The sequence below is a fragment of the Flavobacterium ginsenosidimutans genome, from assembly GCF_003254625.1.
GTDB lineage: Bacteria > Bacteroidota > Bacteroidia > Flavobacteriales > Flavobacteriaceae > Flavobacterium > Flavobacterium ginsenosidimutans.
Genome location: NZ_QJRJ01000074.1, coordinates 173,015 through 230,307, shown reverse-complemented (window position 1 = coordinate 230,307; position 57,293 = coordinate 173,015). Strand labels below are relative to the sequence as shown.

The window sequence follows — 57,293 nt, the reverse complement described above, 5'->3', positions numbered from 1 at the left end:
TAGCCATATTTATAAGGTACTTTTTCTAAATGATTAATACAACGGTCCAACCAGCGATGCGTCATGTGCATAGAACGCTGTGCATATCTGTAATCGCAAGGATAAGGCGTACATTCATCAAATGCCATGATAATATCAGCACCAATAGTACGCTGAATTTCCATTACATTTTCTGGTGTGAAAAAGTGGTAAGAACCGTCGATATGCGATTTAAATTTTACCCCTTCTTCTTTAATTTTTCTATTTGAAGAAAGAGAATATACTTGATATCCTCCAGAATCTGTTAAAATATTACGATCCCAGTTCATGAACTTATGCAATCCACCTGCTTTTTCAAGAATTTCAGTTTGCGGACGTAAATATAAATGATAGGTATTTCCAAGAATAATATCTGGATTAATTTCTTCTTTTAGTTCACGCTGATGTACACCTTTTACAGATGCAACCGTTCCAACTGGCATAAAAATAGGAGTCTCTATAACTCCATGATCAGTAGTAATACTTCCCGCTCTTGCTTTCGACTGCGGATCTTTCTGTAATAAATCAAACTTCATAAATTCGTTTTTCTCCCGACCGTTCGGGACGGCAAAGATAGTTTAATTTCAGGAAAATTTTATTAATTAGGTAATTTGTCAATTAGAAAAATTAGATAATGTTTTCTTAATTTGAAAATTGGAATTTTAACGTTTCTAACTACAAATTTCTTTTTAAGGTTTCCCAGTCCTAATAATTACGTTTAAATATAAAACCAAAATGTAAAAACTGCAACTTCTATCATTTTAAATATAACACACGAAGAATACAGATTCTCTAACTTTAATTTATTAATTTTTAAAGTCTTAGAAATCATGATAAACTCAGAAGAAAAGTTAGATCAAATAAAGGATGACCAGATTGAAAGAAATCTTGAAAATATGGATTATCCTCAAAACGAAGATATTTACAATCAGGATAACAAACTGGAAGATATTAATCCTGAAGACATTTCAGGCGAACGTATCATTAATCAGAACAATCACGAATGGAAACAAAACAGCGATAAAATCGGTAACGATTTGGATATTCCAGGATCTGAGTTAGATGACCAGCAAGAAGATATTGGTTCTGAAGATGAAGAAAACAATTATTATAGCGAAAGTGATAATTGATACTGTTATAATTAGTAGAAAATTATATTTAAAAGTACTGCAAAAAGCAGGCTTTTTTTATTCATCAATTTAAAATTGTAAAAAACACACTTATAAAGGCTTTTGAAGCAAAAGTTACGTTATATTTTTTTACGGAATGCAGAAAAAACAGCTAAATTTAACAATTGTTATACAACTAAAGCAAAAAATCATTTGTCTGCCCACAAAATAAAAATTACTTTTGCTTCAGTTTAACTTTTACATATAAAATGAAGCCTAACACACAACAATTAAGCGATTTAACGATCCAAGTAAGAAGAGATATTCTTCGAATGGTACATGCTGTAAACTCTGGACACCCAGGTGGTTCATTAGGTTGTACTGAATTTTTGGTAACACTATATCAAAATATTATGGACCGCAAAGAAGGTTTTGATATGAACGGAATTGGAGAAGATTTGTTCTTCCTTTCAAACGGACACATCTCTCCTGTCTTTTATAGCGTTCTAGCACGCAGCGGTTATTTTCCAGTTTCAGAACTTGCTACTTTCAGATTATTAGATTCTCGTTTACAAGGTCACCCTACAACACATGAAGGTTTACCTGGAGTTCGTATTGCATCTGGTTCATTAGGACAAGGTTTATCTGTAGCTCTTGGAGCAGCGCAAGCTAAAAAATTAAACGGTGACAATCACTTAATTTATACTTTACACGGAGACGGAGAATTGCAAGAAGGTCAAAACTGGGAAGCAATTATGTACGCATCTGCTAAAAAAGTTGATAACATTATCGCAACTATTGACCTTAACGGAAAACAAATTGACGGAACAACTGATGAAGTTTTAGCAATGGGAAGCCTACGTGCTAAATTTGAAGCTTTTGACTGGGATGTTTTAGAAATTAAAGAAGGAAACAATATCGACGCTATCCTTGCTGGTTTAAATGATGCTAAATCTAGAACAGGAAAAGGAAAACCAGTTTGTATTTTATTACATACAGAAATGGGTAACGGAGTAGATTTTATGATGCATACACACGCTTGGCATGGTAAAGCTCCTAACAACGATCAGTTAGCAGCTGCATTAGCTCAAAACATTTCAACTTTAGCAGATTATTAAAAAGTGCTCAGTTTCAGCAGACAGTTTTCAGATTAGAAACTTAGTCGCTTAGAAACTTAGCATCTCAAAAGAAACAAAATGAAAAAATACGAAAATACAGGAAGCAAAGATACTCGTTCTGGTTTTGGAGCGGGAATGACTGAATTAGGTCAAAAAAATGAAAATGTTGTAGCGTTATGCGCTGACTTAATTGGTTCATTAAAATTTGATGAATTCAAGAAAAATCATCCAGAGCGCTTTTTCCAAATCGGTATTGCAGAAGCAAACATGATTGGAATCGCTGCAGGTTTAACTATTGGAGGAAAAATTCCTTTTACTGGAACTTTTGCTAACTTCTCTACAGGAAGAGTTTACGACCAAATTCGTCAATCTGTTGCTTATTCAGATAAAAATGTAAAAATCTGTGCTTCTCACGCTGGTTTAACTTTAGGAGAAGACGGAGCAACGCACCAAATCTTAGAAGATATTGGCTTAATGAAAATGTTGCCAGGAATGACTGTAATCAATACTTGCGATTACAACCAAACTAAAGCTGCAACTTTAGCGTTAGCAGATCACCACGGTCCAGCTTATTTACGTTTTGGCCGTCCAGTAGTGGCTAACTTTACTCCTGCTGACGAACCATTCGTAATTGGAAAAGCAATTATGTTAAATGAAGGAACAGATGTTACAATTATTGCTACAGGACACTTAGTTTGGGAAGCTCTTATTGCAGCTGAAGCTCTTGAAGCAAAAGGAATTTCTGCTGAAGTAATCAACATCCACACTATTAAACCTCTTGATGAAGAAGCTATTCTAAAATCTGTTGCTAAAACTAAATGTGTAGTTACTGCAGAAGAGCACAATTATCTTGGAGGTCTTGGAGAAAGCGTTTCAGGAGTATTAGCTTTAAACAACCCAACTCCGCAAGAATTTGTAGCAGTAAAAGATAGTTTTGGAGAATCTGGAACTCCAGAGCAATTAATGGAAAAATACAAATTAAACAACCAAGCAATTGTTGAAGCTGTAGAAAGAGTAATTAAAAGAAAATAATTTTAGATTTTCTTACTTTATAGAAAAACCTCGGAATTTAGATTTCGAGGTTTTTTGTTTTTAAAGACGTGCTTTCTCAAAATCTTCTTTAGAAATCCTTCTTTTTATTAAATACAGAAATTATTAGACATAAAAAAAACCTGAAATCGCTTTCAGGTTTTTATTTATATTTTAGAGTTTTAATTCTGCTTTATCGGATAAGTTTTATCTAAATGAATTCTTAATCTTCCGCTAGCCTTATAATCTTCCTCAACATATTTTTTAACATTAGTAGAAGATTCAGGTTTTGATGGATCTGTAAGAGCTCCTGTAGGTCTTCTAGGAATTCCTCTAGGTTCCGTTTCATCAACATTTGGTGTTGCTGGATTATCTACCGTTGGATCCCAAGGATAATAAAGTCTGATTCCATAATTAACACCATCCACTATACCAACTTCGCCTGTAGGTTTTGTAAGCTCAAATCTAGTTGTAAATCCGTCTCCATCATCATCAAGATCAACAAAATCTGCAATTCCATCACCGTCAGTATCATCGATTAATTCTTTAGGAGGATTAGGATATTTAGTTGTATTTCTAAAATCATAAAGATAACCATCACCATTAACATCTTCTAAATAATCAGGAACGCCATCGCCAACAAAAACTCTTCCGCTACTTGTTGTGTTATATTCATTATCCATTCTTTGAAGATCAAATAATTTAAAACTAAAGTAGATTGGTGTATATGCAGGAATATTAGCGCCACTACCCGAAGCATAATAAGCTAAACCTGAAGGCAAGAACATTACACCAGCACCATAATCATTATACGTAATTGATCCATCATCCCCAGTTGTAGAAGTTCCTGTTTTAAATTTTGGAAAAATCTCTGACCAGCCTTCTATTACAGTACTCGTGTTTGCATATGGAAATAAATTAGCTGTAAAAGGAATTCCATACGAAGAATCAGCCATGGTTCCGTTTAACAAATAACAGCTATATGCTGTAGAAATTTTATCGGTATTAGTTGGATTCTGACCAGAACCTTCTCTTAAAACTAAATAATATACTTTATAAGTAATATCGTCACTATAAACATCTCTTGATGCTAATGTGTAAGTCTTCTGATCCCAGATAGAAGTTTGTGTTCCGCCTGCTGGAATTTTTGATATTTTAACATCAAAATCAGCGGTAACTGATTCAATATAATTGGTTTTTAAAAATTTTACAATAGAATCATTATCTGCTTTAAACTGCTCTGCATAATCTCTCAGTGGAACCGTTGTCGAATCATCGTCATCACTTTTATTACAAGAAACAATGGCGATACCAGCAAGTAGTAAAACAAAATAATATTTAAATTTATTCATTATTATCATTTTTTTAGGTGCGCAAGATACAATATTGATTTATTTTTGTAAAGAATTTAACTTGGATTTTAGAAAAATTATGAGAATAGATAAATACTTGTGGTGCGTTCGTTATTACAAGACCAGAAACATGGTTACTGAAGCTTGCAAAAAGAATCAGATCACTGTAAATGGGCAAGTTGCAAAACCTTCAAAAGAAGTTTTTCCTACAGACCGAATTACATTTAGAAAAGATCAAATTACACAAATTATAACAGTTTTAGACATACCACAAAATCGTGTTGGAGCAAAATTGGTAGATCTTTATCAAAAAAACGAAACTCCGCCAGAAGCTTTTGCACATTTAGAACTATTAAAACTATCTAAAGAACATTCTAGAAGAACTGGTGCAGGACGACCAACTAAAAAAGACAGAAGAGACATTGACGATTACGGAGATGATATTTTTGATGACGAAGAAGATGAAACTGAAACTGAATAATTTCCAATTTTTTAAATCCCAAACTCCAAAAGAACAACCCAATTTCAAATCACCAAAATAAACCTAACTCAAAACTTGGAATTTGGAATTTAAAATATTGAAATTGTATATTAAAAATTGGAATTTGGATTTTCTATATTGAATTTTTAAATTAATTATCTTAGCAAAAAAATTACACCATGAGTAACAATATTATTCTGACCCACGAGGAAATCGAACATAAAATAAAACGTATCGCTTATCAAATTTACGAGACTTTTGTAAACGAAGAAGAAGTTGTTATTGCTGGAATTGCTTCTAACGGATTTGTTTTTGCCGAAAAAATCGCTTCAGTACTTAGCAGTATTTCTACCTTAAACGTTTCAATCTGCGAAGTAAAAGTAAACAAACAAAATCCGCAAGAAGCCATACAAACTTCATTAAGCCCTGAAGAATATAAAAATAAAGGTCTAGTCCTGGTTGATGATGTCCTAAACTCAGGAACTACATTGATCTATGCTGTTCGTCATTTCTTAGACGTTCCGCTTAAAAAATTCAAAACAGCAGTACTTGTTGACCGAAATCATAAAAAATATCCAGTAAAGGCAGATTTTAAAGGCATTTCGCTTTCGACCTCTTTATTAGAACACGTTCAAGTTGTTTTCAATTCAGAAAACGGCGATTACGCTTCTTTAAGCTAAGATTTCTAAAATATCCTGAACCGTTTCTTCGACAGATTTATCATCAACCGACACTTTATGTTTCGCTTGATTGTAATAAAAACTTCTGTCGAATAAATGTTTCGCGATAAACTCTTTCATTTCTTCTTCATTCATATTTGCAATCAAAGGACGTTTGCTTTTATTATGAACCAATCTACTATATAACGTATCAATAGATGCCTTTAAATATATAGATACAACATCATCTCCTTTTAATAATTCGTGATTATTGGCATAACATGGAGTTCCTCCTCCAAGACCAATAATATTATTTTCTGAAGATTGCAGCAATTCGACAAACATTTCGTGTTCTAATTTTCGAAAATACACTTCTCCATGCTTCTCAAAAATCTCATTTATGGATAAATTTGCTCTTTCTTCGATGCATTTATCTAAATCCAAGAACGGAATATTTGTAATTTTTGACAAATTTTGGGCAATTGTCGACTTTCCGCAGCCCATATAACCTAATAACACAATTTTTTTCATATTAATAAAACCTTATAAACTAAGCGATTGGAGATTTTTCCAAAAAAAAGACAAATTTATGATAAAATAGCTTGGAAACTTCAAAAAAAACTCCTTATATTTGCACCCGCATTCAAGAAATTAAATGACTCGATAGCTCAGTCGGTAGAGCACATCACTTTTAATGATGGGGTCCTGGGTTCGAGCCCCAGTCGGGTCACAAATTTTGTGATTAACAAATTAAATTTCTTGAAAGCAATGACTCGATAGCTCAGTCGGTAGAGCACATCACTTTTAATGATGGGGTCCTGGGTTCGAGCCCCAGTCGGGTCACAAAAGGTCGAGTAATTTATTTTACTCGACCTTTTACATTTTAGGCCATGTGGAGAAACGGTAGACTCACCATCTTGAGGGGGTGGTGCTCGGAAGGGCGTGAGGGTTCAAATCCCTCCATGGTCACTATAAAAATTGAAAATCCTGAGAAATATAGATTCTCAGGATTTTTTTATGGTTCTATAATTTACAAGATTTTTTTTAGTTTGAAAGGACCTATGTTTAAAGAGGATCTTGCTTCAAACCCCATCATGAATCTGTTAAGGTTTAAGGTTCTTTTTCAAGCTGTAACATCATTACGGTTTATTTCTCGATCTATTTCCAAATTCTCTGCACTAGCTGCAATGTATTAGTTTGTTAAATATTAATTACTTTTTTGGTTTTTAAAATCAATTAGATTAGCAATAGCTCTAAATGTTGCAATTTCAAATTTTCTGCTATTCCCATCTGCTATATCAAATGAACCGCCAACAATTCTAAAAACTAAAGAATTATTATAAAATTTAGAAATGTTTTTAATTGTGGAAATTTTAATTTTATCAAAGCGTTTTTTTATTGTTTAGTTAAGAGAATTGATTTTGTTGGTAATATTTGCTCCGCTACAGTTGCACATTTTTTTCCATTTATCATGTCTTGTGAGGTCGCCAAAAACAGCTTAAGTTGATTATCAGAAGTTGTCGAAATAAAAACCTCTCCAGATTGACCACATTTTGAGTTTCTTCCAAAATAATTGAGCACATAATACTTTTTATTCGCACTGATATAATCTCCTTCTATAACTAGTGGATCAGTATCTGTTAAGTTTCTGGTATCTTCGATAACTGTTCCAGTAGTGGAGGTTATTAAATAACGAATAAGTAATTCATCTATAAAAACACCTCTTATATTACGTTTTACTTTTGTTAAAATAAAAGTGTAATTTTTATTGTTATTCGTTCCTTTCCAAGTTCCGATATACTTATTTAATAAGCTATTTACATCTTGAAGATAGGCACCATTTGGAATATCTGATTGAGAATCCCTATATTCAATTAATTTTTCCAAGGGTATTGTTTGCTGTGCTTTACATGATATTATTATCATTGTTAAACTTATGAGTATTATTGTTTTTTTCATGATTGTCTCTTTAGCAATTTGTATTTATTATTTTTTTATTAGCGTCTAACGATTTCTTTGTTGATGTATTATCCTTGTTGATTTTATATAATTCAATTCCGGATATGTAGCTTTTATCGCTTAAAAAACTTAAAAAACTAGCCTCTTTATTTCCTGATTTCATATAAGATGCATATTTTTTATATGTGGATTTTAAAAAAAAGTTCCACAACTTTTAATTAGAATATTGAAATTACATCTAAAACTTTTAAATCTTCCATTAAATGGTTCGAATTCTGTATCTTCACGATCACAGAAAAAAAATTAAACTCTATTTGATTGTAAAATAAGAACTTAAAGCTTTTATCGAAATTAATTGTAAAATTCATTTAAAAAAAGGCTTATTAACCTAAATAAAGTACTTATATTTGCACCCTCATTCAAGAGACAGACTCGATAGCTCAGTCGGTAGAGCACATCACTTTTAATGATGGGGTCCTGGGTTCGAGCCCCAGTCGGGTCACAAAAGGTCAGGTAATTTATTTTACTTGACCTTTTTTCTTTTTATGCAAGATTCAAATCCTGAAAGATTTAGAAAAAACCCCTTTATCCCTTCTTTATATTTTCTTATCTCCGAACTATTATTTAAAAAAAGAAATTCCCTTACAAAACAAAACTTTCTTAAATTCGTCGGGAAATAATTAATCACTAATCCCAAATTAGTTTTATGAAAAACCTACTAGTACTATCATTTATTATGATAAGCTTTTCGTCGTGGTCACAAACCGCAGCAATTTATTTTAACAAAGCTTTTAACAAAGCCGCCGCCGGAAATTACAAAAGTGCAATCGCCGATTACACAAAAGCCATCAGCAAGGATTCTAGATTTGTTGAAGCTTATCAAAATCGAGGCGTTGCAAAATTTAAACTAAACGATTTAAAAGGAGCTCATGCCGACTTTAGCAAAACAATCGAATTAAGCGATACGAATACTGATGCTTATACTGGAAGAGCAAACGTTAATTACAAATTGCAGAATTACGAAGAAGCCATAGAAGATTGCACTTCTTCTCTTGAATTAAATCCAAACGATTATGTGGCTTACAATTTGCGTGGTTTAGCTTATAACAAAATCGGAGACAAAAAAAAATCATGCAAAGATTTCACAAAAGCAATTGAATTAGGAAGTCAGAGCGCTACAAAAAACAGAGCAACTTTTTGTAAATAATAAAAACTCACAAAAAATAAAGAACAGTCTACAGAAATTTTTAACCTGCAGACTGTTCTTTTTTATCAAAGTAATAAATTTCTTAAAAAAAATATACCTGATTTTAGGTAAAAAATATATTTTTAATACTTAAACCTCTAATCCTCTATCTTTTTAATGTAGTTTTAAGGTCGAATATAAGATTTTGTTTTACATTTGTTCACTTAATCGCAAAAAATGATAAACAATATTAAAACTGTTTTCAGTATTAAAGATCTTGAGAACTTATCTGGAATAAAAGCGCATACCATACGCATCTGGGAAAAGAGATACAACATCCTTGAACCAATGCGAACCGATACTAATATTAGATTTTACAATCTTCAAAATCTTCAGAAACTTCTAAATATTACGTTATTACACGAATATGGCTATAAGATTTCTAAAATTGCGACATATCCTGACGAAAAGATTCCACAACTGGTACGTGAAATAATTTCGAAGAAAAATTCTCAAAACTATGCCATTACTTCTTTCAAAATGGCAATGATGAATTTCGACCAAGAATTATTCTTTAACACATTCGATTGGCTTATTTCGGAAAAGACTTTTAAAGAAGTTTTCAAGGAACACTTTTTGCCATTATTAAAAGAATTAGGACTATTATGGCAGTCTGAAACTATCACGCCGGCAAATGAACATTTTATGAGTCATTTGATTAAGCAGAAAATATTAATTTACACAGAAAGCCTTCAAATAAGAAAACCAACCAAAACCGATCGAATTTTCGTTCTATCACTTCCGTTAAATGAAATTCACCAAATCGGGTTGTTATATCTGCAATATGAAATTTTAGATAGAGGTTACAAAACCATTTATTTAGGAGAAAGTATGCCAATTGAGAACTTGCAGGATTTAACCAAACATTTTGAGAATATTACTTTTATTTCGTTCATGACAGTTCAGCCAGATCGAAGCGTAATTAATCAATATGTAAAATCTATGGGACAGAAATTATTGCAGAACAACAACGAAATCTGGCTTATGGGTAAAATGGTTGAGCATATCGATCAGAAAGTCTTAACGGACAAAATCAGGGTTTTTGATTCGATGGAAGAAACTATTAACATGATCTAATTTATTTTTGTTTAAGTTTTTCTTATATTTGTTAAACAAATGAGAAAAACTATTCAAATAATAGGTTCTGGCTTCTCTTCTTTGGCTGCCGCTTGTTACCTTGCACAACAAGGAAACAACGTTACTGTGTATGAAAAAAACAGTACGATAGGCGGGCGCGCAAGACAGTTTAAAGAAAATGGCTTTACATTTGATATGGGCCCAAGCTGGTATTGGATGCCAGATGTTTTTGAACGTTTTTTTCAAGACTTCAATAAAAAACCTTCTGATTATTATGAGCTTATAAAACTTAATCCCGCTTATCGGGTTTATTTCGGGATAAATGATTTCATAAGCATTTATGATAATTTAGAAGACATCAAATCTACTTTTGAAAGCATTGAAAAAGGAAGCGGAGAAAAACTGCAAAACTTTATCAATCAAGCAAAAAGCAATTATGATATTGCAATTAAAGATTTAGTTTACCGTCCTGGAGTTTCTCCTTTAGAATTAATTACACCACAGACCGCTTTAAAACTCAATCAGTTTTTTAGCAACGTAAGTTCAGATATTCAAAAACAATTTAAAAACGAAAGGTTAATACAAATTCTCGAATTCCCTGTTTTGTTTCTTGGTGCAAAACCAACCAAAACACCTTCTTTCTATAATTTTATGAATTATGCCGATTTTGGTCTCGGAACTTGGCATCCAAAAACCGGAATGTTTGATGTCATTCGAGGAATCGAAAAACTGTCTCTCGAACTTGGTGTAACCATCAAAACCAATTCATCAATAGAAAAAATTATTGTTGAAAATAATACTGCAACTGGAATTGTAATTAATGGTGAAATCCTAAAAGCAGACATTGTTTTGAGCGGTGCCGATTATCAGCATACCGAAACTCTTTTAGAAAAAGAACACCAAATGTATTCTGAAAAATATTGGGAAAGCAGAGTTTTTGCACCTTCTTCTCTCCTATTTTTTGTGGGTTTTGATAAAAAAATAGAAAACATATCGCATCACGCTTTATTTTTTGATGTCGATTTTAATCAGCATGCAGCCGATATTTACGATAATCCAAAATGGCCAGAAGCTCCGTTATTTTATGCCAATTTTCCATCCAAAACAGATCAAACCGCAGCTCCAAACGGAATGGAATCTGGATTTTTCCTAATTCCGCTTGCACCCGGAATTGAAGATACCGAAAAACTCCGAGAAGAATATTTCGAAAAAATAATCACTCGTTTTGAGCAACTTACGCAGCAAAAAATTAAAAATAACATTATCTTTAAGAGAGCGTTCTGCAAAAATGACTTTGTATCTGATTATAATGCTTACAAAGGGAATGCTTACGGAATGGCAAATACATTAATGCAAACGGCTTTTTTAAGACCAAAAATAAAAAGCAAAAAAGTCAAGAATCTATATTTTACAGGACAATTAACCGTTCCTGGACCAGGTGTTCCGCCTGCTTTAATTTCAGGAAAACTCGCAGCTGAATTAATTCAAAAATCTTTTAGATCTTAAAAAAAATGAAATCACTATTCGACGCCGTTTCTTTCAAATGCAGCAAACTTGTTACTAAAAGTTACAGTACTTCATTTTCGCTTGCCGTAAAAATGCTTTCACCAAGTATTCGCGATGCTATTTACAGTATTTACGGATTCGTTCGTTTTGCTGATGAAATTGTAGATTCATTTCATGATTATGAAAAAGAATATCTAATTGAAGATTTCGAAAAAGAATATTATAAAGCAATGGAATTAGGCATTAGCTTAAATCCAATTTTAAATTCGTTTCAACATACTGTAAAAGAATATAATATCACAGACGATTTGGTTCAGGCTTTTCTAAAAAGCATGAAAATGGATCTGATAAAATCAAATTACCAAACTCAAGCCGAATACATCGACTACATTTATGGTTCTGCCGATGTTGTGGGCTTAATGTGTTTAAAGGTTTTTGTTTCTGGAAAAGAACATAAATACGAACAATTGAAAAATGAAGCCATGCGTTTGGGTTCTGCTTTTCAGAAAGTAAATTTCTTAAGAGATTTAAAAGACGATAATACCATCTTGAACCGAACTTATTTTCCAGGCGTAAACCTTAATAATTTCAACGAAGATTCGAAAGATCAAATCATCAAAGAAATTGAAGAAGATTTTCAAATCGCTTATCAAGGAATTGTAAAACTTCCAATCGAAGCTAAATTCGGAGTTTACACCGCTTATATTTATTACAAAAAATTGCTCAAAAAACTAAAAAACACACCATATTACGAAATTGGAAACTCCAGAATTCGAGTTTCTAATTACACCAAAGCGGGACTTTTAGCGCAGTCTTTTGTGACGTATAAATTGAAGTTGGTTTAGATTCGTTCATCGTTCAGTTATTATCATTAAGCCAACTGTTTGTCTTTCTGAGCGAAGTCGAAGAACCACGAGAAACTCCACAAAGATTGGCATACTGTTGAGGAGTTACTTGCGTTCCTTCGACTTCGCTCAGGATGACAAAAAATGGGAGAATCATCAATAAAAAAACTCTTTTGAGTCAATCTTTTATAATCTAAAGCTAAACTCAAAAACAATAAAACGATAATTTTAAAACATCAACATTTATAAAATGATTTCTTTTTTAATCTTTTTAGGCGTTTTTCTTTTCATGGAATGTGTTACGTGGCTTACGCACAAATACGTCATGCACGGATTTATGTGGTATTTTCACGCAGATCATCATCAGCCGAAATACGAAAATACTTTTGAGCGCAACGATATTTTCTTTGTCATTTTTGCCACTCCAAGTATTATTTTATTCTACTTTGGCGTTCAAGGAGGATTTAATTATTTGTTTTTTATCGCTTGTGGCATCACACTTTACGGCGCTTGTTATTTTTTAGTCCACGATGTCTTGATTCATCAGCGATTTAAATGGTTTAAAAATACCAAAAACAAATACCTCATCGGATTGCGAAAAGCTCATAAAATACATCACAAACACCTCAACAAAGAAAAAGGAGAATGCTTCGGAATGTTGTTCGTGCCATTCAAATATTATAAAATGTAGCATTATTTGGATATTTTTTCAATAACAATTTGATTATGAAATTATACAAAATAGTAACCGTACAACATATCAATGCAAGTGTAGAAGATTGCTGGGATTTTTTCTCAAGTCCGAAAAACTTGCAAACCATTACGCTCGATAATATGAATTTCCAAATTCAGGATTACGACGGCAAACGCATGTATCACGGACAACTCATAACTTATACTTTAAAACCGCTTTTCGGAATCAAAATGTCTTGGGTTACCGAAATTACGGCTTGCCAAGAAAACGAGTATTTTGTAGACATTCAACAATTTGGTCCTTATAAACTTTGGCATCACAAACATTTCTTTGAGCCAACACCTGATGGCGGAACTAAAATGACAGACATTGTTCATTACGCTCTTCCATTCGGAATTCTAGGCCGAATCATGAATCGATTGGTGGTAAGAAACAAACTGAAAAGTATTTTCGACTATAGATTTAATAAAATTGAAGAATTGTTTAATTCTAAAAAAGCTTAAAAAAATTTAAACACATAGAATCATAGAATTTAGATTGACAAAAGGCGTTTCACTTGCATAAATACATCCGGAAGCTTCGGGACTATGTGTTAGAAACTGGTTTCTTTCCAAACTCTTAAAAGAAAAATAAAATCTATGTTTCTATGTGTTTAAAATAACATATAACAATGACAAAACAAAAAGTTACCATTTTCTGGTTTAGACGTGATTTGCGTTTAGAAGACAATACAGGATTATTTCATGCTTTGCAATCTGATTTTCCTGTTGTGCCTCTTTTTATTTTCGATGATGATATTTTAGAACATCTTCCAAAAAACGACGCCAGAGTAACTTTTATTTATGATTCACTCGAAAAAATAAATTCAGAATTAAACAAACTTGATTCTTCAATCTTAATCAAAAAAGGAAAAACAAAAGACGTTTGGGAATCGTTAATTGAAGAATTTGATATTCAAAGTGTTTTCTTTAATAAAGATTACGAACCTTTTGCTATTAAGCGCGATAATGCAATTTCATCTTTATTAAAAGAAAACAACATCGAATCGTTCTCTTTTAAAGATCATGTAATCTTCGAAGAAAAAGAAATCACAAAAGCAGACGGACTTCCCTATACGGTTTACACGCCGTATAAAAACAAATGGCTAGAAAAATACCATCTTTCAGGTTCTGCTCCAGAATATGATTCGGCGCCGTTTCAATCTAATTTTGCTAAAGATAAATTCAAGTTCCCAGATTTAGCTGAAATAGGTTTTGAAAGAAGTTCCATAAAAGTACAGCCACATAATTTAACTCAAATTGCCCATTATAAAGAAACCAGAGATTTCCCTGCCTTAGACAGCACTTCTTATCTTTCGCCACATTTGCGTTTTGGAACTGTTAGCATTCGAAAATTGGTGAATTGGGCAAACCGAAAAAATCAGACTTTTTTGAGCGAATTAATCTGGAGAGAATTCTTTATTCAGATTCTGTTTAGTTTTCCGAATTGTGTCAATCATAATTTTAAATCGGCTTACGACGGAATACAATGGCGAAATAACGAAGAAGATTTCAAACGCTGGTGTTCTGGAACTACAGGATATCCGATGGTTGATGCGGGAATGCGTCAGCTTAACGAAACGGGTTATATGCACAATCGCGTGCGTATGGTTGTGGCAAGTTTTCTTTGCAAACATTTGCTGATTAACTGGCAATGGGGCGAAGCCTATTTTGCAGAAAAACTTCTAGATTTCGAATTGGCTTCAAACGTAGGAAACTGGCAATGGGCAGCGGGAACAGGTTGCGATGCCGCGCCTTATTTTAGAGTTTTCAATCCCGAAATTCAACAAAAGAAATTTGACGAAAAAGGCGAATACATCCGCAAATGGATTCCTGAATTTGATTTTGGCTACGCAGAACCAATGGTTGATCACGCGTTTGCAAGAGATCGCGCGATTGCTACTTATAAGAAAGGGATTTTGAAATAAATTTCAAAATCCAAATTCCAAATTCCAATTATCGCAATCTTGTCATCCTGACGAAGGAAGGATCACACACGTAGCTCTGCAAAGATTATCGATTTTGATCGTGGAGTTTCTAGCGTGATCCTTCCTTCGTCAGGATGACAAACTAGACGAAAAAAAACTTTGTCAAAGTTTTAAACTTTGACAAAGTTCTATACGTAAAGTTTGGTCAACTTGAAACCTGAAACTTGAAACAAAAACCTAATATTTCAAATAATTCTCTACAACTATTTTCGCTTTCAAATCGAACATTAAATTGTACAAACCGAAGAAAGTACGGTTCATGTAAATAAAGTGCTTAGAACCGCGATTTCCGTTCATTTTTTTCAAGTTTGTATCTTCTGAGAAACGCTTTCCTAATTCGGCAATAGCGTTGAAGAATTTTTCATCGGCAAAATCGAAAGTTTCGTTTTGGAAAGGTTTTGTAAAAAGAGACAGCAAATCATGAAACATTTCGGTGAAATATTCGATTTCTGCTGGCGTATCGTCTGGACGAAGAATTTCTAATTCGAATAATTTCTGGTTGAAAAGCTTCTCATCTGTAATGACATTTTTATTAATCAGCTCGAAATACGGCGTATAAAACTCTTCGGGAATTTGTTTCATGCAGCCAAAATCCAAAGCAATTAATTGATTTTGATCATCAACTAAAAAATTCCCCGGATGCGGATCTGCGTGTACTTTTCGCAAAACATGAATTTGATACATATAGAAATCCCAAAGCGCCTGCCCTATTTTATCACCTATTTCCTGATCGGTATTTTTTGCTGTAAATTCAGAAAGATGAATTCCTGTCATCCAATCCATTGTGATGATTTTCTCTGACGAAAACTCTGGGTAATAGCTTGGAAAAGTAATATTTTCAATCTTTGAGCAAGCATCTACAACTTCCTGACTTTGCTTCAATTCTAGCAAATAGTTAGTTTCTTCGATAAGTTTGTCTTCAACTTCTTTAAAATATTTGTCAGAATCTTTTCCTTGCAGATTAAACATTCTAATCGCAATTGGTTTTACCAAAGCCAAATCGGAAGAAATGCTATTGGCAACGCCCGGATATTGAATTTTAACCGCTAGTTTTTTGTCATTTTTCTTTGCCAAATGCACTTGACCAATACTCGCAGCGTTTATTGAATTTGGATTGAATTCGTCGAAAATTTCATAAGGTGTTTTGCCAAAATTGCTTTTGAACGTTTTTAAAACCAAAGGAGCGGAAAGTGGCGGAACAGAAAACTGAGACAAAGAAAACTTTTCTACGTAAGCCTGAGGCAGAAAGTTCTTGTCCATACTCAGCATTTGAGCAACTTTAAGCGCACTTCCTTTTAAGCTTTTTAGTCCGTCGTAAATATCTTCGGCATTGTTTTCGTTCAGTTTATCACGGCTCAAATCTGGATTTACTATTTTTTCGGCATAATGTTTTACATAGTTTACGCCAATTTTAGCACCAGTTTGAACCAATTTTCCTGCTCGCTCTATTTTTGAGGTTGGAATATAATCGATCGTTTTCATTATCTGCTGTATACTTTTTCTTTAAACAAAAATTTCCCGAAATCAATCAAATGATTCACCGGTGCGACATTCATTAATTCGAACGAAGCATTCACTGATTTTTCGATAAAAATATCAGTTTTTTCAAAAGCAGGAGATTCGTCTTCCATCCAGAATTTAATCGTCATCATTAGTTGCAACCAAGCCGATTCCTGAATTGCTTTTTCTTGAAATTTTTGAAATCTTTCTTGTTCCAATCTATAATCGTCCGTTAAAATTTCAGCAACATAATCTTTAAAACTATTTCGAAGCGTAGTCAGCTGAACCAAGTTTTTCAACGGGTTTCTGTCAATTTTAAGCGATTGCAGAACGTAACTTCTGTTGGCAGTTAGAATTTCGAAGAAAGTGAAATAAAAACTCAACATTTTATTTTTCATATCATATCCCTGATATTCTTCATTTTTGTGAAGAAGATTAACTGTGTTTTCAAAAAACAGTCGGAATATTTCTTTTTCTAAACCTTCTAATGTTCCAAAAAAAGCATAAAATTCAGCCTCAGTAAAATCATTTTCTTTGGCAAAATGATAAACCGATTTTGGTTTTTGACCTTTTTCTAGAACTTCTTCCATATATTTTGAAACGATATCATCTTTGGTAATCACCTTTTTTTTAGTCGCCATTTTATTAAAATTTAGAATTTGCCATAAAGGTAAACATTGTTTAAGTACCTTTACTTATCATTAAACACTATATTCTGTTAAATATATTATAAACTATTATGGCTCAAAATGTTCTATTAACTGGCGGAACTGGTTTCATCGGGAAATATTTAACAGATGTTCTGATCGAAGCTGGATATTCTGTATCTATTTTGAGTCGTTCTGATAAAGAAAATACGCCAAGAGTCACTTATTATAAATGGGACATTAAGAAAAACTACATTGATAAAAATGCCGTTCTTAACGCAGATTACATCATTCATCTTGCAGGTGAAGGAATTGTAGAGAAAAGATGGACCAAAAAACGCAAAAAAGCGATTATTGAAAGCCGTGTAAGACCTATCGAAATGATCTATTCGATTTTGGAAAACAACAATAAAAAACTGGAAGCATTTGTTTCTGCGTCAGGTATTGGGATTTATGGTGCTGTTACCAGCCATAAAGTCTTTACAGAAGATACACCTCCAGCCAATGATTTTTTAGGCATCACATGCCAAAAATGGGAAAGTGCTGCAGATAAAATTGGTTCTTTAAATATTCGAACGGTCAAAATTAGAACTGGTATTGTTTTAGGGAAAAATGAAGGTTTTTTAAAAAAATTAACTCCGACTTTTAAATCTGGTTTTGGCGCAATACTTGGTTCGGGCAAACAATATTTGCCTTGGATCCATATTGAAGATTTGTGCCAGATTTATCTAAAAAGCATCGAAGACGCAAAACTAGAAGGCGCATATAACGCTTGTACAACAGACAATACGACCAATGCCAGATTCTCTAAAACCTTCGCTAAATTGTTTGATTACACAATATGGGTGCCTAAATTACCTCCATTTTTTCTAAAAATTCTTCTGGGCGAAATGAGCATTGCTGTCTTAACAGGAACGCGTGCTTCTTCAGAAAAAATTCAGAAAACAGGTTTTGAATTCCAATTTACCGATTTAGAAAAAACGCTTATAAATTGTATAAAGTAAGTCTTATTTCAGCGTTAGCAACGATTCTTCGCTTCGAACTATTCCCGTCAGTTCAGTATTAGCTGTTGTCGAAACTTTCGAAGCTATAGAACTTGGAATATGGATATTAAAATCAGATACTAAAATTGGAAAGTCTGAAATTACCTGAATGCCTTCTGGAACTCTTTTGATTAAAGCATTTACAACAATTTCTTTCGATTTGCCACGTAAATTAAGTTTTCCTTTAATCTCGTATTTCTTTTCAACTTCAGTAATATCTTTCAAGTCAAATTTTTGGATTTTCCCTTTAAATACGGCTTTAGGATAACGATTGCTTTCCATATAATTGTCATTGAAATGCTCTTGCATCAAATCCAATTTAAAGCGGAAATTTTTAACGATAACAGTACAGATAAAAGTACTTGTTTTAGGTTCTAAAAGAATGGCAACCTGTCTGTTTACAGCTTTAACTTCTTCGAATAAGGGAACAGAGGCTTCAAAATTTATTGTTCCTGTATTGGTAAAAAATTTGTCTTGGGCAAGGACAGAAAACGCGGTAAAGAGTAAAAATAATAAGGTAGTTGTTTTCATAATCGTCTACATTTAAACAATTATGTCATCCAATTTATTTCTGATAAAGAGAATTAAAATTCAGATTCTAATTGACCTGAAAAAATCGAACGGCAGTACTCAGTGAAAAAATTCCGTAACCCAATAATTACACTTAAAGTTACGGAATTTTTGCATGCAAAGTTTTAGAATTAATGCTAAATATTTGTGAATATTTTTTTGTAGTAAAATGAGGATTGTGAAAGGTAAAGTGCTTTACAAACTAACCTTTTACTTCTGTACAAATCTCAATTAAAAAGCCGTTTAAATCTCTTGCGTATGCTACAATTTGTCCCCAAGGTTTTTCTACAGGTTCTGAAACTATAACGGCACCAAAAGAAGTTGCTTTCTGCAAAACCTCTGGTACATTTTCGGTTATAAAACCAATTTCTATTGCAAATGGCTTGTCTTCTAAACTGCTTTCGATAAAACCGTCAGGTAAATTTTTTGAAGCTAATTTTTTAGAAGCAAATGAAAGCGTTGGCCATAATCATTATCTGGTGTGACAAATTTTCTCGAAAAACCAAATGCATTTTCATAAAATGCAATAGATTCTTCGACATTTTCAACGTATAATATTGTGTATCCAAACTTGACCATATTTTCTACTATTTAATGTGCATTAAATAAATATAAGAAAATTTAGCTGATTTCTAACAGTACATTGTATTTTTCTAAACTGGCTAAGTCTTCAATAGAGTTTATATTCGCCAATTTTTCGTGCTCGTCAACTTCTTTTCTAACCTCGATATGTTTTATTGCTTTTCTAAAACGGCGCACTTCTTCTAGATTAGATAAAATTAATCCAGGAACCTGAACACTTTTTCCTTCTTTATCTTTGGCAACCATTGTAAAATAAGACGAATTACAATGTTTTATAACTCCAGTTTGAATGTTTTCTGCTTCAACGCGAATGCCGACTATCATCGAGCTTCTCCCAACATAATTAACAGAAGCTTTCATGGTTACTAATTCTCCAACTTCAATTGGTTTTAAAAAGTTTACTGTATCTACAGAGGCGGTTACGCAATAATTTCCGCTAAATTTTGATGCTGACGCAAAAGCAATTTGATCTAATAATTGTAAAATATATCCTCCGTGAATTTTCCCGCTAAAGTTGGTATGCGAAGGCAACATTAATTCTGATATACTAACTTTTGATGATGAAACGGGTTTAAAATCTGTACTCATGTTTTTGTTTTTGGAATGTTTTTTTAGTTGTGTTTTTTTTTCTAACACATAGAAACATAGATTTTTTTTCCTTTAAAAAGAGTTTAGAAAGAAACTAGTTTCTAACACATAGTCCCGAAGCTTCGGGATGTATTTATGCAAGTGAAACGCCTTTTTATCTCAATCTAAATTCTATGTTTCTATGTGTTTAAATTTTTAATTCTCAATTCAATAATTCATTTTCATCTGAATTAATCGCTCTTGCAATAATATTATCTGGAAGCGATTTCTTTGCCTTTGCTCCCATCTTTTTTAATCTTTCAACGCTCGAAATTAGATTTCCTTTTCCGTCAACCAATTTATTCATGGCGCTTTCGTATTCCATTTTTGTATCTTTTATTTTATTCCCAATTCGGACTAAATCTGATACAAAACCTTCAAATTTGTCATATAAAGCTCCCGCCTGTCTTGCAATCTCCAAAGCATTTTCTTGCTGTTTTTGATTGGTCCACATACTGTCAATAGTTCTTAAAGTTGCTAAAAGCGTACTTGGCGTTACAATTACAATATTTCTGTCGAATGCTTTTGTGTATAATGCTGGATCTTCGTTTAAAGCAATGGCAAAAGCCGGTTCCATCGGAATGAAAAGCAATACAAAATCTGGGCTTTCCATTTGATACAAATCATGATAATTTTTACTGCCAAGCTGTTCGATATGTCGCTTTATAGAAATAACGTGTTCTTTTAGAAATTCTGTTTTTAAAAGTTCCGATTCTTCATTCACCCATTTTTCATAAGCTGAAAGTGAAACTTTAGAATCGACAATCATTTTTTTACCGTCTGGAAGATTAATTATAACATCTGGAAAAACGCGATTCCCTTCTGCATTAGTAAAACTTTGCTGTACTTCGTATTCTCTTCCTTTCTCTAATCCTGATTTTTCTAAAACACGTTCTAATACCAATTCTCCCCAGTTTCCCTGCATTTTACTATCACCTTTTAAGGCTTTGGTAAGATTTAAGGTTTCTTTACTCATTTGGGCGTTCATTTCGCTCAAACCAATAATCTGCTGGCGCAACGCGGCGTGATAATCGATACTTTCTTTGTGTGTCTGATCTACCTTTTGTTCGAAAATGTGAATTTTATCCTGAAGCGGAACTAAAATATTTTTCATATTCTCGCTGTTTTGCTCGGTAAACTTTGCCGATTTTTCTTCGAGAATTTTATTGGCAAGGTTTTCAAATTCTTTGGTGAATTTTTCCTGAAGTTCGTTGATTTCGCTTTTTTGCTCTTTATGTCGTTCCCATAAATTTTCAAAATCAACTTCTTTTTTAGAAAGCTGAATCGCGAGACTGTCTTTTTCTGTTCGAATATTTTCTTTCTCAGAAATATGCAATTGCAGCTGTTTCTGAAAATTATTTTTTTCGTTTTCAAACTGCTCTTTCTGCATTTGCAACTGACTGTTTAATGCGTGCAATCTTTCCTCTGCAATAGCTTTTTCTGATTGAGATTTAGATCCTGAAAGCATTCTGCCTACGTAGATGCCAATAAAAAGTGCTATTACAAAACCTAATAAAAACGGTAGATAATCAAACATAACTAAGTTTATTTTACGTAAAAGTACGCAATAATACGTAGTACTTAGTTTTAAATTTAGAAATTTCACGAATTCATAATCAATTCAAACTAAACCAACATTTTATCTTTTTTTTCAAAAAAAAATAATCAAGACGCAACCTTTTTTTAAAACCGCCATCTACAAAATATAAACCTAATAAAAAATATTCATGAAAAAATTAATGCTTGGCTTATTTGTAGCCTTTGGAATTAGCGCTTGTTCTATTAGCGATGATAATAGCAAATATGTTGATTGTGGTGCTAATACGAATGTAGAATTTAGCGGATTCCCTTTCTTATGTAATTATAGTGTAAAAACACAGCCAAATAATGCAGCTGTAGCCGTTGTTGCATCTCAAGAAAAATTGAACGAGCTTTTTACAAAACATAACAACAGCTGTCCAGTTGCAAGTGATCCTACTATTGATTTTACAAAACAATATTTAGTTGCTCTTTTTGCAGGTGTAAAACCAACAAACGGTTATGCTATTAAAATTACTTCGATTGTAGAGAACAACTGTCAGATTGTTGTTAATTACTATGAAAAATCTCCAGCAACTGGCGAAACAGTAACTCAAAATCCAACTTATCCTTCAGATTTTGTTTTGATTCCTAAAACTACTAAAGGTTTCATCTTCAACAAAACAACTGAGAATGCTGACAATATTGTAATTGGAAGTTACTTTGCTGAATGTTCAGCTACAGATTGCCAAAAATTCTTCCAAATCAATGATTATAATATTTTAAAATTCCAAGGTGTTGTTGCTGGACAATTTGATTTTGGTCAATACAAATACAGCACAACTATAAAAAGAGGTGATTATACTTTGTTCTTAAAAGAAGTTCCTGCTGAAATTTTAGCTCTTAAAGGACAAACTAAAACTTATGGTGCTCCAGATTCTGCAGATCAAGGAGGAATTTATTTTGAATTGCGCCAAGGTTCTAGCGTTACAAAAATCTACATTGACAATAACGATACAACAGATCAAAGTGCTGCTATTATAGCTTTCAAGAAAACAATTAAAGACAAAATTACAAGCCTAAAATAATTCAATCATGAAGAAACTTTTTATATCTTTTATTGTCTGTTTTCTTTTTACAACAATGTATTCATTAGAAGCTCGTAAAGTAACTTCATCATCAATTGTAAATACATGGACTTGGCAAAAATCTGTTGGAGGAAGCCATAATCCTTATGTAGCAACGCCAAAAACAGCTGGATTTACTAAGAAGATTGTCTTTACTAACGACGGAAGAGTGATTACATATAAAAATAATGTAGAGATTAGAAATAGTACTTATCAGATAGAAAAAGGGATTGGATATTTTGATCAATCAGAGCATGACTTGATTACGTTTGAAGGCAAAACTTACGTAATAGAAAACCTTGACAATCAAAACCTAACGATTGTAAGCAACCATCAAGATGGTGCTCGAACTATTTTTAAAAGATAGTTTTGTAAACTATTTAGAACTATTTTTGCAAAAACAAATTTGAACCATTTCTTGAAAGACGAGTTAGAAAAATACATCAAACTGTGCATAAAAAATGACAGAGAGGGACAACTGAAAATTTATCAGTTGTTCTCTCCTGTTTTGTATGGTATCTGTTTGAAGTATATGAAAAACGAGGATGATGCGAAAGATGTTTTTCAGGAAGCTTTTGTTATTGCTTTTCAGAAAATGAGCCAATACAAGTTTGAAGGAAGTTTTGAAGGATGGCTAAAACGGATTTTTATAAACAAGTTAATCGAAACTTTAAATAAGAAGAAAAAAGAGAGTTTCTTTTTAGATGTTTTTGATCCAGACACAGATTTTATTGAAGAAGAGGAATTAGAAGCAATTCCGATAGAGCAAGAAAAACTGTTAGAATACATACGGGATTTACCAGATCAATACCGGACGGTTTTTAACTTATATGTTTTTGAGAAAATGAAACACAAAGAAATTGCCGAGCTTTTAAAAATCTCTGAAGGAACATCAAAATCAAATTTAAATCGCGCCAAACATATATTACAAAAGCGAATTTTGAGCATAAAAAATTTTAAAACAGCATGAAGAAGCACAAAATAGAAGATATTTTTTCATCAATGGAAGACTTTTCTAGTGTTCCGCCTCCAGAATTATGGAGTCAGATTGAAGAAAAACTAGACAAACCTAAAAAGAAGAAGAGAGTTGTTCTTTGGTGGTCGGCTGCTGCATGCTTATTATTAGGGTTGCTTCTGCCTTCAATTTTACATTTTACTGCTTCGCCTGAGAATAAAAACCTTAACAATGGCGGTTTTGATACGAATAAAAATAGTGTTGTTCTTGATAAAAAAACAGATGATAAATCTACTAACAGAAATTTAGACCAGAATAAAAATATTGGTAAAAATGCGGATTCTTTAAATGAAAATTCGACAAGAAAAAATCAATTCAATACAGAATCAGGAATTCAAGTTCAAGAAAGTGCTGTAGCGAATACAAATTCTAAAAACAATAGCAATAAAAAAGATTCTAAATACAGCGTGCCAAGTTCGGCTAATGTTCCGAATGAATCTGTTGCGTTTCAGAATTCTGGTTCATCAGAAAATAAATCGGCAGGCAAATCTTCAAGCAAATCTATTTTAGAAAATACAGCAAAATCTTCTAATAAAGGTATTTCTGAAGAACGAATTGCATTTGGAAAACAAAACAAATTTAATTCGAACACAAAAAAACAGCTTTCGAATTCTATTTTTGATGAAAAACTTATTGGTAAGAACAATCAGAATTTTGCTCTTAACAATCAAAATAATGGTGTAAATCCTAATACAGCGTCTAAACAAAATACATCGACTTCTAGAAACAGAAACATGATTTCTGAAACTGCGGTTGTTACTTCTGCAAAAGAAAACGGAAAAATGATTTCTGAAAACGCTGTTGTTACTTCTTCAAAAGAAAATTCAAAATCAAACAATTCTTCTTTAAGCAAAATAGATTCTGTACAACTGGCAGAACTACAAAATTTAGAAAAAGGAATTTTAGCTTCAACAGAAGTAAAAGACAAAAAGGATAAAAAAGACAAAAAAATTGATCCAAAAGAAAGATGGGCTGTAGCTGTTTTTGCGGGTGTAGCAAATTCAGAAAACACTAAAAATGACAAGACTTTGGGTAATACAAACGATTCTAAACAATCGAATTCGTACGGGGTTAAAACAAAATATGCCATTAATAACAAATGGGCTGTCAGCTCTGGTTTAAAATTTAACGAATTAGGGCAAAGTGTTGCCAATGTTTCGTATATAAGTGCCAAAAGCGATGCGCTATTTTTACCAGGAGTCGCTTATTCTGGCAACTCTGTGGCGGCAACTACTGGTAATTCAGAATATATTTTATTGTCAAACAGTACAAAAGAAGCTTTAAAAGATGATAATGTGCAAAGCGGTAATCTTGATCAAAGTTTAAGATATATCGAAATGCCTCTTGAGGTTTCGTATTCTGTCTTTAATAAAAACAGAGCCCGAATAAATTTAAATACGGGTGGTTTTGTTGGTAAATTAGTATCAAATAATGTGTCATTAGATGGTAATACAATTGGTCAAAATATAAATGCCAACGATTATGTTTATGGTTCTACTTTGAGCAGTACCGTTCAATATCGTGTGTACAAAAAAACCAATGTTTTTGTTGAGCCTGCTATGAACTATTATATCAATCCATTAAACAATCAATCTTTCAATCAATTTCAATGGGGATTAAATTTTGGATTGAATGTTTCTTTCTAAGTTTATTTTGTAGTAATTTTCGTGAAAATTTAAAATTATCTTTTCATGAATTTCACAGCCGCTTCTTCTGATTTATTATTAGCAAAAGAAACCATTTTTGACAAGGCAAACTTAGAATTAAGTTCTCTACAAAAAGAAGCTGAAAGCGACGAATATAGTGCCTACCGTTTTCAAATTAACAACAAAAACATTTGTTACAGAGAGGCAAAAATTACTCCAACCAAAACGGGGCAATTTGTTACTTTATGGAAACGGAATCAAGCTGGAACAATCGAACCTTTTGATTATTCTGATGCCATAGATTTTGTTATGGTCAGTGTTCGAAAAAATGAAAATTGGGGACTATTTATATTTCCTAAACTTGTATTGCTAGAAAAAGGAATCTTTTCAACTGAAAAAAAAGAAGGAATTAGAGCGACTAGGGTTTATCCTTTGTGGGATGAAACTACTAGTAAACAGGCTCAGAAAACTCAAAAATGGCAATTAGAACACTTCTTTCTATTAGACCAAAACAATATTGATTTAAGCAAATTAGAAAAGATATTGATATAAAAAAAAGCCGTAAACTCTCTTTTTACGGCTTTTTCAATGTTATATACTCTAAATATATTAAACTGCTGTATAACCTCCGTCAGCGATAATATAACTTCCTGTTGTAAATGATGATTTATCAGAATTTAGGAAAACTACCAATTCGGCAATTTCCTCTGCAGTTCCTAAACGATTCATCGCCGATTTAGCTGCAACCGCTTGCATCATTTCTTTATTTAAATTGTCTTTTAAAAGTGCTGTTTCGATATAACCTGGTCCAACCGCATTACAACGAATATTTTTCTGCGCATATTCTACCGCAATGTTTTTAGTTAAACCTACAACAGCATGTTTCGAAGCCGTATACGCTGGACTTAGTGGCGCTGCAACTTGTCCGTGAATAGAAGCGATATTAACAATGCTTCCTCCTCCATTCTTTTCCATTTGCTCTAATTGATAACGGCATGCATAAAAAACACCGTTTAAGTTTAGCGCAATAACTCTATCCCAATCTGCAGGCTCATATTCTCCCGTTGGTTTTGCTGGTCCGCCCATTCCGGCATTATTACAAGCAATGTCAAGGCGGCCATATTTAGAAACCGTTACCTCAACCATGTGTTTGTTATCACTTGCACTCGACGAATCTCCTTTTACGAAAAAAGCTTCTCCGCCCTTTTCTTTTATACTATTTACGGTTTCTTCACCGTGCTCTACATTTATATCAGATACTACTACTTTTGCTCCTTCTCGAGCGTAAGCTTCTGCCACTGCGCGCCCAATTCCTGAACCGCCACCAGATACAAAAGCCACCTTATTTTCTAAAAGTGCCATATTCTTTAGCTATTAAATTTGTTCCTTAAAATTACAAAGAACTCAACCGATAACGAAGCTTTCAAAAGAGTTTACAAAAACATTAACGCATACCGCTAATGTTATGTTATTTGATATTAAATTGACTGGTTTTTATTGAAAATTTCGTATTGATTATTCCTCTTCATCCAATTTCATGTTTCCACGCTCCTCATGATTATCTGGATGCAAATTTGGATATCGATTTGGTGTTATATCAGAATTATGATCTTTGTTTTCTACCGTTTTTTTTGCTTCTTCTTCGGTTTCAACACCACGATTAGCATTTGGGTTCTCTGGATTGATCTGATACAGGCTTTTATTAATATCTTCATTTTCATTTCTAGCTCGTTCTACAATCTTTTTGTCGCCATCTTGATCTGTAACCAGTTCTTTATTCAATTTTGCATCTTTTAAATCTTTATCGTGCGAAACGTTTTTCCCTTTAGATTCGTCAATATTTTTCTGCGTTCCGTTTATCTTTTTCGTTCCTAAATGATTAGTTTCCATAGCATTATTTTTTTGAGTTTCTATTTATAATATTACGAATTCTAATAAGCATTCACGTTTCATAATTTACTATCTTTATTTACAACATTTTACGATTAAACTAATCTCTAAGCTTATGAATTTCTTCAAAATCAAAACCAGCTGGTCCAATGCAGAATTTATTATGATCAAAATTTGCATGGCCTCTATCTATATTTCTGTTGGAAGTTATTTTCATGAATTTTTTAAAAACTATTATTGGGCTTTACTTGAGATTTTTGCTTTTACTGCGGTTTGGTTTGTTTATCAATGGTATAAAAAAATGAAAGCACAAAGGCAGTAATTCGTTTTAATTTTAGGAAAGAGACTATCTTTGCAAAAAATTAAAAATGCACAGACACTTCATTCTTTTTAAACCTTACGGCTATTTAAGCCAATTTATTTATGAATTAAAAAGAAAGAAAAAGCTTTTGGGCGAATTGCATGATTTCCCAGAAGGAACAATGGCAATTGGAAGATTAGACGAGGATTCTGAAGGTTTGCTTTTGCTAACAACCGACGGAAAAGTAAGCGAACAAATTAGAAGTAAAAAAGTTGACAAAGAGTATTACGCCCAAGTTGACGGCGTTATTACTCCCGAAGCAATCGAACAATTGCAAAAAGGCGTCGAAATTGGTTTTGATGGCGGAAAATACAAAACAAAACCTTGTTCTGCTTTTATCGTTGCAGAAATTCCAGATTTTGGCGCAAGAGCCAAAAAAATCAGAGACGAACGTCACGGTCCAACTTCTTGGGCGTCTATTACCATTAATGAAGGGAAATTTCGTCAGGTTCGAAAAATGACTGCTGCAGTAGGTTTTCCAACTCTTCGTCTCGTTCGTGTTCGAATAGGAAATGTATATTTGCAAAATCTAAAAGCAGGCGAAGTACGAGAGGTTTCCGATTTTCAATTAGAAAATTAGATAATTCCAAAAACTCATAACTCATAATTCATAACTCAAAAAAAGATGTTAAACGTTGTTCTTGTAGAACCAGAAATACCAAATAATACCGGAAATATTGGAAGATTGTGCGTAGGTACAGAAAGCCGACTTCACTTAATTCATCCTTTCGGATTTGTAATTAATGACAAAAACCTGAAACGTTCGGGATTGGATTACTGGGTTCATCTTGATGTTACCGAATATCAAAATGTAGAAGAATGGATTGCACAGATTCCAGATCATTCTCGTGTATTTTTAATGAGTTCGCATTCTGAAAAATCGTATTTACAAAATGAATTTCAAGATGGTGACTGGCTTGTTTTCGGAAAAGAAAGCGTTGGTCTGAGCAAAGAGTTTATGGCAAGATTTGAAAATCATTTAACGATTCCGATGTCTCCGCTTATTCGCAGTTTTAATATTGCCAATTCTGTTGCTTTTGTAGTTGGGGAAGCGAAGAGGCAGATTTCATTAAAGAAATAACTATTTATGATTTCCTGCAAGGTTTTCAAAACCTTGTAGGTATTTTAAGCACAATCAAATTCAAAGACATCTACAAGGTTTTCAAAACCTTGCAGGAGAATCAATTCACAATAAACTTCCCTTTTTCAGCATCAAAAACAATATTTTCATCTTTGAATAAATTGCTGAAACTTCCATTCGAAATTAAATTACAAGGTTGGTCTTGTACTATATTTTCTGGCGTCATCATAATCATTTCATCGCTTAACTGAATGGCCAAATCAATATCGTGCGTTGAAAACAGAATACATTTTTGAGTTTCTTGAGTTAGTTTCTTTAATAATTTGAACAAAGATACTTTATGCAATAAATCTAAATGTGTTGTTGGTTCGTCCAAAATAATTAGCGGAGTATCTTGCGCCAAAGCTCTTGCAATTAAAACTTTTTGCAATTGTCCGTCACTAATTTGAAAATGCTTTTTTGAAGCTAAATGTTCGATTTGAGTCAAACCCATTGCTTCGTGAACTTTTGCAATATCCTCTTCCGACAATTTATCAACCCAATTGGTATAAGGCTGGCGACCTAAAGCGACCAATTCAAAAACAGAAAGATTACTTGGTGGTAGTTTTTCGGTTAAAACCAAACTTAAATTTTGCGCTAATTCCAAAGGATTATAATCTGAAATGTTTTTTTCATTCAGATAAACATTTCCAGATAATGGCTTTTGGATTCCAGTAATCGTTCTCAGTAAAGTTGATTTTCCAATTCCGTTTGCTCCTATTAAAGTAATTAGTTTTCCTGAAGCTAAATTTAAATTCAGATTCTCAGCAATAGTCGTAACACCTTTCTTGGATTTATATCCAATATTTAGACTAGAAGTTGATAGAATGTCGTTCATTTTTTTAGAGATACTAAGTTACTAAGATGCTAAGGTTCTAAGTTTTTTCTAAACGATAAAATCTTTTTAATCTGTGGCTGAATAATTTACTTAAAATTTCTTTTTCTGACTAAAAGCCAAATTACAACTGGCGCACCAATTATAGATGTTATAGCATTTATTGGAAGCGTGACATCAAAACCAGGCATTTGCGATACAATATCACAAAACAACATTATAATAGATCCAAAAAATAAAGTACTCCAAAATAATATGGTGTGATTACTCGTCTGAAAAGTCAGTTTTGCAATATGTGGCACTGCTAAACCAACAAAAGCAATTGGTCCTGCAAAAGCTGTGATTGCTCCAGATAATATGCTTGTTGCAAATATGATTATTAATCGTGCTTGCTTAAAATTCAATCCCATGCTTTTTGCATAGTTTTCGCCCAAAAGTAACGCATTTAGTGGTTTTATACTTTTAGCACTTAAAAGCAATCCGATTCCAACGCATACTGTCAAAATCACGATGGTTGTCCATGAAAGATTTCCGAGATTTCCCATTGACCAAAAAGTAAATTTTTGAAGCTGTTCTGCTGTACTAAAATATGTCAAAACGCTAACAATCGCCGTCGTAAAACTTCCGAACATTAGTCCTACAATTAAAATTGCCATTGTATCTCGCAATCTCTGTGAAACCACTAAAACTAAGAACAAAACTAAAGTACTTCCTAAAGTTGACGCTAAAACAATTCCATACGACGATAAAGCTATCACACTTAAAAACGGCGGAAGAAATCCTGCTCCCAAAATCACAAAAGCAACACCAAGACTTGCTCCAGAACTTAATCCTAAAACATACGGTCCCGCAAGCGGATTTCGAAATAAAGTCTGCATCAAAAGTCCGCTGATGGAAAGTCCTGTTCCAACTAAAACTGCAGTAATTGCTTTTGGAAGACGATAATTTATAATTATATATTCCCAAGTCGATTTTGTAGCCTGTCCTCCTGTTAAACTCGCAAAAACATCTTTTAGCGGAATCATAACTGATCCTAAACTAATGCTCGCAAAAAACATTAGCAAAAGAGCTAAAGCCAAAATGACAAATAAAATAGTATTTCGTTTTTTATTCGCCAATTTAATTCAGTTTGGATGCAAATGTAAATTCGTAGCTTGACAATAAATCCGGGTGAAAAATTTTAATGTAATCTTTCAAGACCAAATCTGGTCGGCTTGGGGCCAATTCATAATAAACAGTTCCACCGGTTGCGCCCAATTTACCTTCAAAATTGTAAACATTTTTATTTTTGAAAGCATCAAATTCTGCGTAATGCGGATTCGTTTTTTGTAATTCCTCTAAACTTTTAAAAGAACCCGAAGCGATCCAGATATTTGCATCTTTTGCTTTGTCCAAAACTTTTTCAAAAGACAAGCCTTCGCTTCCTGTTCCTTTTAAATCTGCCCAAAGATAATTTGCCTTTGCATCTTTCATAAATTGCGCAACCCAACTATTCCCTTTTGCAACGTACCAAACATCTTCATACATAGAACCATATAATACTTTTGACGTTGCAGGTTTATCTTGAACCAGTTTTTTCGCTTGATTGTAGCTTTCTACAATTTTATCAAAAAGTTCTTTTGCCTGATCTTCTTTTCCAAACAATACTCCGTAAAGTTTAATCCATTCTGCTTTTCCAAGCGGAGATTGTTCCATCCAATCGCCTTGAATTAATACATTTAAACCGCTTTTTTTCAAATTGTCCAACATCGGATTATTATTATCAACTCCAAACGTAACAATCAAATCTGGAGATAATTCTATTAATTGTTCGATGTTTAGTTTCTCATTTTGTCCAACGTTTTTCACAGAACCTTTGTCAATTAATGCTCTCGTTTTTTCCGAAGAAATATAATCGGTATGTGGAAATCCTACTAATTTATTCTCCACTTCCAGCATTTCTAAAAACGGAATATTGGTTGTTGAAGTAACTACAACTGACGTTAACGGAACTTGAATTGTAGTATATGATTGAAGACTATCTGGAACTTTAGCTTCCTTTTCTTTTAAAATATATTTGAAATCTTTATTGGCATTAGGCCATGGATTTGAAACAGTTACAACTGAATAATCGCCATATTTTACGATTGAAAGTCCTGATGCGTATTCGATACTATTTTTGGCATTTTCTACTTTTACAGTTTCAACTTTTTCATTCTTCTTACATCCGATAAGAATAAAAAAAGCTGTTATAAAAATCATTTTAGGGAATAAATGTCTCATATTTTCTGTTTTGGATGGAACAAAGGTAAAGTATTTATTATTTTTTTTGTTTACCTTTATTCTTACAAATTTAAACAATTGTATCTTTACAACATGAATACCACAAAAATGAAAATTTGCTCAAGCTGTGATTCAGAATTCAGCTGTGGAGATATATCTGTAGAAAACAAATGCTGGTGCAACGATTATCCACCAATCTTCAATCTTTCTGAAGGCGGAGATTGTCTTTGTCCCGTTTGTTTTAAAGAAGCTTGCGAGGACAAAATCGATGCCTATATCGAAACCTTAACTCCTGAAAAAGCGCTTCAAAATAAAGCTCTATCATTACCCAAAACAGAAAAACTAATTGAAGGCATCGATTATTATATCGAAAATGGCAATTATGTTTTCAAAGCCTGGTTTCATCTAAAAAGAGGAACTTGCTGCGGAAATGACTGCCGACATTGCCCTTATTAATTGTTAATTATAAATTGTTAGTTGTTAATTATGAAAAACAACATTGTTAGAAATAAAAGTTTTGATTTTGCTATTAGAGTTGTAAAACTTTATCAATACCTAAATAATACTAAAAAATAATTTATTCTTTCAAAACAACTTTTAAGATCTGGAACAAGTGTTGGTGCAATGATAAGAGAAGCTGAACATGCTGAAAGTAAAAGCGATTTTATTCATAAATTTGCAATTGCTCAAAAAGAAGCTAATGAAACTGTATATTGGCTAGAATTATTAAAAGCTACTGATTATTTAAATGAAAAAGAATTTGACAACATCAACAACGATGCTGTAATAATTCTAAAATTAATTACCAGTATTATTAAAACTTCTAAAAGTCAATTAGCAACAAAAAAATTAACAACTAACCATTAACAATTCACAATTAATAAAATGATTTACTTGATAACTGGCGGCGAACGTTCTGGAAAAAGCGGTCATGCTCAAAAACTAGCTTTAGAACTTTCAAATTCTCCATTATATGTTGCAACAGCCAGAAAATGGGATTCCGATTTTCAAAATCGAATCGATCGCCATCAACAAGAAAGAGACGAACGTTGGACAAACATTGAAGAAGAAAAATATTTAAGTAAAATCGATTTTTCTGGAAAAACTGCTTTAATTGATTGTGTTACACTTTGGCTGACGAACTTTTTTATTGATCATAAAAATGATGTCGATGCGAGTTTAGAGGAAGCTAAAAAAGAATTTCTTGCTATCGCTAAGCACGAAAATGCAAATATAATTATTGTAACAAACGAAATCGGAATGGGTGTTCATGCAGAAACGCACATTGGAAGAAAATTTGTCGAACTTCAAGGCTGGATGAACCAATTTATTGCCGAAAATGCTGATGAAGTCGTTTTAATGGTTTCTGGAATTCCGGTTAAAATCAAATAAAAATATCCAAATTAGAAATTCCAAATTCCAAAGCTCAGTATAGTTTTGGAATTTGGAATTTTCTTTTTTAGAGTTTGACCTTGGAATTTGGGATTTAAAAATTGTAATTTTATAGCATGAGTAATCTAGACGATATATTAAAATCCCGACGCGACACCCGACATTTTACCTGCGATGAAGTTCCAGACGAAGTAATTCAAAAAGCTTTACAGGCTGGACATTGGGCGCCTTCTGTGGGATTAACCGATGCTACAAGATATTATCTCATCAAATCGGATGAAGTTAAAGCGTCTATTAAAAAACTCTTTTTAGACTACAATAAAAAAGCCGAAGAACTAACCGACAATCTAGAACAAAAGGAACTTTACAGATCATTAAAATTAGAAGCAATCGAAGAAGCTCCTATCGGACTTATAATTGCTTACGATCGTTCGGTTCTCAATCAGTTTACGATTGGGACAGTTGGAAGTAACGAAGCCGTAAAATTCAGTTCTGTTTGTGCGGCACAAAACATCTGGCTTTCGTTGACAGAACAAGGCTACGGAATGGGCTGGGTTTCCATTTTGAATTATTATCAGTTTAAAAAAATCCTCGATTTACCTGAAAATATAGAGCCGCTGGGTTATTTCTGCATCGGGAAACCTGCAACCAATTATAACAATCAGCCAATGTTACAACAGTTGCATTGGAAACAAAAATCACAAGCTCCAATTTGCAAGGAAATCAAAGAAATTCATCAGATAAATATTCCTGCTACTGATTTGAAATCTGAAAATAAAGTCGAAAACAAATCTGATTTCAATAGACTTTTACAAGAAAAAATAGATTCGAAAACAAAACCTGTTGGTTCTTTGGGAACTTTAGAATCTTTGGCCTTTCAAATGGCGACTGTTTTTGAAACTTTAAACCCAAAAATTGAAAAACCTAATATAGTAGTTTTTGCTGCCGATCACGGAATTGCAAATCATGGCGTAAGCGATTATCCGCAGGATGTTACGCGACAAATGGTCAATAATTTTCTGGATGGCGGAGCGGCAATCAATGTTTTCTGCAAACAAAATAATATTGAATTATCAATTGTTGATTCTGGCGTTAATTATGATTTTCCAACAAATGCAAAATTAATTGATGCGAAAATCGCCAAAGGAACTCAATCCTTTCTACATGTTCCTGCAATGAGCGAATCTGAAGTACAATTGTGTTTGAATAAAGGAAAATCGATTGTACAGAATATTGCAAAATTGGGCTCAAACTGTATTGGTTTTGGCGAAATGGGAATTGGAAATACTTCTACAGCTTCTGTTTTAATGAGTCTTTTAACGGAAATTCCTATTGAAGAATGCATTGGAAAAGGAACTGGAGTTGAAAATGAGAAATTAATTCTGAAACAAAACTTACTCAAAAAAGCAGTTGACAATTATTCCGGTCAAGCCGAATTAATATCGCAGCTTTCCTATTTTGGAGGTTTTGAAATTCTTCAAATGTCTGGTGCAATGCTCGAATCTTTTGAAAATAAAATGTTGATTTTGGTTGACGGTTTTATTTGTACAGTTGCTTTTTTAATTGCTTCGAAAATAAATCCGAACATCAAAAAAAATGCTGTTTTCTGTCATTGTTCTGCTGAAAAAGCACATTCAAAATTGCTAAATTATTTGGATGCAAAACCTATTTTAAATCTCGATTTGCGTTTGGGCGAAGGAACTGGATGCGCAGTTGCTTTTCCAATTTTAAAATCGGCTGAAGCTTTTTTGAATGAAATGGCTAGTTTTGAAAGCGCGGGTATAAGCCGTAAATAGTTTTCAATCTCAGTCTCAGTTTTCAGTCTTTATAAATCATAATTATTACTCTTTTTAAATGAAAAAAGAACTACACATTTTCTTTACCTGTTTAATGTTTTACACTAGAATTCCATGTCCAAAAAACATTACACATCATCCAGATTATTTAAATAAAGCCACAAGATATTTCCCTTTTATTGGATGGATTGTTGGGAGTATTTCATTTCTGGCTTTTTATCTTTTTTCATTTTTTCTTTCGACAGAAATTGCTGTTATATTGGCAATTATTGCTTCTATCTTAACAACTGGCGCTTTTCACGAAGATGGATTTGCAGATGTCTGCGATGGTTTTGGAGGAGGCTGGACCAAGGAAAAAATTTTAATGATTATGAAAGACAGTGCAATTGGCGCTTATGGAGCAATCGGATTGGTTTTAATGTTTTTGCTAAAATTCAAATTGCTTTCAGAATCCATTTCGCTTTTCACTAATGACATTCTTCTCATTTTTCTCTTGTTTATTTCTGCTCATTCTTTGAGCCGTTTGGCAGCAATTAGTATTATTTTTACACATGAATATTCTCGTGAAGATGCCTCAAGCAAAAGCAAACCAATTGCAAAACAATATACTTGGAAAGAAGTTTTTGGATCTTTCTTTTTTGGTTTAATTCCGTTGATTGCTTTCTCTTATTTTGATTTAAAATTTCTTCTTGCTCTTATTCCTGTTTTTATAACAAGATATTTTCTAGCGCGATATTTTCAAAAATGGATTGATGGTTATACTGGAGATTGTCTTGGAGCAACGCAGCAGGTTTGCGAAGTTATTTTCTACTTAAGTATTTTGTTTTTATGGAAATTTATCTAGTTCGTCATACCGAAACCATTTGCGAGAAAGGAATCTGTTATGGACAATCGGATGTAAATATTGCAGAGCCATTTGATGCAATTTTTAGCAAAATAATTTCTGAATTACCCGAAGAAGCAGTTATTTTTTCAAGTCCGTTAAAGCGTTGTGTTATTTTGGCTAAATACATTCAAGACAACATCAAAACCATTTCTTATCAGGAAGACGAGCGTTTAAAAGAAATGAATTTTGGCGATTGGGAATTAAAAAACTGGAACGAAATTCCGTCTGAAGAACTTAATCCTTGGATGGAAGATTTTGTAAATCTCAAAGTCACCAACGGAGAATCTTTTGTCGAACTTCACGAAAGAGTTGGCTATTTTCTATCTGATAAAATTTCAAAAATTGATCAGCCAATTGTTATTGTGGCTCACGCTGGTATAATCAGAAGTATTTTGTGTCATCAAACTTCGCTTCCGTTGAAAGAAGCTTTCAATAATAAAGTCGATTTTGGACAAGTTATAAAAATTGATTTTTAAAGCGAATTATTTATAATTTTATATGAAACGCAAAACAAATTTGAATAATCAATATTTTTAACTTTATCTTTGCAGCAAATTAAAGGTTGCATTTTTGATTTTAAAAATGCATTAAAAGGGAATCAAGTAAATTCTTGAGCTGTACCCGCAACTGTAAGCTTAGTTCAAACGAATGCTTGTTGTAACTACAAACCACTGTCACGCCCCGCGTGGTGGGAAGGTAAACAACAAGACGCGAGCCAGGAGACCTGCCTTTGTAACCATTATCGAGCTCTCGGGAAAAAGAGTGTAGAAATATATGACTTTAAAAAGATTTTTTGCTTTTTGTTTATTCTTGATGTGCCAGATTATTTTGGGGCAGAACGATTCTATTACCTCTTTGAAAGAAGTTTTAATTTCTGATAAAAACCTAAAAAAATATTCTGCTTCTCAATCTGTTTTAAAACTTAATGATTCTATCATTAATAAAAATGAAGCACTTTTAACCGATTTATTAAATTTTAATTCAACGCTGTATTTTAAAGAATACGGGCGCGGAATGCTTTCCACAGTTTCTTTTAGAGGAACAACTTCTTCTCAAACAGCAGTAATTTGGAACGGAATAAATATTAATTCGCAAATGAATGGGAGTACCGATTTCAATACTATTTCGGGTTCAGATTATAATTCTATAAGTGTAAAAGCTGGCGGCGGAAGTGTTATTTACGGAAGCGGTGCTGTTGGAGGAACGGTTCATTTAAATAACGATTTGTTATTTTTTAATCGTTTTGAGAATAATTTAAGACTAGATTACGGTAGTTTTAATACGATTGGGATTAATTATAAAACTTCTATCTCGAACAAAAAGTGGAGCACGCAAATTGGTTTTTCTAAAAATAGCTCAACAAACGATTATAAATATTTAAATAGATATACTTGGAGAGGCGAACAGCGCTGGAACCAAAATGGTCAATATGATATTATTACTCTGAGTGCTAATGCTGGATACAAATTCAACGAAAATCATATTTTAAAACTTTATACTCAGACTTCAAATACTGACCGTAATACTTCTTTGATTACCGAATCGGAGACGAAAAGTAAATATATAAATGGTTTTAATCGAAATTTATTGGAATACGATGGAAATTTCGGAAAACTGAAAACCAATTTCAAGACCGCTTATATTTTCGAAAACTATCAATATTTTGCTGATAATTCTACGAAATATTATACTTACGGAAAGACCGAAAATTTAATTACAAAGCTAGATGTAGATTATAATTTGTTCAAATCTACTCATATTAACGGAATTGTAGATTACAGCAGAACAAACGGTTACGGAAGTAGTTTTGGAAGCCATATTCGCGAAATAAGTTCAGCATCTTTATTACTGAGACAAGATATTGGCACTAATTGGAAAAATGAATTGGGTGTTAGAAAAGAATTTACGAGCAATTATAAATCGCCTGTTTTATTCAATTTAGGTTCTTCTTATAAATTCAATGATTGGTACAATTTAAAATTGAACGTTTCCAGAAATTTCAGAATTCCAACTTATAATGATTTGTATTGGGACGAAGGCGGAAATCCTAATTTAAAACCCGAAAGTTCTTATCAGGGAGAAATTGGAAATGTGTTTACATTTAAAAATTTCACTTGGACGCAGAATTTCTATTACATGAAAATAACTGACATGCTGCAATGGGTTCCTGGCGCAAATGGCATCTGGACCCCGCAAAATCAAGATAAAGTAAACAGTTATGGAACCGAAACTTTATTAAGCTGGAAAAAAAGTTATGGCAAAAATATTTTTGCAGCAAATACTACTTATGCATACACGGTTTCGCAGGATGAAAAAACGAAAAACCAGATCTTTTTTGTTCCGTTTCACAAAGCGACAGGATCGGTTTCATATTCTCGAAATAAAATGAGCGCTTACTATCAAATTCTTTATAACGGTTTTGTTTATACTAGAGCTGATAATAATCCTGATGAAATTATTAATGATTATACGATTTCAAATATCGGAATCGATTATGATTTTAAATTTTTAGATTCTTTCAAACTAGGTTTTCAAGTTTTAAATCTTTTTAATAAAGACTATGAAAGTCTAGAAAACAGACCAATGCCAGGTCGTAATTTCAATATGTATTTAACCTTAAAATTTTAATATATGAAGTTTAGTAAATTACTCTTAATAGCGTTAAGCATTTCGTTATTTGCTTCTTGTTCAAGTGATGACAACGATGGCCCAAAAGGTGCTTACGACAATGGTTTTTTCATTTTAAATGAAGGAAGTTCAGACGCTGGAACTGTATCATTTTCTAGTAATGATTTCACGATTTTCACAAAAGACGCTTATAAAGCAGAAAACGGAGCTGATGTACTTGGAAAATTTGTTCAAAACATCTTTTTTGAAGGAGACAAAGCTTATATCATTGCGGGCGGATCAAATGTAATAAGCATTGTAAACCGTTATACTTTTAAGTTAATTGCTAAAGTTGACAGCGGATTGGCTAACCCAAGATATGGCGTTGTAAAAGACGGTAAAGCTTATGTAACAAATGCAAACTCTTATGATTCAGTTACAGATGATTATATCGCTGTTATTAATTTAGCAACAAACCTAGTTGAATCTAAAATTAACTTAAACACAACTGGAAATAGAATTATTGAAGAAAGCGGAAAATTATACATTACAGATCCTATGGGTAGTGACAAGCTTTCTATTTACAATATCAATACGAAAACTTTAGAAGATCCAATTACAATTGGTTCTGGTTCAGATTCTATTGAGGAAGAAAACGGAACTCTTTATATCTTACGTCCTTCTTACACACAAAGCAGCGAAATTATAAAAGTTAAAATCTCTGATAAATCGGTTTCTAAAATTGAAATTCCGGAATCTCAAGGAGTTGCTGGTTATTTAGACATAGAAAACAACCAAATTTATTATACAGTAGGAAACTCAGTATACTCAATTAATACAGCTGCAACAACAGCTTCTATTAGCCCTATGTTTACAGCTAGTTCAGATATTGGATACCTTTACGGATTTGCAGTAAAAGACAACCGCGTTTATCTTTCAGATGGAGGAAACTTTAAAACAGATAGCAAAGCATATATTTATAACTTATCTGGATCATTATTAAAAGAATTAACGGTTGGTGTGGGTCCAAACGGTTTCTACTTTAACGATTAATTACCTAATTAGAATTAGTTTTTTGTTTTACGAAAAAGGCTTTCATTTCTGAAAGCCTTTTTTATTATAATCTACTAGAATAATTTTGGTCCAGTTTTAAGATACATTCCATGTCTTAATCCATTTATGATTTTAGAATCAGTTAGGTATGGTCTGTATGGTTCAGAATCATTGAATATTCTTTTAGCAGTTGTTCCTGTAATTTGCGAAATGGCAATATTCAATAGCGGTTCAGATGTGTCTCCTAAAACACCATAAGTGCTTACTTGCTCATACTGCTGAAAAGTTGGTTGCAAACCTTGAGTATAATCTCCAAAATTTACTGAGTTTGTAATCTTTAAAACCAACGGCTGCATTGCATATTTATGATTTGGATTGATTCCTTTTTTTGTTACCAAAGTTTCAGAATCATACACCGTAAACGATCCAACATTTTTACCCGTAGTTGTTTCTCCAATCTGAATTACATTTACATAAGGCTTTAAACCATTAATAACTAATTCGCTGGCAGAAGCTGTACTCGCAGTTGTAATAACATAAACAGTATTTAAATTTAAGCTGTTTAATGCTGTTCCGTCAATATTATTAACGAATCTTTCATTTAAATCTTCCAAATCTTCAGTTGTAAGACCTTCCATTTGTTTAGCATTAAATGTCATTTTAGAAAAAATCTGACCATCAAATTGTCCAGTAATCATACTGGCAAGTCTAGTTGAAGATGTAATTGATCCTCCTCCATTGTAACGAAGATCTAAAACTAAATCTGTTGCTCCTTGTGCTTTTAATTCACCAAAAGCCTGATTCAATTTAGCATCATATTCTGCATAGAAACCATTATACATTAAATAACCAATTTTGTGACTTCCTGAAGTAATTACTTTATTGATTAAAATTGGATTTTCTTCTAAAACTGTTTTTGTCAAAGCAACCGATTTACCATTTAAAACAAATCCGCTTCCATTGTAATCAGCAAGATTTAAAGTATAACTATCTTGATTTAGCAATAATTCCTCATAATTAGATACCGTAAGCTTTACACCATTTACACTAGTAAATAAATCTCCACGTTTAATTGCTTTTGTAGAAGCATCTGAGTTTGGAATAATATATCGAACATATCCAATAACATCATCTGATCCTGATGCTATACGACTTAATCTAAAATCGACACCATTATTTTTTGAAATACCGTTTAATTCTTGTTCCAAAACAGTATAATCATCAACAATCCAGCTGAAACGATCAACCGCATCACCGTTTGGATATTTACTTACTGGTTTGTAAAGCAAATCTTCAAATAAATCTTCTGGCTTAGAATATCCTCTTAAAAACTGATTTAAGTCTTCCTCTGTAGCAAAACGATTATCGGCCAAATTAGGAACATCGGCCTGCCATAAATAAACTGCATTTAATCCTTTCCAGATAAAACTATTAACTTGCACATCTGCAGGTTGAGCAACATCGTCATTATCTTCACAAGACTGTAAAGAAAAAGCGAATAAAAAAAGAAAGAGAAAGCTCTTTAAAGTTGTTTTCATAATCATTTAATATCTTAGTGGTATAAGTGTAAAAGTAATATCTTTAGTTTTACCTTCATCATAAAATCAGTATTTTTTTACATAAAAAAAATATTTATCTTTTGCTGTAACAAATATAATTGTGTCTCGTCTTGACTATATAAGCTAACGATTAACCATCAGATTAATGAACCAAGTTGTATTTATAGAATTAATAAATCCTTTTAAAGACAAAGTTTTTCGTCTGGCAAAAAGATTGCTTACAAGTACTGAAGAAGCCGAAGATGCTACTCAGGAAGTAATGGTGAAATTATGGAACAAAAAAGAAAATCTGGAAGATTACAATAGCGTCGAAGCATTGGCAATGACAATGACCAAAAATTATTGTCTCGATCAGCTAAAATCTAAAAGAGCCAGTAATCTTCAGATTGTCCACAATAATTTTACAGATCGAGAACCTCGATTAGATAAAAAAATTGAAGATGAAGACACTTTAGAATGGGTCGAGAAAATTATCAATGAAATGCCTGAGCAATTGCAATTATTAATTCAGCTTCGAGATATTGAACAATATGAATTTGACGAAATAGCAAAAATCGTTAATATGAACGAAACCGCAATACGAGTGGCACTTTCGAGAGCGAGAAAAAAAATTAGAGAATCAATGACAAATACACACCTTTATGGAACTAAATAAAATAGAAGATATATTAGAAAAATACTTTCAGGGAGAAACTTCTATTGCTGAGGAAAATCAATTAAAAGAATATTTTTCTTCATCGAATGTTGCGCAGCATTTGGAGCAATACAAGCCTATGTTTGGATATTTCTCTCAAGCAAAAGAACAGAAATCGACGTATGAGATTCCACTACAAACTAAGAAACGAAATGTGGCGTGGTTATCGATTGCAGCTTCTGCTGTTGTTTTGTTGGGCATCGGGACTTACTTTTTTGTAAGCGAAAAAAATGACACTACTGCAGTAGCTTCGCAAACAGAATTAGGAACTTACGATGATCCCGAAGAAGCGCTAAAAGCAACACAAAAAGCTTTGGCATTATTATCAAACAATGTTAATGTAGGTATTGAAAGTGTACAATACATTAACGAATATGAACAATCAAAAAACAAAATTTTTAAACAGTAATTAAACAAAATAATCATGAAAAATTTCATCATAACTTTAGTATTTGCATTTGTTACCACAACTTTCTATGCACAAAGTGCCTTCGATAAATTTGACGGTCAGGACGATGTAACATCTGTAATTGTAAACAAAAAAATGTTTGATTTAATGAGTAAAGTAAAAGCTGATGCTTCTGATAAAGAAACACAGCAATATATTGCTCTAATCAAAAAGTTAGATTACTTAAAAGTGTTTACAACCAAAAATCCAAAAATCGAAGCCGACATGAAAGCTACAGCTGATAAATATGTAAAAACTGCTGGCTTAGAAGAATTAATGCGAGTAAATGACGGCGGAAAGAATGTCAGAATAATGGTAAAATCTGGCGCTACAGACACACAAATAAAAGAATTATTAATGTATGTTGACGGCGCAAAAAACGATGAAACTGTTTTATTATCTTTAACTGGTAATTTTGACATAAACGAAATTTCAGTATTAACAGATAAAATGCAGCTTCCTGGCGGTTCAGACTTAAAGAAAGCTTCTAAAGGCAAAAAATAAAATGAGAACAAATATCTTCACCTTAGCACTTATAGCTTTACTAACTTTAGGAAGCTGTAATTCTGAACCAACTCTTCAAAAGTATTTTGTTGAGAATTCGGAGAAAAAAGATTTTATCGCTTTAGATGTTTCGCCAAACATTTTGAATGTTGACAAAGCAAAATTATCTACAGAACAAAACGAAGCTTTAAATTCGTTTGATAAAATGAATATTCTAGCTTTTAAAGCGGATCAAAATAACCAAACAGAGTTTGAAACAGAAAGAAACAAAGTAAAAGCCATCTTAAAAGATCCGAAATATCAAGAATTAATGAAATTTGGTTCTGGTAGAGACGGTGCTTCTGTAAGTTACGTTGGAAGTGACGACAATATTAAAGAGTTTGTCATTTTTGCAAACAGAAAAGAAACTGGATTTGCAGTAGTTCGCGTTTTAGGAGAAGATATGAATCCAAATAATATTATGACTTTAATGTCGGTATTGCAGAAATCTAAAATCGACATGGAACAGTTAAAGCCTTTAGAACAATTACTTAAAAAATAATACATCTTACTTTTATAATTTAAAAAGCTCCAATTTTCATTGGAGCTTTTTAATTGTTATTTCAATACAAAAAAGAGCAATAAGTCTCTTTCAAAAAAAAAAAATTAAAATATTATTCCATCGTATTTCCCATTTGCAACAATTTTATGCGGTACAAATCCATAAGTCAGTCTTAATAAAGGCCCTAAATTCTCTACTGTATAAAAATCTTGTGCAGAATTTTTATAACAATATAAAGCGGTAGATCCAGAATATTGATCAAGATATAAATAACCTAAAATGATATCATTTGAAAGCGCCTGAGATTTACTTAACTTATGTCCTTTTTCAGCGCTACCATTTATCGATCTATACAATGGCACTGTACCTGAAATTTGGGTTGAATATAAATATCCTAAATCTCCATCATAGACATAACCATTCTGACCATCAATTATTTCGCAAGGATCTACTGTATAAAAATAATATTGACCTTTTTTAAATCGATACAACTTTTTCGTCCCTTCATTAACTGGATATAGTGTACTAATTGCGATGTTGTCATAAGTAGTAAAAGCTGTCGAATCACTTACTATTGAAAACATTATGGATATCATTTCTGAAACAGGAGTACATGGTATAAGAGAATTAGAAGGATCATTAGTATGAGCAAGCCCAAAGATATGTCCAAGTTCATGAATGATTACATTAATTCTCTGAGCATCGTTTAATTTATTAATATAGCTAGTATTTATCATTATCCTTTCTCCTGGTTGACCTCCATAAGGATAATAAGCATTAGCAATTGTAGCTTTGCTGTCTATATTACCCATAATTATTTTTACGTTTGAAGATGTTGAAGCAGTTACAGCGGTTATATTTATACCTGAATTAGTATTATTCCAAACATCTATTGCCTTGTTTATTGCAATTTGCCATTCTGATGTAACTTCTGGTGATATAAATATTTGTATTGCTGATGCTATTTCAAATTTCATAATATAACCACTAAATCTTTGGTCAGTCTTATTTGTATTTTTTAAGCTATAACTATCATAATTTCCCCTAGCTTGGTCTAAAGGCATTACTACATCTCCATCAATTATAAAAGCATTTTCATTCAAATCATAGGTGATTTTTTTTATATCCATATTTAGGCTTTCTGCAAGAAAGTTCCTCAACGTAACAATTTCTTCACCATATTGCTCAGTCTCCTTTTTATATGCATCTTTATTATCTGCAGAAGTACATTGGATAAATAATTGCGTCAAACAAAAAATAATAATCACTCCGATTTTTGTCATTTTTTCCATAATCATTTTTCATAATTCAAAAAGACAAATATATAATAAAAGCACTACAAAAATATATTTAACATATTCTTTTTCTTACTTTTTAAAATTACAGACAGTATTAATTTCTCAAAAATTAAACAAAAAGCTCCAATGAAAATTGTTTTTTTTATTGCAAAAAAATTCAAATTTTTACTACATTTTTAAGTAAATATTAACCCATATTTTTCTACATTTACGGCTTAACAAATTTAATTAAAATGAAAATAACAAAAGCCCTACTACTTCTTTTTGTCCTTATTTTAGGTAGCTGTTCAAGCGATGATAGCAGCGAAACCCCTGACAACAATCCTACATCAAAATATGCAATGACTGCAAAAATTGATGGAACATTGTGGGAAATGCAAAACCCATTTGGTTCAGATTACACAACAAAACCTTTATTTACTTATTATCCTGAAAGTGAATACATTCAGTTACAAGGAAGAAAAAATTTGATTGACGAAATTAGAATTTTCATTAAAAGAAGCGACCTTAAAGTTGGTACATATCCAATTACAGCAGCTACTTATGATGCCTCTAAAACTCAAGTAGAAATGTCATACAATAGCAAAGGAACAAATATTCAATATCCAGTTGAAGGAAACGTGATCATAACTGCAGTTGATACAAATGCAAAAACTGTAAAAGGGACATTTTCATTTAATTGTGTTGAAGATGATTCAAAACCTATCAGCACATCTAATCCTATTACAACAAAAGTAACCGATGGTACTTTTAGTTACAGATACGATGTTTCAAACTAAGAAACTTCAACCATAAACAAAAAAAGCTCCAATTTTCATTGGAGCTTTTCTTTTATAATAAATCTGAGATTATTTACTCAAATACATTTTTCTTCTAGAGTACAATTCGTAGAATTGATCGTCTTTTAAGTCGTCAATAAACAAGATGCTTTCTCCTGTCGATTTCATTTCTGGCCCTAACGCTTTGTTTACATTTGGGAATTTGCTGAAAGAGAAAACGGGTTGTTTGATTGCAAAACCGTTTAATTGTGGGTTGAAATCAAAATCTGTTACTTTATTGTGTCCTAACATTACTTTTGTTGCGTAGTTTACGTAAGGCTCTCCGTAAGCTTTTGCAATGAACGGAACCGTTCTAGAAGCTCTTGGATTTGCCTCGATAATGTAAACTGTATCATCTTTAATTGCAAACTGGATATTGATTAATCCAACCGTTTTTAAAGCTCTAGCGATTTTATGCGTATGATCTTTAATTTGCTGCATTACAAATTCTCCTAAGTTGAAAGGAGGCAATGTTGCGTTACTATCTCCAGAGTGAACTCCACAAGGCTCGATGTGCTCCATAATTCCGATGATGTAAACATTTCCATCAGCATCACAGATTGCATCAGCTTCAGCTTCGATTGCTCCAGCTAAGTAGTGATCTAGTAATAATTTGTTTCCTGGAATTGCTTTCAACAAATCGATAACGTGCTCTTCCAATTCTTTTTTGTTGATTACAATCTTCATTCCCTGACCTCCTAATACATAAGAAGGACGAATTAAAAGTGGGAAATCTAAAGTATCCGCTAGTTTTGAAGCTTCATCAGCCGTTTCAGCAATTCCGAATCTTGGGAAAGGAATATTTAATTCAGTCAATAAGTCAGAGAAACGTCCTCTATCTTCTGCTAAGTCAAGTGCGTCGAAACTAGTTCCGATAATTTTAACTCCGTATTTAGAAAGTTTATCAGCTAATTTAAGAGCTGTTTGTCCGCCTAACTGAACGATTACACCTTCAGGTTTTTCGTGTTGGATGATATCATAAATATGCTCCCAGAAAACTGGCTCGAAGTATAATTTATCAGCTGTATCAAAGTCTGTAGAAACTGTTTCAGGATTACAGTTAATCATGATCGTTTCGTAACCGCATTCTTTCGCAGCTAAAACTCCGTGTACACAAGAGTAATCAAACTCTATTCCTTGTCCAATTCTATTTGGCCCAGAACCTAAAACGATTACTTTCTTTTTATCTGTTACAATACTTTCATTGTCAACAAAACGCTCTCCGTTTGCTTTTTCAATATCAGCCTCAAAAGTCGAGTAGTAATATGGAGTCAAAGCTTTAAACTCAGCCGCACAAGTATCAACCAGTTTGAAAACACGGTTGATTTTTTGTTCCATACGTAAAGTGTGAACTTCACTTTCAAGACAACTCATCATGTGTGCTAATTGTCTGTCTGCAAAACCTTTTTGTTTCGCCTCAAGCAATAATTCTTTTGGAAGATTTGAAACTTTGTAGTTTGAAATTTCTTTTTCTAAAATATAAAGCTCTTCGTATTGTTTTAAGAACCACATATCGATTCTTGTAATTTCGTGAATTGTGCTCAACGGAATTCCCATTGCGATTGCATCGTAAATTACGAAAACACGATCCCAACTTGCATAAGTTAGTTTCTCGATAATTTGTTCGTAATTTTTATATCCTTTTCCGTCAGCCCCTAAACCATTTCTCTTAATCTCTAAAGATTGAGTTGCTTTGTGAAGCGCTTCTTGGAAAGAACGTCCGATTCCCATAACCTCACCTACAGATTTCATCTGAAGACCTAAAGTTCTGTCTGAACCTTCAAATTTATCGAAGTTCCAACGTGGTATTTTTACGATTACGTAATCTAAAGTTGGTTCGAAAAGAGCCGAAGTAGATTTTGTAATTTGATTTTGCAACTCATCTAAGTTGTATCCTAAAGCTAATTTAGAAGCAATTTTTGCAATTGGATATCCAGTTGCTTTTGATGCTAAAGCAGAAGAACGAGATACACGAGGGTTGATCTCGATTGCTACGATATCTTCTTTTTCGTCTGGCGAAACTGCGAATTGTACGTTACATCCTCCCGCAAAGTTTCCGATACTTCTCATCATTAAAATAGCGTAGTCACGTAATTTTTGGAAAGTTGTATCAGATAAAGTCATCGCTGGCGCAACTGTAATCGAATCTCCAGTGTGGATTCCCATTGGATCCATGTTTTCGATCGAACAGATAATTACAACGTTGTCATTTTTATCTCTTAAAAGCTCTAATTCGTATTCTTTCCATCCCATCAAAGCTTTGTCGATCAAAACTTCGTGAATTGGAGAAGCTTCAAGTCCGCGAGTTAAAAGCTCATCAAAATCTTCTTTTTTGTAAACCACAGCTGCTCCAGTTCCTCCAAGTGTAAACGAAGGACGAATTACAAGCGGGAAACCAAATTCTTGAGCAATTTCTTTTCCTTCTAAGTAAGAAGTAGCCGTTTTTGCTGGTGCAGTTGGCACATTAATTTTTTCTAAAAGCTGTTTAAATTGCTCTCTGTCCTCAGTAATATTAATTGCGTTAACATCAACACCGATTAATCTTACTCCGAAATCTTGCCAGATTCCTTTTTCTTCAGCTTCCAAACACAAGTTCAAAGCTGTTTGCCCTCCCATTGTTGGTAAAACAGCATCAATTTGTGGATGTTCCTTAAGAATTTCAATAATCGATTTTGTCGTTAAAGGTTTCAAATAAACATGATCGGCCATAGATGGGTCGGTCATAATTGTCGCTGGATTCGAGTTAATCAAGATAACCTCAATTCCTTCTTCACGAATCGAACGAGCAGATTGAGATCCTGCATAATCGAATTCGCAAGCTTGGCCAATAACAATAGGTCCTGAACCTATAATTAAAACTGATTTTATTGATGTGTCTTTAGGCATTTTTTATGTATTGTGTAGTTATTTACGATTTTAAAAAACTATTCTAGTGTACTAAAAACTAGAAAGTTGAGAAAATTTTTACCGACAAGGTATAAAAAAAGGCGATACTAAAAAAGTAATCGCCTTATGTATGTTTATACAAACATTATTTTTTGTGTCTAGGCTCGCTAGAAACAGTTAATTTATGTCTTCCTTTTGCTCTTCTACGCGCTAGAACTTTTCTTCCATTCGCAGAAGCCATTCTGTCCATAAATCCGTGCTTATTTCTTCTTTTTCTTTTCGATGGTTGAAATGTTCTTTTGCTCATTGCTTTGTATCTTTAAAAATGGTATCTAATTAACTCTTTCTTGGTTTTGGATATCGTTGTTCAAAAACCGAGTGCAAATATACAAAGACTTTTTTTTCTGGCAAGCACTTTTATAAAAATATTTTTAATTCCTTTTACTATCTTTGCAATCACAAATTTACATTAATTATGTTTCACAAAAATATTAAACTTATTTTGGCCGGACTTCTTGTAGTGGCGGGCATTTGGCAATTTACAGAAAGTAATATCGGAAATGGAATCTTTCTTATATTATTGACTGCAATTCCAATTTTTCTTTATTTTAAAAACGAATTTATCCTTTTAGCCTTCCTTAAATTAAGAAAACAAGACTTTGTAGGTGCTAATAAATGGTTATCATATATCAAAAATCCAGAAGGTGCATTAGTAAGAAAACAACAAGGATACTTAAATTACTTACAAGGTATCATGTTATCTCAAACCAATATTAACCAAGCGGAGAAGCATTTCAAAAAAGCAATCGAACTTGGACTATCAATGGATATGGATTTAGCTGTAGCTAAATTAAACCTTGCAGGAGTTGCAATGTCACGCAGAAGAAAACTTGAAGCAACTAATTTATTAAATGAAGCTAAAAAATTAGACAAACAAGGAATGCTGAAAGAGCAAATTTCTATGATGAAAGAACAAATGAAGAAAATCTAATTTTCTAAATCACAATATTATAAATCCCAAATTCTGAAAAAGAGTTTGGGATTTTTTATTTTAGATTGTTGACTTTAGATTTTAGATTTTTCTCATTTATGTCTTCCTGAGCGAAGTCGAAGGACACGCAAAGTAAAGAAAATACTGAATGGATTAAGCATGAGATCCTTCGACTTCGCTCAGGACAACAAAGCTTTGTGTTTACTTTATCTAAATCTTTGTCAAAGTTTTAAACTTTGACAAAGATCGAAAACTTGGAATTTGGAGTTTCTAAATTGGAATTTTAGTCTTCCAATATAATAGATGGCAAATTCTCGTTCAGCCATTTATATTTATTAAGAATCATAATATGCGTTCCTCCTTTGACTAAAATGCATTTATCAATATACTTAATCGGAAAAACATCGTCTTTATCTCCGTGAATATGCACTACATTTTCGTCAATTTTATCTCGCTCCCACAGAATTACACTTTCTACAGCCCATTGCAAGTAGCCTAAATCACGAACAGATAAAAATTTCTCATACAATTTAATTCGTTTATTGACTTTTTCGCCAAAAGAAAATTTAGCCAGTTTCTCAATATTAAGAATTAACTGCATTGGAATAAGTTTATAAGCTTTTGTCTTCTTCCCTATTTTCATTCTTCTCGGGAATTCCAAATTACTTCTTACACTCGATATAATAATGACTTTTCGTGCTTTTATATGTTTCGAAATTTCCTGAACTAGAATTCCGCCAAAAGAAACCCCAACTAAAACAGGGTTTTCGTCTTTAATATTTTTACTAATTCGAAGTGCATAATCAGATAAAGATTCTTTTGGATTCGGGATTTCCCATTCCAAAAGATGCATTTCAAAAATATTTTCGTCCAATTTTATTCTTTCAAAAATAGACGAACTTGCTGCCAGACCTGGCATAAAATAAACTGGAATTTTACTCATAACATTAAAATGAAATTACCATTGCGACATTTATTCTAAAAAAATAAAGTTACTTTATTTACTGTCATGACAATCAAATTTCAGACCTAATTATTACTTCCAATCCAAAAAAAATAAACTTAGAAACGATAGCATAAAGTTTACATCTTCAAAAAATAATTCAATATTGAAAATCAAATGATTACCTTTGCATTTCGGAATATTTTTGATTTTAAATCTTATAAAGAATTTTCTTTCAATACTGTTTCGTGTCCCAAATTCATTTTTTTATACATAACCTAACAAAAATTTACTATGGAAACTTCTGTAACTATGGAAATTAAAGACAACACTTTTGCGCGCCAATTTGAAACTGTTATCCCTGAAGGAATGTTAGCAGTTGAGTATCAATTTCAAGAGAAAAAAATCTTCTTAACCAAAATCAACAAGCCTGATTCATACGAGAACGAAGATATCATCAACACTTTACTTAAAAATATTTTAGATTTAAGTTCTGAAAAAAATTATCGAGTAGTTCCAATTCATCCAAAAATTGTTACGTTTTTCAAAAAAAATCCGAAATATAAAGAATTACTTCCTCCAGGAATTAGAATTTAAAAATATCCAATAATTCGGAGCCACAATCCTCCAATTACCATATAAATAAAGAGCATAATCAATCCCGTTATAAGCCCTTTGACCCACCAGCTCTTTAGGTCAACGTAGCCGCTCCCGAAAAATACGGGTGCCGGTCCGTGACCATAATGCGTTAATGTTCCGTAAAGCGAACCTATAAATCCAAGCATAAACGCCAATAACAATCCCGGAATTCCAAGTGAAACACCAACACCAAGTAGTGCCGCATACATTGCCGCAACATGCGCAGTTGCACTCGCAAAAAGGTAATGGCTAAAGAAATAAACCAAAATAATAATTGGAAAAGCCATTTGCCAGCTTAATCCGCCAATTTGCGCTTTTACTAAATCACTAAACCACGCTATAAAACCTAATTCATTAAGCGAACTGGCCATCATTACTAAAACAGAAAACCAAACAATTGTATCCCAAGCTCCTTTTTCGGCTTTTACATCTTCCCAAGTTAAAACTGAAGTTAAAAGCAGAATTACTAATCCAATAAAAGCTGTCGAAGTAGCATCTATAGAAAGTAAATCTCCTGTCATCCAGAGAAAAAGAAGAATAAAAAACGTCAATAGCATCATCCATTCGTTTCTTGTTATTGCGCCCATTTCTTTTAATTTTTGCATGGCAAGCTGTGGCGCATCACCCGTTTTCTTTAATTCTGGCGGATAAATTTTGTACAGCACAAACGGAATAACAAAAAAAGCACACAAACCTGGAACAATCGCTGCGGCTGCCCATGACATCCAACTTATTTTTATTCCGAGATTAAGCGCAAACTTTTGGCACATCGGGTTACTTGCTGTTCCCGTTAAAAACATAGAAGACGCAATCAAATTCATATTATAACTATTTAAAGTTAAATATGCCCCTAATTTTCTATGCGTTTCAGGCTGATCAGGCATCGAACCAAAACTCATTGACATTGATTTCATGATTGGATAAACAATTCCTCCTCCTCTTGCCGTATTACTTGGAACAGCTGGCGCTAAAACCAAATCTGCTAATCCTAAACCGTAAGCTAATCCTAAAGAACTTTTTCCGAATATTTTTATGAATAAAAAAGCAATTCTGTTTCCAAGACCCGTTTTTATAAATCCTCTCGCAATGAAAAATGAAATTCCGATAAGCCAGATTACTTTATCTCCAAATCCCTTTAATGCCAACGTTATTGATTTTCCTGGATCTCCTGGAGCCAAAACCTGAGACATTGCAGTTAAAGCAATCGCAATCATGCACATCGTTCCCATCGGAGCTGCTTTTAGGATGATTCCTAAAATTGTAGCCACGAAAATGGCAAATAAATGCCACGCTTCTATCACAACACCTTCTGGAGCTGGAATAAACCAAATGGCAATTAAAACTGCCAGCGTAATCAGAGTTTGGGGAATTTTTACTTCTTTCATAAAAACAAAGATTAAGTGAATTAAATTCTGAGCTGTAACTGAATTAAAAATAAATTATCATTATAGGTTGTTGTATCTGGGATACTTCTATCAAAACGATCAATTTCAAATCCCAATTCAATACGACCTGTATAAGATTTTCCGAATTCTAAACTAACCATTGGCGTGTAAGTCGTGCGCACATTTGAATCAACCTTGAAACTTGGATCAAAAGTTTCATAACGGCAAGAGAATTCTAGCGCTGTAAGTTTATTGTAATTTACCACATATCTAAAGTTGGGCAGAAAATAAATGCCTCGCATTACATAATCGGCAACATTAGCTGTTCGGCTGTCAACTGGCAAAGAATAATATAAATTATGGTTTGTTCCTTGTTTGTATTCTATCTGTAAATCAAAACTAAGTTTATCTGTTACTTTAAAATCACTGGTTATATCTGCTCCAATAGCAAAAACATCTTCTTTAAAAACCTTTCCGAAACCAGCATTTAAACCAAGATTAATTTTATGCGCTTTTGATAATCCTAAAACCCATCTTGAAGAAAATTGCTTTCCATTGTCTTTATCCATTTCTTGGTTTTTTCCATTTCCATTTAAAACCGAAACGGCATAATTCACTGGGATTTTCCCAACATCAAAAGCTCCAGTTGCCGACGCTCCAATTTGAAAACTCGTCCATCCATTTTTTCCGAATTCATAATATTGATTGGAAAAATCAAATGATTTAATAATATCAACTGGAACAAGCTCTTCTATACCAAAAGCTGGTCGGAATTGTCCTCCCGTTAATGCAATATATTTATTGAAAGTATATTTTCCGTAGGCGTTTTCGAGAACTTTTCCTTTTGTATCTGATTTAAAATCGGCTAAGTTGACCAAAATCACAATCTCTGTGGTCTCACTCAGTTTCGTATTTAAACCAACACGCATTCTTTTTATGTCGAAAGAGCTCTGTGTTACATCTCCTGTGGAATGATGCATTCCCAAAACATCTACATTATCCCCAAAACTTTCCAGATATCTCGCCTGAAGAAGTCCTTTTAATTGAAACTGCGGATATTTTTCCTCTTTTTTTATTGTATCAGCACCTTGATTGACATCTCCTTGGGCGTATAAAAAAATTGGGCTTATAAAAAACAGAAAAACGATTGTAAATAGTAGACTTTTCCTCATAGACTTCAAATAAATAAAACATTATTTTTTGTACTGATTTAAAAATCAGATTTTTACTTTTTGAGATCAAAAAACTAACTGCTTAGAGCCAACGCGAAATGGGAATACTAAAATAACAAAAAAAGATTCTTTCTGTAAAAAAAATTGCATTAAAATACTGTTATTAAAAAAAATTAATAAAAAAAGGCGCAAGATTTAACTTGCACCTTTTCAAAAAATAATAACCTTTTTTAATTAATAAATCCTAAAACATTTAGCCATAAACCACCAATAACAAGATAAATCACAAGCATTGCAAGCCCTGTAATAAGTCCTTTTATCCACCAGCTTTTTAAATCAACATAACCACTTCCAAAGTAAACTGGTGCTGGCCCATGACCATAATGGGTTAATGTTCCATACAAAGAACCTACAAATCCAAGCATAAATGCCAAAAACAATCCTGGAACTCCCAAAGAAACTCCAACAGCCAATAAAGCAGCATACATAGCTGCAACGTGAGCTGTAGCGCTTGCAAAAATATAGTGACTAAAGAAATATACCGCAATAATAATTACAAATGCAATTTGCCAGCTCGTACCAATCATTTGTCCTTTTACAATTTCACTAAACCAGCCAATAAAGCCTAATTTATCTAAAGAGCTTGCCATCATAACTAAAACTGCAAACCATACTATTGTATCCCAAGCTCCTTTTTCTCCTTTTACATCTTCCCAAGTCAGAACAGATGTTAATAGCAAAACTACTAAGCCTATAAATGCAGTTGTTGTAGCATCTATTGAAAACAAATCTCCTGTCATCCAAAGAAATAATAAAATACAAAAGGTTAAAAGCATTAGCCATTCGTTTTTAGAAATTGGCCCCATTTCTTTTAGTTTTTGAGAAGCCACTTTTGGGGCATCGCCTGTATTTTTCAATTCTGGCGGATAAATCTTATATAATAAAAATGGAATCACGAAGAATGCTGTTAATCCAGGAATTAATGCAGCAATTGCCCAAGAGGTCCATGAAATATGTATGCCTAAATTTTCTGCAAATTTTTGACACATCGGATTACTTGCAGTTCCTGTTAGAAACATTGATGACGCAATTAAATTTACATTATAACTACTTAAAGTAAGAAAAGCTCCAAGTCTTCTTCTTGTTTCTGGTTTATCAGGATCTGAATCAAAATTCATTGACATCGACTTCATAATCGGATAAATTATACCTCCGCCACGAGCTGTATTACTTGGTACCACAGGCGCCAAAACCAAATCTGCCAAACCTAAACCGTACGCTAATCCTAAAGAACTTTTTCCAAATATTTTAATAAATAAAAAAGCTATCCGGTTACCTAAACCTGTTTTTATAAATCCACGGGCTATAAAAAATGAAATTCCGATAAGCCAAATTACTTTATTTCCAAAACCGCTTAAAGCCAATGTTATGGAATCTCCTGCACTTTCTGGCGCTAAAACCTGAGTAAAAGCTGTAATTCCAACCGCAACCATACACATAGTGCCCATTGGCGCCGCTTTTAAAATAATCCCAATAATGGTTGAGATAAAAATTGCAAATAAATGCCATGCTTCTGTCGAAAGCCCATTTGGAGTTGGAACAAACCAAATTATAGAACCTATAACTAAGGTAATAACTGAATTTTTTATATTAATTTCTTTCATAATAATTATGTCTTAGTTTTAGAAAAATCTTCCTTGAAATTGAATGATAAATAGATTGTTATCATAAACAGTAGTATTGGGTACATTACGTTTATAATTGTCAAACTGCATTCCCATTTCGATACGTCCTGTGTAACCTTTTCCAAATTCTAAACCTGCCATTGGTGTATAAGTTTGTTTGGCATTTGAATCGATTTTGAAGTTCCTGTCAAAATATTCATATCTGCATGAAAATTCTATCGCAGTCAATTTTTGATATTTAATTTCATACCTTAAATTAGGCAGAAAATAAGCCCCTCTCATTTGATATTCGTTGAGATTTGAAGATCTTGCATCTGCTGCTAAGGAATAATATAAGTAGTGATTAATTCCTTGTTTTGCTTCAAGCTGGGTTTGCAGTATTAATTTATCTGCCAATTTGAAATCTGCTGTTAAATCCAATCCAACTGCAAATACTTTATTATTGTATACCTCACCAATTCCGCCGTTTATTCCAAAATTAATATTGTGCGTTTTATCTAATTCAAAACCAAAGCGCGAAGAATATTGTTTTCCGTTGTCTTTATCAGAAACCTGATCTTTACCATTTCCATTTACTGCAGAAACCGCGTATGTAACAGGAAGTTTGCCTAAATTAAAACTACCAAACATCGATGCCCCAATTTGAAAACTGGTCCAACCATTATTTCCAAATTCACTGTATTGATTGGAGTAGTCAAATGATTTAAGAATATCTGCAGGATTTAATTCTTCGATCCCAAATGCTGGTCTAAACTGACCAACTAAGACCCCAATATTCTTATTGAAAGTATATCGTGCAAAAGCATTTTCAAGAACTTTACCTTTTGGATCAGATTTGAAATCTGCAAAATTTGCTAAAACGACAACATCAAAGCGTTCACCTAATTTGGTCGTTACTCCTAAACGCATTCTCTTAACATCAAATGTATTTTCGACTGCTTTACCATCAGAATGATGAAGTCCTGTTGTGGCATCAATTCCATCTGTAAAACCACTCAGGTAACGAGCCTGAAAAAGTCCTTGGAATTTGAATTGCGGGTATTTTACTTCTGACTGCAAATTGGATTCTGTACTTTGTGCATTCACTAAAACAGGAAGTATTAAAAGTAGAAGAAAGGCTTTAAAACCTAAAAAATTATTTATTCGATTCATAACTAAAAAATTAAATTTCTTATTGAATAAAAATTATTTATAAATAAGTTTATTCTTACGTAAATGTAATTTTAGAGATTATTTAAAAACCTGACGAAAGTCATATTTTAAACTATTACAAACCTTTAGCTATTTTAATACTTAAAACAAAAAAAAGCATAAGAATTAACTTATGCTTTTTAAAGTATTATGTATTTTAACTTATTTCTTTTCTATCTCTCTCATAGAATCCATTTTTTTATGTGCCAAGAAACCAGCCACATCTTCAAAATGTTCTTTTACTCTCTTGTTTCCGAATTCAAAAACTTTAGTTGCTAAACCGTCAAGAAAATCACGGTCGTGAGAAACTAGAATTAAAGTTCCGTCAAAATCACGAAGAGCATCTTTAATAATATCTTTAGTTTTCATATCCAAGTGATTCGAAGGCTCATCCAGAATTAACAAGTTAACTGGTTCCAACAATAATTTGATCATTGCCAAACGCGTTTTTTCTCCCCCAGAAAGCACTTTTACTTTCTTCGTAATATCATCTCCTTGGAACATGAATGCTCCTAAGATATTTTTAATTTGTGTTCTAATATCACCAACTGCAATACTGTCGATTGTTTCGAAAATAGTTGCATTTTCATCCAACAAAGCTGCTTGATTTTGAGCAAAATATCCAATTTGAGCATTATGTCCAACTTCAACAGTTCCAGAATCAACACCGATTTCTTTCATAATCGCTTTGATCATAGTAGATTTTCCTTCACCATTTTTTCCAACAAAAGCAACTTTCTGTCCACGCTCAATTACAATGTTTGCATCTTTAAATACAACATGATCTCCGTAGGCTTTAGACATTTCTTTTACAATAACAGGATACTGTCCAGAACGCGCTGCAGGTGGAAATTTCAAACGCAATGCAGAAGTATCTACTTCATCAACCTGAACAATTTCAAGTTTTTCCAGCATTTTTACACGAGATTGAACTGCATCTGTT

61 protein-coding genes, 4 tRNA genes, 1 pseudogene and 1 riboswitch (2 of these 67 running past the window's edge) are annotated in these 57,293 nt (G+C 32.8%); of the genes and pseudogenes, 40 read left to right on the top strand and 26 right to left on the bottom strand.

What is annotated here, in order from left to right:
- Positions 1–554: the beginning of a tRNA guanosine(34) transglycosylase Tgt gene (tgt, locus tag DM444_RS09540; RefSeq protein ID WP_111285972.1), read on the bottom strand. It extends 577 nt beyond the left edge of the window; only the first 554 of its 1,131 coding nucleotides appear in the window; the start codon lies at positions 552–554; its stop codon lies off the left edge, out of view.
- A gap of 294 nt (positions 555–848) precedes the next feature.
- Here tgt and DM444_RS09535 point away from each other — a divergent pair, with 294 nt between their 5' ends.
- The 3 genes from DM444_RS09535 (at position 849) to DM444_RS09525 (ending at position 3,277) form a co-directional block, all read left to right on the top strand.
- Complete coding sequence (locus DM444_RS09535) at positions 849–1,148, top strand: hypothetical protein (RefSeq protein ID WP_111285970.1); 300 nt, start codon at positions 849–851, stop codon at positions 1,146–1,148.
- A 248-nt stretch (positions 1,149–1,396) separates the two neighbouring features.
- Positions 1,397–2,245 (top strand): transketolase, encoded by an 849-nt coding sequence (locus DM444_RS09530; protein ID WP_111285968.1) that lies wholly within the window; start codon positions 1,397–1,399, stop codon positions 2,243–2,245.
- A 78-nt stretch (positions 2,246–2,323) separates the two neighbouring features.
- Positions 2,324–3,277 carry a transketolase family protein gene (locus tag DM444_RS09525; RefSeq protein ID WP_111285966.1) on the top strand — a complete coding sequence of 318 codons (954 nt, stop codon included), beginning with the start codon at positions 2,324–2,326 and terminating at the stop codon, positions 3,275–3,277.
- Between the two features lie 179 nt (positions 3,278–3,456).
- Here DM444_RS09525 and DM444_RS09520 read toward each other — a convergent pair whose 3' ends face one another.
- The gene (locus tag DM444_RS09520) at positions 3,457–4,626 is read right to left on the bottom strand and encodes an FKBP-type peptidyl-prolyl cis-trans isomerase (RefSeq protein ID WP_111285964.1); all 1,170 of its coding nucleotides are present in this window, start codon (positions 4,624–4,626) and stop codon (positions 3,457–3,459) included.
- 79 nt (positions 4,627–4,705) lie between these two features.
- Here DM444_RS09520 and DM444_RS09515 point away from each other — a divergent pair, with 79 nt between their 5' ends.
- Both DM444_RS09515 and DM444_RS09510 read left to right on the top strand, forming a co-directional pair.
- Positions 4,706–5,107: an RNA-binding S4 domain-containing protein gene (locus DM444_RS09515; RefSeq protein WP_111285962.1), complete on the top strand. Its 402-nt coding sequence runs from the start codon at positions 4,706–4,708 to the stop codon at positions 5,105–5,107.
- A 179-nt stretch (positions 5,108–5,286) separates the two neighbouring features.
- Positions 5,287–5,787 carry a phosphoribosyltransferase domain-containing protein gene (locus DM444_RS09510; protein WP_111285960.1) on the top strand — a complete coding sequence of 167 codons (501 nt, stop codon included), beginning with the start codon at positions 5,287–5,289 and terminating at the stop codon, positions 5,785–5,787.
- Here DM444_RS09510 and DM444_RS09505 read toward each other — a convergent pair.
- A complete protein-coding gene (locus DM444_RS09505; protein WP_111285958.1) occupies positions 5,779–6,297 on the bottom strand; it encodes a shikimate kinase in 519 nt (172 codons plus the stop codon). The two genes, DM444_RS09510 and DM444_RS09505, sit on opposite strands and share 9 nt — an antisense overlap.
- A gap of 126 nt (positions 6,298–6,423) precedes the next feature.
- Between DM444_RS09505 and DM444_RS09500 the strand changes: the two genes are divergently transcribed.
- The 3 genes from DM444_RS09500 (at position 6,424) to DM444_RS09490 (ending at position 6,735) form a co-directional block, all read left to right on the top strand.
- Positions 6,424–6,496: transfer RNA gene (locus tag DM444_RS09500), tRNA-Lys, on the top strand.
- 40 nt (positions 6,497–6,536) lie between these two features.
- Positions 6,537–6,609 (top strand) — tRNA-Lys (locus tag DM444_RS09495).
- Between the two features lie 43 nt (positions 6,610–6,652).
- Positions 6,653–6,735: transfer RNA gene (locus DM444_RS09490), tRNA-Leu, on the top strand.
- A gap of 426 nt (positions 6,736–7,161) precedes the next feature.
- Here DM444_RS09490 and DM444_RS09485 read toward each other — a convergent pair.
- Positions 7,162–7,725, bottom strand: coding sequence for a DUF6705 family protein (locus DM444_RS09485; RefSeq protein WP_111285956.1), 564 nt, complete (start codon positions 7,723–7,725; stop codon positions 7,162–7,164).
- A 429-nt stretch (positions 7,726–8,154) separates the two neighbouring features.
- On the opposite strand from DM444_RS09485, the gene DM444_RS09480 reads away from it, so the two are divergent.
- From DM444_RS09480 to DM444_RS09445, 8 genes are all read left to right on the top strand, one after another.
- Positions 8,155–8,227, top strand: a tRNA-Lys gene (locus tag DM444_RS09480).
- 204 nt (positions 8,228–8,431) lie between these two features.
- Complete coding sequence (locus DM444_RS09475) at positions 8,432–8,932, top strand: tetratricopeptide repeat protein (RefSeq protein ID WP_111285954.1); 501 nt, start codon at positions 8,432–8,434, stop codon at positions 8,930–8,932.
- Between the two features lie 216 nt (positions 8,933–9,148).
- Entirely contained in the window at positions 9,149–10,048 is a 900-nt protein-coding gene (locus DM444_RS09470) for a MerR family transcriptional regulator (RefSeq protein ID WP_111285952.1), read from the top strand.
- A gap of 39 nt (positions 10,049–10,087) precedes the next feature.
- Positions 10,088–11,554: a phytoene desaturase family protein gene (locus tag DM444_RS09465; protein WP_111285950.1), complete on the top strand. Its 1,467-nt coding sequence runs from the start codon at positions 10,088–10,090 to the stop codon at positions 11,552–11,554.
- Positions 11,555–11,559: 5 nt separating this feature from the next.
- Positions 11,560–12,399 carry a phytoene/squalene synthase family protein gene (locus DM444_RS09460; protein ID WP_111285948.1) on the top strand — a complete coding sequence of 280 codons (840 nt, stop codon included), beginning with the start codon at positions 11,560–11,562 and terminating at the stop codon, positions 12,397–12,399.
- A 250-nt stretch (positions 12,400–12,649) separates the two neighbouring features.
- Positions 12,650–13,090 carry a sterol desaturase family protein gene (locus tag DM444_RS09455; RefSeq protein ID WP_111285946.1) on the top strand — a complete coding sequence of 147 codons (441 nt, stop codon included), beginning with the start codon at positions 12,650–12,652 and terminating at the stop codon, positions 13,088–13,090.
- Positions 13,091–13,125: 35 nt separating this feature from the next.
- Positions 13,126–13,596 (top strand): SRPBCC family protein, encoded by a 471-nt coding sequence (locus DM444_RS09450; RefSeq protein WP_111285944.1) that lies wholly within the window; start codon positions 13,126–13,128, stop codon positions 13,594–13,596.
- A 167-nt stretch (positions 13,597–13,763) separates the two neighbouring features.
- Positions 13,764–15,059 (top strand): cryptochrome/photolyase family protein, encoded by a 1,296-nt coding sequence (locus tag DM444_RS09445; RefSeq protein ID WP_111285942.1) that lies wholly within the window; start codon positions 13,764–13,766, stop codon positions 15,057–15,059.
- Positions 15,060–15,296: 237 nt separating this feature from the next.
- Here the strand turns inward: DM444_RS09445 and DM444_RS09440 are convergent, their stop codons facing one another.
- Together DM444_RS09440 and DM444_RS09435 are read right to left on the bottom strand one after the other, a co-directional pair.
- On the bottom strand, positions 15,297–16,601 hold the full coding sequence (locus DM444_RS09440; RefSeq protein WP_111285940.1) for an ABC1 kinase family protein: 1,305 nt from the start codon (positions 16,599–16,601) through the stop codon (positions 15,297–15,299).
- On the bottom strand, positions 16,601–17,260 hold the full coding sequence (locus tag DM444_RS09435; protein WP_111285938.1) for a TetR family transcriptional regulator C-terminal domain-containing protein: 660 nt from the start codon (positions 17,258–17,260) through the stop codon (positions 16,601–16,603). The genes DM444_RS09440 and DM444_RS09435 overlap by 1 nt, the downstream gene beginning before the upstream one ends.
- A 98-nt stretch (positions 17,261–17,358) precedes the next feature.
- On the opposite strand from DM444_RS09435, the gene DM444_RS09430 reads away from it, so the two are divergent.
- Positions 17,359–18,270: a TIGR01777 family oxidoreductase gene (locus tag DM444_RS09430; protein WP_111285936.1), complete on the top strand. Its 912-nt coding sequence runs from the start codon at positions 17,359–17,361 to the stop codon at positions 18,268–18,270.
- Between the two features lie 3 nt (positions 18,271–18,273).
- Here DM444_RS09430 and DM444_RS09425 read toward each other — a convergent pair whose 3' ends face one another.
- The 5 genes from DM444_RS09425 to rmuC form a co-directional block, all read right to left on the bottom strand.
- The gene (locus tag DM444_RS09425; protein WP_111285934.1) at positions 18,274–18,840 is read right to left on the bottom strand and encodes a YceI family protein; all 567 of its coding nucleotides are present in this window, start codon (positions 18,838–18,840) and stop codon (positions 18,274–18,276) included.
- Between the two features lie 241 nt (positions 18,841–19,081).
- Complete coding sequence (locus DM444_RS24045; RefSeq protein ID WP_317048478.1) at positions 19,082–19,213, bottom strand: VOC family protein; 132 nt, start codon at positions 19,211–19,213, stop codon at positions 19,082–19,084.
- A 98-nt stretch (positions 19,214–19,311) separates the two neighbouring features.
- The gene (locus DM444_RS24040) at positions 19,312–19,458 is read right to left on the bottom strand and encodes a VOC family protein (RefSeq protein ID WP_317048477.1); all 147 of its coding nucleotides are present in this window, start codon (positions 19,456–19,458) and stop codon (positions 19,312–19,314) included.
- Between the two features lie 42 nt (positions 19,459–19,500).
- Positions 19,501–20,049 (bottom strand): acyl-CoA thioesterase, encoded by a 549-nt coding sequence (locus tag DM444_RS09415; protein ID WP_111286042.1) that lies wholly within the window; start codon positions 20,047–20,049, stop codon positions 19,501–19,503.
- A 202-nt stretch (positions 20,050–20,251) separates the two neighbouring features.
- Complete coding sequence (rmuC, locus tag DM444_RS09410) at positions 20,252–21,625, bottom strand: DNA recombination protein RmuC (protein WP_111285932.1); 1,374 nt, start codon at positions 21,623–21,625, stop codon at positions 20,252–20,254.
- A 190-nt stretch (positions 21,626–21,815) separates the two neighbouring features.
- Here rmuC and DM444_RS09405 point away from each other — a divergent pair, with 190 nt between their 5' ends.
- Genes DM444_RS09405 through DM444_RS09385 form a run of 5 tightly spaced genes read left to right on the top strand, consistent with a single transcriptional unit; the run spans position 21,816 to position 25,946 of the window.
- Entirely contained in the window at positions 21,816–22,694 is an 879-nt protein-coding gene (locus tag DM444_RS09405; protein ID WP_111285930.1) for a protease complex subunit PrcB family protein, read from the top strand.
- A gap of 7 nt (positions 22,695–22,701) precedes the next feature.
- Positions 22,702–23,100, top strand: coding sequence for a hypothetical protein (locus tag DM444_RS09400; RefSeq protein WP_111285928.1), 399 nt, complete (start codon positions 22,702–22,704; stop codon positions 23,098–23,100).
- Positions 23,101–23,139: 39 nt separating this feature from the next.
- A complete protein-coding gene (locus DM444_RS09395; RefSeq protein ID WP_317048476.1) occupies positions 23,140–23,703 on the top strand; it encodes an RNA polymerase sigma factor in 564 nt (187 codons plus the stop codon).
- Complete coding sequence (locus tag DM444_RS09390) at positions 23,700–25,394, top strand: outer membrane beta-barrel protein (RefSeq protein ID WP_111285924.1); 1,695 nt, start codon at positions 23,700–23,702, stop codon at positions 25,392–25,394. Before DM444_RS09395 ends, DM444_RS09390 begins: the two co-directional genes overlap by 4 nt.
- A gap of 45 nt (positions 25,395–25,439) precedes the next feature.
- Positions 25,440–25,946, top strand: coding sequence for a MepB family protein (locus DM444_RS09385; protein ID WP_111285922.1), 507 nt, complete (start codon positions 25,440–25,442; stop codon positions 25,944–25,946).
- A 57-nt stretch (positions 25,947–26,003) separates the two neighbouring features.
- Here the strand turns inward: DM444_RS09385 and DM444_RS09380 are convergent, their stop codons facing one another.
- Both DM444_RS09380 and DM444_RS09375 read right to left on the bottom strand, forming a co-directional pair.
- Positions 26,004–26,756: an SDR family NAD(P)-dependent oxidoreductase gene (locus DM444_RS09380; protein WP_111285920.1), complete on the bottom strand. Its 753-nt coding sequence runs from the start codon at positions 26,754–26,756 to the stop codon at positions 26,004–26,006.
- Between the two features lie 153 nt (positions 26,757–26,909).
- Entirely contained in the window at positions 26,910–27,284 is a 375-nt protein-coding gene (locus DM444_RS09375; protein WP_111285918.1) for a hypothetical protein, read from the bottom strand.
- A 115-nt stretch (positions 27,285–27,399) separates the two neighbouring features.
- Between DM444_RS09375 and DM444_RS09370 the strand changes: the two genes are divergently transcribed.
- From DM444_RS09370 to DM444_RS09360, 3 genes are read left to right on the top strand one after another with little or no spacing between them, the layout of a single operon-like run.
- The gene (locus tag DM444_RS09370) at positions 27,400–27,606 is read left to right on the top strand and encodes a hypothetical protein (RefSeq protein WP_111285916.1); all 207 of its coding nucleotides are present in this window, start codon (positions 27,400–27,402) and stop codon (positions 27,604–27,606) included.
- A 46-nt stretch (positions 27,607–27,652) separates the two neighbouring features.
- Entirely contained in the window at positions 27,653–28,225 is a 573-nt protein-coding gene (locus DM444_RS09365) for a pseudouridine synthase (protein ID WP_111285914.1), read from the top strand.
- A 45-nt stretch (positions 28,226–28,270) separates the two neighbouring features.
- Positions 28,271–28,726, top strand: a complete 456-nt coding sequence (locus DM444_RS09360) for a tRNA (cytidine(34)-2'-O)-methyltransferase (protein WP_111285912.1) — start codon at positions 28,271–28,273, stop codon at positions 28,724–28,726.
- 100 nt (positions 28,727–28,826) lie between these two features.
- On the opposite strand, the gene DM444_RS09355 is transcribed toward DM444_RS09360, so the two are convergent.
- The 3 genes from DM444_RS09355 to DM444_RS09345 form a co-directional block, all read right to left on the bottom strand.
- Positions 28,827–29,603, bottom strand: coding sequence for an ABC transporter ATP-binding protein (locus DM444_RS09355; RefSeq protein ID WP_162614943.1), 777 nt, complete (start codon positions 29,601–29,603; stop codon positions 28,827–28,829).
- An 86-nt stretch (positions 29,604–29,689) separates the two neighbouring features.
- Positions 29,690–30,718: an iron chelate uptake ABC transporter family permease subunit gene (locus DM444_RS09350; protein WP_111285908.1), complete on the bottom strand. Its 1,029-nt coding sequence runs from the start codon at positions 30,716–30,718 to the stop codon at positions 29,690–29,692.
- A gap of 1 nt (position 30,719) precedes the next feature.
- Positions 30,720–31,862, bottom strand: a complete 1,143-nt coding sequence (locus DM444_RS09345) for an ABC transporter substrate-binding protein (RefSeq protein ID WP_111285906.1) — start codon at positions 31,860–31,862, stop codon at positions 30,720–30,722.
- A 93-nt stretch (positions 31,863–31,955) separates the two neighbouring features.
- Between DM444_RS09345 and DM444_RS09340 the strand changes: the two genes are divergently transcribed.
- From DM444_RS09340 to DM444_RS09305, 8 genes and pseudogenes are all read left to right on the top strand, one after another.
- Positions 31,956–32,318, top strand: a complete 363-nt coding sequence (locus tag DM444_RS09340; protein ID WP_111286040.1) for a DUF5522 domain-containing protein — start codon at positions 31,956–31,958, stop codon at positions 32,316–32,318.
- A gap of 30 nt (positions 32,319–32,348) precedes the next feature.
- A pseudogene (locus tag DM444_RS09335) lies at positions 32,349–32,729 on the top strand (four helix bundle protein).
- Positions 32,730–32,747: 18 nt separating this feature from the next.
- Positions 32,748–33,254 carry a bifunctional adenosylcobinamide kinase/adenosylcobinamide-phosphate guanylyltransferase gene (gene cobU, locus DM444_RS09330; RefSeq protein ID WP_111285904.1) on the top strand — a complete coding sequence of 169 codons (507 nt, stop codon included), beginning with the start codon at positions 32,748–32,750 and terminating at the stop codon, positions 33,252–33,254.
- Positions 33,255–33,370: 116 nt separating this feature from the next.
- Positions 33,371–35,050 carry a nicotinate-nucleotide--dimethylbenzimidazole phosphoribosyltransferase gene (gene cobT, locus DM444_RS09325; RefSeq protein ID WP_111285902.1) on the top strand — a complete coding sequence of 560 codons (1,680 nt, stop codon included), beginning with the start codon at positions 33,371–33,373 and terminating at the stop codon, positions 35,048–35,050.
- Between the two features lie 58 nt (positions 35,051–35,108).
- Complete coding sequence (locus DM444_RS09320) at positions 35,109–35,894, top strand: adenosylcobinamide-GDP ribazoletransferase (RefSeq protein ID WP_111285900.1); 786 nt, start codon at positions 35,109–35,111, stop codon at positions 35,892–35,894.
- Complete coding sequence (cobC, locus tag DM444_RS09315) at positions 35,879–36,412, top strand: alpha-ribazole phosphatase (RefSeq protein WP_111285898.1); 534 nt, start codon at positions 35,879–35,881, stop codon at positions 36,410–36,412. The genes DM444_RS09320 and cobC overlap by 16 nt, the downstream gene beginning before the upstream one ends.
- Before the next feature lie 66 nt (positions 36,413–36,478).
- Positions 36,479–36,682: riboswitch (cobalamin riboswitch) on the top strand.
- 28 nt (positions 36,683–36,710) lie between these two features.
- On the top strand, positions 36,711–38,564 hold the full coding sequence (locus DM444_RS09310; RefSeq protein ID WP_111285896.1) for a TonB-dependent receptor plug domain-containing protein: 1,854 nt from the start codon (positions 36,711–36,713) through the stop codon (positions 38,562–38,564).
- 3 nt (positions 38,565–38,567) lie between these two features.
- A complete protein-coding gene (locus DM444_RS09305; protein WP_111285894.1) occupies positions 38,568–39,596 on the top strand; it encodes a YncE family protein in 1,029 nt (342 codons plus the stop codon).
- 74 nt (positions 39,597–39,670) lie between these two features.
- Here DM444_RS09305 and DM444_RS09300 read toward each other — a convergent pair whose 3' ends face one another.
- Positions 39,671–41,134 (bottom strand): S41 family peptidase, encoded by a 1,464-nt coding sequence (locus DM444_RS09300; protein ID WP_111286038.1) that lies wholly within the window; start codon positions 41,132–41,134, stop codon positions 39,671–39,673.
- 166 nt (positions 41,135–41,300) lie between these two features.
- Here DM444_RS09300 and DM444_RS09295 point away from each other — a divergent pair, with 166 nt between their 5' ends.
- The 4 genes from DM444_RS09295 to DM444_RS09280 are packed head-to-tail and all read left to right on the top strand — an operon-like array spanning position 41,301 to position 43,342.
- The gene (locus tag DM444_RS09295) at positions 41,301–41,810 is read left to right on the top strand and encodes an RNA polymerase sigma factor (RefSeq protein WP_111285892.1); all 510 of its coding nucleotides are present in this window, start codon (positions 41,301–41,303) and stop codon (positions 41,808–41,810) included.
- Entirely contained in the window at positions 41,797–42,258 is a 462-nt protein-coding gene (locus tag DM444_RS09290; RefSeq protein ID WP_111285890.1) for a hypothetical protein, read from the top strand. The genes DM444_RS09295 and DM444_RS09290 overlap by 14 nt, the downstream gene beginning before the upstream one ends.
- Positions 42,259–42,273: 15 nt before the next feature.
- A complete protein-coding gene (locus tag DM444_RS09285; RefSeq protein ID WP_111285888.1) occupies positions 42,274–42,801 on the top strand; it encodes a DUF4252 domain-containing protein in 528 nt (175 codons plus the stop codon).
- 1 nt (position 42,802) lies between these two features.
- Entirely contained in the window at positions 42,803–43,342 is a 540-nt protein-coding gene (locus DM444_RS09280) for a DUF4252 domain-containing protein (RefSeq protein ID WP_111285886.1), read from the top strand.
- A gap of 104 nt (positions 43,343–43,446) precedes the next feature.
- Here DM444_RS09280 and DM444_RS09275 read toward each other — a convergent pair whose 3' ends face one another.
- Entirely contained in the window at positions 43,447–44,640 is a 1,194-nt protein-coding gene (locus DM444_RS09275) for a M57 family metalloprotease (protein WP_111285884.1), read from the bottom strand.
- Positions 44,641–44,873: 233 nt separating this feature from the next.
- On the opposite strand from DM444_RS09275, the gene DM444_RS09270 reads away from it, so the two are divergent.
- On the top strand, positions 44,874–45,419 hold the full coding sequence (locus DM444_RS09270) for a DUF6252 family protein (protein ID WP_111285882.1): 546 nt from the start codon (positions 44,874–44,876) through the stop codon (positions 45,417–45,419).
- Between the two features lie 69 nt (positions 45,420–45,488).
- Here DM444_RS09270 and carB read toward each other — a convergent pair whose 3' ends face one another.
- Together carB and rpmH are read right to left on the bottom strand one after the other, a co-directional pair.
- Positions 45,489–48,344, bottom strand: coding sequence for a carbamoyl-phosphate synthase large subunit (carB, locus tag DM444_RS09265; protein WP_111285880.1), 2,856 nt, complete (start codon positions 48,342–48,344; stop codon positions 45,489–45,491).
- A gap of 145 nt (positions 48,345–48,489) precedes the next feature.
- Positions 48,490–48,651 (bottom strand): 50S ribosomal protein L34, encoded by a 162-nt coding sequence (gene rpmH / locus DM444_RS09260; protein WP_008464848.1) that lies wholly within the window; start codon positions 48,649–48,651, stop codon positions 48,490–48,492.
- A 168-nt stretch (positions 48,652–48,819) separates the two neighbouring features.
- On the opposite strand from rpmH, the gene DM444_RS09255 reads away from it, so the two are divergent.
- On the top strand, positions 48,820–49,335 hold the full coding sequence (locus DM444_RS09255; RefSeq protein WP_111285878.1) for a DUF2892 domain-containing protein: 516 nt from the start codon (positions 48,820–48,822) through the stop codon (positions 49,333–49,335).
- A gap of 283 nt (positions 49,336–49,618) precedes the next feature.
- Here the strand turns inward: DM444_RS09255 and DM444_RS09250 are convergent, their stop codons facing one another.
- Positions 49,619–50,278, bottom strand: coding sequence for an alpha/beta hydrolase family protein (locus tag DM444_RS09250; RefSeq protein ID WP_111285876.1), 660 nt, complete (start codon positions 50,276–50,278; stop codon positions 49,619–49,621).
- Positions 50,279–50,572: 294 nt separating this feature from the next.
- Between DM444_RS09250 and DM444_RS09245 the strand changes: the two genes are divergently transcribed.
- The gene (locus DM444_RS09245) at positions 50,573–50,875 is read left to right on the top strand and encodes a GNAT family N-acetyltransferase (protein ID WP_239455638.1); all 303 of its coding nucleotides are present in this window, start codon (positions 50,573–50,575) and stop codon (positions 50,873–50,875) included.
- Here DM444_RS09245 and DM444_RS09240 read toward each other — a convergent pair.
- From DM444_RS09240 to DM444_RS09220, 5 genes are all read right to left on the bottom strand, one after another.
- Positions 50,872–52,302, bottom strand: coding sequence for an anion permease (locus tag DM444_RS09240; protein ID WP_111285874.1), 1,431 nt, complete (start codon positions 52,300–52,302; stop codon positions 50,872–50,874). The two genes, DM444_RS09245 and DM444_RS09240, sit on opposite strands and share 4 nt — an antisense overlap.
- Before the next feature lie 20 nt (positions 52,303–52,322).
- Complete coding sequence (locus DM444_RS09235) at positions 52,323–53,474, bottom strand: porin (protein WP_111285872.1); 1,152 nt, start codon at positions 53,472–53,474, stop codon at positions 52,323–52,325.
- Positions 53,475–53,704: 230 nt separating this feature from the next.
- Positions 53,705–55,138, bottom strand: coding sequence for an anion permease (locus tag DM444_RS09230; protein WP_111285870.1), 1,434 nt, complete (start codon positions 55,136–55,138; stop codon positions 53,705–53,707).
- Positions 55,139–55,156: 18 nt separating this feature from the next.
- Entirely contained in the window at positions 55,157–56,311 is a 1,155-nt protein-coding gene (locus DM444_RS09225; protein ID WP_111285868.1) for a porin, read from the bottom strand.
- A gap of 201 nt (positions 56,312–56,512) precedes the next feature.
- Positions 56,513–57,293 carry the 3' end of an ABC-F family ATP-binding cassette domain-containing protein gene (locus DM444_RS09220; RefSeq protein WP_111285866.1) on the bottom strand. The gene runs 857 nt beyond the window's last position, so only the last 781 of its 1,638 coding nucleotides appear in the window; its start codon lies off the right edge, out of view — the gene reads right to left on this strand; it ends in the stop codon at positions 56,513–56,515.

Coding starts and splice junctions, on each gene's coding strand:
- DM444_RS09445 (WP_111285942.1), top strand. CDS start 13,764: ATGACAAAACAAAAAGTTACCATTTTCTGGTTTAGACGTGATTTGCGT.
- DM444_RS09405 (WP_111285930.1), top strand. CDS start 21,816: ATGAAAAAATTAATGCTTGGCTTATTTGTAGCCTTTGGAATTAGCGCT.
- rpmH (WP_008464848.1), bottom strand. CDS start 48,651: ATGAGCAAAAGAACATTTCAACCATCGAAAAGAAAAAGAAGAAATAAG.
- DM444_RS09305 (WP_111285894.1), top strand. CDS start 38,568: ATGAAGTTTAGTAAATTACTCTTAATAGCGTTAAGCATTTCGTTATTT.
- DM444_RS09375 (WP_111285918.1), bottom strand. CDS start 27,284: ATGGAAACTAATCATTTAGGAACGAAAAAGATAAACGGAACGCAGAAA.
- DM444_RS09520 (WP_111285964.1), bottom strand. CDS start 4,626: ATGAATAAATTTAAATATTATTTTGTTTTACTACTTGCTGGTATCGCC.
- DM444_RS09255 (WP_111285878.1), top strand. CDS start 48,820: ATGTTTCACAAAAATATTAAACTTATTTTGGCCGGACTTCTTGTAGTG.
- DM444_RS09290 (WP_111285890.1), top strand. CDS start 41,797: ATGGAACTAAATAAAATAGAAGATATATTAGAAAAATACTTTCAGGGA.
- DM444_RS09275 (WP_111285884.1), bottom strand. CDS start 44,640: ATGATTATGGAAAAAATGACAAAAATCGGAGTGATTATTATTTTTTGT.
- DM444_RS09400 (WP_111285928.1), top strand. CDS start 22,702: ATGAAGAAACTTTTTATATCTTTTATTGTCTGTTTTCTTTTTACAACA.
- DM444_RS09370 (WP_111285916.1), top strand. CDS start 27,400: ATGAATTTCTTCAAAATCAAAACCAGCTGGTCCAATGCAGAATTTATT.
- DM444_RS09505 (WP_111285958.1), bottom strand. CDS start 6,297: ATGAAAAAAATTGTGTTATTAGGTTATATGGGCTGCGGAAAGTCGACA.
- DM444_RS09320 (WP_111285900.1), top strand. CDS start 35,109: ATGAAAAAAGAACTACACATTTTCTTTACCTGTTTAATGTTTTACACT.
- cobT (WP_111285902.1), top strand. CDS start 33,371: ATGAGTAATCTAGACGATATATTAAAATCCCGACGCGACACCCGACAT.
- DM444_RS09310 (WP_111285896.1), top strand. CDS start 36,711: ATGACTTTAAAAAGATTTTTTGCTTTTTGTTTATTCTTGATGTGCCAG.
- DM444_RS09360 (WP_111285912.1), top strand. CDS start 28,271: ATGTTAAACGTTGTTCTTGTAGAACCAGAAATACCAAATAATACCGGA.
- DM444_RS09225 (WP_111285868.1), bottom strand. CDS start 56,311: ATGAATCGAATAAATAATTTTTTAGGTTTTAAAGCCTTTCTTCTACTT.
- DM444_RS09460 (WP_111285948.1), top strand. CDS start 11,560: ATGAAATCACTATTCGACGCCGTTTCTTTCAAATGCAGCAAACTTGTT.
- DM444_RS09300 (WP_111286038.1), bottom strand. CDS start 41,134: ATGAAAACAACTTTAAAGAGCTTTCTCTTTCTTTTTTTATTCGCTTTT.
- DM444_RS09525 (WP_111285966.1), top strand. CDS start 2,324: ATGAAAAAATACGAAAATACAGGAAGCAAAGATACTCGTTCTGGTTTT.
- carB (WP_111285880.1), bottom strand. CDS start 48,344: ATGCCTAAAGACACATCAATAAAATCAGTTTTAATTATAGGTTCAGGA.
- DM444_RS09510 (WP_111285960.1), top strand. CDS start 5,287: ATGAGTAACAATATTATTCTGACCCACGAGGAAATCGAACATAAAATA.
- DM444_RS09435 (WP_111285938.1), bottom strand. CDS start 17,260: ATGGCGACTAAAAAAAAGGTGATTACCAAAGATGATATCGTTTCAAAA.
- cobC (WP_111285898.1), top strand. CDS start 35,879: ATGGAAATTTATCTAGTTCGTCATACCGAAACCATTTGCGAGAAAGGA.
- DM444_RS09470 (WP_111285952.1), top strand. CDS start 9,149: ATGATAAACAATATTAAAACTGTTTTCAGTATTAAAGATCTTGAGAAC.
- cobU (WP_111285904.1), top strand. CDS start 32,748: ATGATTTACTTGATAACTGGCGGCGAACGTTCTGGAAAAAGCGGTCAT.
- DM444_RS09240 (WP_111285874.1), bottom strand. CDS start 52,302: ATGAAAGAAGTAAAAATTCCCCAAACTCTGATTACGCTGGCAGTTTTA.
- DM444_RS09485 (WP_111285956.1), bottom strand. CDS start 7,725: ATGAAAAAAACAATAATACTCATAAGTTTAACAATGATAATAATATCA.
- DM444_RS09345 (WP_111285906.1), bottom strand. CDS start 31,862: ATGAGACATTTATTCCCTAAAATGATTTTTATAACAGCTTTTTTTATT.
- DM444_RS09235 (WP_111285872.1), bottom strand. CDS start 53,474: ATGAGGAAAAGTCTACTATTTACAATCGTTTTTCTGTTTTTTATAAGC.
- DM444_RS09230 (WP_111285870.1), bottom strand. CDS start 55,138: ATGAAAGAAATTAATATAAAAAATTCAGTTATTACCTTAGTTATAGGT.
- DM444_RS09440 (WP_111285940.1), bottom strand. CDS start 16,601: ATGAAAACGATCGATTATATTCCAACCTCAAAAATAGAGCGAGCAGGA.
- rmuC (WP_111285932.1), bottom strand. CDS start 21,625: ATGTTTGATTATCTACCGTTTTTATTAGGTTTTGTAATAGCACTTTTT.
- DM444_RS09415 (WP_111286042.1), bottom strand. CDS start 20,049: ATGAGTACAGATTTTAAACCCGTTTCATCATCAAAAGTTAGTATATCA.
- DM444_RS09295 (WP_111285892.1), top strand. CDS start 41,301: ATGAACCAAGTTGTATTTATAGAATTAATAAATCCTTTTAAAGACAAA.
- DM444_RS09245 (WP_239455638.1), top strand. CDS start 50,573: ATGGAAACTTCTGTAACTATGGAAATTAAAGACAACACTTTTGCGCGC.
- DM444_RS09340 (WP_111286040.1), top strand. CDS start 31,956: ATGAATACCACAAAAATGAAAATTTGCTCAAGCTGTGATTCAGAATTC.
- DM444_RS09475 (WP_111285954.1), top strand. CDS start 8,432: ATGAAAAACCTACTAGTACTATCATTTATTATGATAAGCTTTTCGTCG.
- DM444_RS09380 (WP_111285920.1), bottom strand. CDS start 26,756: ATGGCACTTTTAGAAAATAAGGTGGCTTTTGTATCTGGTGGCGGTTCA.
- DM444_RS09390 (WP_111285924.1), top strand. CDS start 23,700: ATGAAGAAGCACAAAATAGAAGATATTTTTTCATCAATGGAAGACTTT.
- DM444_RS09455 (WP_111285946.1), top strand. CDS start 12,650: ATGATTTCTTTTTTAATCTTTTTAGGCGTTTTTCTTTTCATGGAATGT.
- DM444_RS09285 (WP_111285888.1), top strand. CDS start 42,274: ATGAAAAATTTCATCATAACTTTAGTATTTGCATTTGTTACCACAACT.
- DM444_RS24040 (WP_317048477.1), bottom strand. CDS start 19,458: ATGGTCAAGTTTGGATACACAATATTATACGTTGAAAATGTCGAAGAA.
- DM444_RS09530 (WP_111285968.1), top strand. CDS start 1,397: ATGAAGCCTAACACACAACAATTAAGCGATTTAACGATCCAAGTAAGA.
- DM444_RS09430 (WP_111285936.1), top strand. CDS start 17,359: ATGGCTCAAAATGTTCTATTAACTGGCGGAACTGGTTTCATCGGGAAA.
- DM444_RS09465 (WP_111285950.1), top strand. CDS start 10,088: ATGAGAAAAACTATTCAAATAATAGGTTCTGGCTTCTCTTCTTTGGCT.
- DM444_RS09450 (WP_111285944.1), top strand. CDS start 13,126: ATGAAATTATACAAAATAGTAACCGTACAACATATCAATGCAAGTGTA.
- DM444_RS09515 (WP_111285962.1), top strand. CDS start 4,706: ATGAGAATAGATAAATACTTGTGGTGCGTTCGTTATTACAAGACCAGA.
- DM444_RS09365 (WP_111285914.1), top strand. CDS start 27,653: ATGCACAGACACTTCATTCTTTTTAAACCTTACGGCTATTTAAGCCAA.
- DM444_RS09355 (WP_162614943.1), bottom strand. CDS start 29,603: ATGAACGACATTCTATCAACTTCTAGTCTAAATATTGGATATAAATCC.
- DM444_RS09280 (WP_111285886.1), top strand. CDS start 42,803: ATGAGAACAAATATCTTCACCTTAGCACTTATAGCTTTACTAACTTTA.
- DM444_RS09270 (WP_111285882.1), top strand. CDS start 44,874: ATGAAAATAACAAAAGCCCTACTACTTCTTTTTGTCCTTATTTTAGGT.
- DM444_RS09250 (WP_111285876.1), bottom strand. CDS start 50,278: ATGAGTAAAATTCCAGTTTATTTTATGCCAGGTCTGGCAGCAAGTTCG.
- DM444_RS09385 (WP_111285922.1), top strand. CDS start 25,440: ATGAATTTCACAGCCGCTTCTTCTGATTTATTATTAGCAAAAGAAACC.
- DM444_RS09535 (WP_111285970.1), top strand. CDS start 849: ATGATAAACTCAGAAGAAAAGTTAGATCAAATAAAGGATGACCAGATT.
- DM444_RS09425 (WP_111285934.1), bottom strand. CDS start 18,840: ATGAAAACAACTACCTTATTATTTTTACTCTTTACCGCGTTTTCTGTC.